The organism is Streptomyces sp. NPDC058576, assembly GCF_042718715.1.
In the GTDB taxonomy this organism is placed as follows: Bacteria; Actinomycetota; Actinomycetes; order Streptomycetales; family Streptomycetaceae; genus Streptomyces.
Genome location: NZ_JBHXPF010000031.1, coordinates 1 through 57,671, shown reverse-complemented (window position 1 = coordinate 57,671; position 57,671 = coordinate 1). Strand labels below are relative to the sequence as shown.

Genomic DNA, 57,671 nt, shown 5'->3' with positions numbered 1-57,671 from the left:
CCGTAACGTGACACTGATGAATGTGACAATGTCCAGCGGCTGCGTCAAGGGGGCTGCACGGCCTGTGGACAACCCGCGCGCCGAACTGTGGAAAACGGTGGTCCCGACCGCGGGCGCCCGCCCGCGACGCCGCGGCCCGCGCCGCTGTCGGCGCCGCCCGTCCCGGGGTTTCGGCCTCGTCCTTCGCGGGGTCCCCCTACGGGCGCGTACGCCTGGAGTCTGACCCTGATCCAGCCGTCAGGGCTGACGACCGCTGTGTTCCGCGCCACTAACGTCATTTCCGTGACAGCCGTAATCGCTACCGAAGCCCTGAGCATGCGGTTCCCCCGGGTGACCGCGCTTGACCGGCTCACGTTGGACATCGGACCGGGTGTGACCGGTCTGGTGGGTTCCAACGGAGCCGGCAAGTCCACACTGATCAAGATCCTGCTGGGTCTCTCCCCCGCCACCGAAGGCCGGGCCGCAGTGCTCGGGCTCGACGTCGCGACCAGCGGCGCCGCCATCCGGGAACGGGTGGGGTACATGCCCGAGCACGACTGCCTGCCGCCCGACGTCTCGGCGACCGAGTTCGTCGTGCACATGGCTCGTATGTCGGGGCTGCCGCCCACGGCGGCCCGCGAGCGCACGGCCGACACCCTGCGTCACGTCGGCCTCTACGAAGAGCGCTACCGCCCCATCGGCGGCTACTCGACCGGCATGAAGCAGCGGGTCAAGCTGGCGCAGGCCCTCGTCCACGACCCCCAGCTGGTCCTGCTCGACGAGCCGACCAACGGCCTCGACCCGGTCGGCCGGGACGAGATGCTCGGCCTGATCCGCCGCATCCACACCGACTTCGGCATCTCCGTGCTGGTGACCTCGCACCTCCTGGGCGAGCTGGAGCGCACCTGCGACCACGTCGTCGTCATCGACGGCGGAACCCTCCTGCGCTCCAGCTCCACCAGCGACTTCACCCAGACCACCGCGACCCTCGCGGTCGAGGTGACCGACAGCGACACCCACCCCGACGGTACCGGCGCGCTGCGCAAGGTCCTCACCGACGCGGGGGTCACGCTCATCGGCCACGACGGGATCGACACGGAGGGGCTGCCGGGCGCGGGCCACATCCTGCTGATCGAGGCGGCGGGCGAGGAGACGTACGACCTGGTCCGCGACAGTGTCGCCGGACTCGGGCTCGGCCTGGTCCGCATGGAACAGCGCCGCCACCAGATCGCCGAGGTCTTCCGTACCGAACAGGGCGGGGCGCACCACACCGCCGTCCCGGCCGTCGCCACCGCCGGAATCGTCCAGCAGAAGGGAAGCGGTCGCGATGAGCACTGAGACCGGCACCGCGACCGGGCGTGACGCCTCCCGGATCCACAACATCGGCTACCGCTCCTACGACGGACCGCGGCTCGGCCGGGCCTACGCCCGCCGCTCGCTGTTCTCGCAGACCCTGCGGGGCTCCTTCGGACTGGGCCGTTCCGCCAAGTCCAAGGTGCTGCCCATGCTGCTGTTCGGCGTGATGGCGCTCGTCGCGGCGATCCTGGTGGCGGTCTCCATGGCCGCACCGGACGCCAGCAAGCTGGTGGTCGAGTACACCTCGTACGCGATCTACCTCCAGGCCGTGATCGGCCTGTTCATCGCTGCCCAGGCACCGCAGGCGGTATCCAGGGATCTCCGTTTCAAGAGCGTCCCCCTGTACTTCTCGCGGCCGATCGAACGCGCCGACTACGTGGCCGCGAAGTTCGCCGCCACCGCCTCCGCGCTCTTCATCCTCACCGGTGCGCCGCTGCTCGTCCTCTATGTGGGCTCTCTGCTCGCGAAGTTCGACTTCGCCGATCAGACCAAGTGGTTCGGCCAGGGACTGGTGTCGGTGGCGCTGCTGTCCGTGCTGTTCGCCGGGCTCGGCCTCGTGATGGCCGCCCTGACACCGCGGCGGGGCTTCGGCGTGGCCGCGGTGATCGCCCTCCTGACCATCACCTACGGCGCCGTCTCCACGATCCAGGCCATCGCCTGGGAGACCGGCTCGGAAGGGGCCGTGCAGTGGCTCGGCCTCTTCTCGCCGATCACCCTGATCGACGGCGTCCAGACCGCGTTCCTCGGCGCGTCCTCCGCCTTCCCCGGAGGGGAAGGCCCGGGCGCCGGCGCCGGCGTGGTCTACCTGATCGTTGTTCTCGCGCTCGTCGCCGGCTCGTACGCCGTCCTGATGCGCCGCTACCGGAGGGTCGGGCTGTGACCACCATCGAGATCGACCACACCTCGCGCTGGTTCGGCAACGTGGTCGCCGTCAACGACGTCTCCATGACCGTGGGGCCCGGCGTCACCGGACTCCTCGGCCCGAACGGCGCCGGAAAGTCCACCCTCATCAACATGATGGGCGGATTCCTCGCCCCTTCGACGGGGAAGGTCACGCTCGACGGCCGGCCGATCTGGCGCAACGAGGCCGTCTACAAGGAGATCGGCATCGTCCCGGAGCGGGAAGGGATGTACGACTTCCTCACCGGCAAGGAGTTCGTCGTCGCCAACGCCGAACTCCATGGTCTGGGCGGGGCCGAGGCGCAGAGGGCGCTCGCCACGGTCCAGATGGAGTACGCGCAGGACCGCAAGATCGCCACGTACAGCAAGGGCATGCGCCAGCGCGTGAAGATGGCGTCCGCGCTCGTGCACGAGCCCTCGGTGCTGCTCCTGGACGAACCGTTCAACGGGATGGACCCGCGCCAGCGGATGCAGCTGATGGAACTGCTGCGGCGCATGGGGGCCGAGGGGCGCACGGTCCTGTTCTCCTCCCACATCCTCGAAGAGGTCGAGCAGCTGGCCTCGCACATCGAGGTGATCGTGGCGGGCCGGCATGCCGCGTCCGGCGACTTCCGGAAGATCCGCCGGCTGATGAAGGACCGGCCGCACCGCTATCTGGTGCGCTCCAGCGACGACCGGGCGCTGGCGGCCGCGCTCATCGCCGACCCGTCCACGGCCGGCATCGAGGTCGACCTGACCGAGAAGGCGCTGCGCATCCAGGCCGTCGACTTCGGGCGGTTCACCGAACTGCTGCCGAGGGTCGCCCGTGAACAGGGCATCCGACTGCTCACCGTCTCGCCGTCCGACGAGTCCCTCGAATCGGTCTTTTCCTACCTCGTAGCGGCCTGAGTAGTGGCCTGAAAGGAGCTGTGCACCGTCATGTACGACCCCACAGTCGCCCGGCTCACCTACCGGGCCCTGCTCGGCCGGCGCCGGGCCGCCATCCTGTTCGTCCTGCCCGCACTGCTGCTGGTCATCGCCGCGGCCGTGCGCATGTTCGCCGGAGCCGATGACCAGATCGCCTCGGACGTCCTCGGCGGCTTCGCCATCGCCACGATGGTGCCGCTGATCGGCGTGATCGCGGGCACCGGGGCGATCGGCCCCGAGATCGACGACGGCTCGATCGTCTACCTGCTCGCCAAGCCCGTGAAGCGGCCCACGATCATCTTCACCAAGCTGATCGTGGCCATCGCCGTGACCATGGTGTTCTCCGCCCTGCCGACGCTGCTCGCGGGCCTGATCCTCAACGGCAACGGCCAGCAGATCGCCGTCGCCTACACGATCGCGGCGCTGGTCGCCTCGATCGCGTACAGCGCCCTGTTCCTGCTGCTCGGCACGGTCAGCCGGCACGCGGTGGTCCTGGGCCTGGTGTACGCGCTGGTCTGGGAGGCCCTCTTCGGCAGCCTGGTGGCCGGTGCGCGCACGCTCAGCGTCCAGCAGTGGTCCCTGGCGGTCGCCCAGAAGGTCTCGGGCGACGGCGTGGTGACCTCGGAAGTCGGCCTGCCGCTCGCCACGGTCCTGCTGGTCGCGGTCACGGCCGCGGCCACCTGGTACGCGGGCCAGAAGCTGCGCACGCTGAAGCTGGCGGGCGAGGAGTGAGGCCTGCGGCCTGAGCCCCGTGCGCCTCGACGACCCCCGCCCTTGTTCTGGCAAGGGCGGGGGTCGTCGTATGAGCGGACAGGTGTGCGCGTAACCGTACGTTTATCGGGTCGTTGGGCAGGACGCGTGGAGGCAACTGGAATCCGTGGCGTCGTAGCGATCGGGAAATCGGGGAATGCCGGCACCGGGTGAGGCTCAGCCCACCGGACCGGTCATCGAGTGAGTGGCAACCGTGAGCGTCCTCCACCCCTGAAGCCCGGGGTGTGGGCCGTCCTCGTCATTCCCTCGCACGAAAGGCACACCCATGCCCACGGAAGTCGCCCTGCTCGAATCACGCGCGCTGCGCGGGGAGCAGATGGGGCGCGTCGACGTCCTCGACAAGGTGAAGAGCCTGGTCATGCTCCCGGACGGAATTCACGTTCGCACAGATGATGTGGCTCGGTACTTCGAAGTATCCACAAGGGCGGTCAGGAGGCTGGCCGACCGGCATCAGGAGGAGTTCACCGAGAACGGCATGCGCGTGCTGCGCGGCGCTGACCTGCGATCCTTCCAAAGCGACATGGTGTCGCTATGGGGTCGTGACGGAGTGGAAAGTTATCCACAGGCGGCCACGCAACTGCGGCTCTACACCCGCCGAACCGTCCTCAACATCGCCCTGCTTCTTCGCGACAGCGACATCGCCCGCTGCGTGCGTACGTACCTCCTCGACGCCGAGGAGGCGCTGCGCACGCATTACGCCTCCCTCGACCAGCGCGTCACGCGCATCGAGAGCTGCCTCACCGGCGTCGGCAGCGCGCTCCAGGAGCTCGGTCCGGTGCTGGTGCGGATGTCGGAGCGGCTCGACAGCCTCGACCGCAAGGTCGAGGTGACGCACCAGGTGATCGGGGCGATGAGTCTGCGGCTGACGGACGTGCAGCAGGACGTCGTGCGGCTGGACGGGCGGCTGGACTGCTTCGCCCGGCAGCTGAAGGATCTGCGCCGCCGCAGCGGGCAGCGCGGGCAGCGCTGACGCCGGCGGCCCGGCACCGTGGGAAACGGTGCCGGGCCGCTGTCACGCTGACCGGGGTGCGGGAGGGGCGTCCTACCGCGCGGGCTGCGCGGGCGCCGAGCGGAGCAGCTCCTCCAGGACCACCGCGATGCCGTCGTCCTCGTTGGACGCGGTGATCTCGTGGGCGACGGCCTTCAGGTCGTCGTGGGCGTTGGCCATGGCCACGCCGTGGTGGGCCCAGCCGAACATCGGGATGTCGTTCGGCATGTCGCCGAAAGCGATCGTGTCGGCCGCCTTCACGCCGAGCCGGCGGGCGGCCAGTGAGAGGCCGGTCGCCTTGCTCAGACCCAGGGGCAGGATCTCGACCACTCCGGCTCCGGCCATGACCACGTCGACCAGGCTGCCGACGGTCGCCCGTGCGGCGGCGGCCAGCGCGTCGTCGTCCAGCTCCGGGTGCTGTATGTAGACCTTGTTGAGCGGGGCGGTCCACATCTCGGTGGCGTCGTCCACGAAGAGGTACGGGAGCGGCCCCTCCTGCACCCGGTAGCCGGGACCGACCAGAACTTCGCCTTCCAGGCCGTCGCGGCTGGCCGCCAGGTGCAGCGGGCCGACCTCCGCTTCGATCTTGGACAGCGCGAGACCGGCGAGCTGCCGGTCCAGGGTCAACGAGGTCAGCAGCTTGTGCTCGCCCGCGTGGTAGACCTGCGCACCCTGGCCGCAGACCGCGAGCCCCTCGTAACCGAGGTCGTCCAGGATGTGCCGGGTCCAGGGGACCGCGCGTCCGGTGACGATGATGTGCGCGGCACCGGCCGCCGTGACGGCGGCCAGGGCCTCGCGGGTGCGCTCGGAGACCGTGTCGTCCCCGCGCAGCAGCGTGCCGTCGAGGTCGGTCGCGACGAGCTTGTAGGGGAAGGTCACTTGGCGACCGGTTCCAGGACCTCGCGCCCGCCCAGGTACGGACGGAGCACCTCGGGCACCCGGACCGAACCGTCGGGGAGCTGGTGGTTCTCCAGGATCGCCACGATGGTGCGCGGTACGGCGCAGAGCGTGCCGTTCAGCGTGGCCAGCGGCTGGACCTTCTTGCCCTCGCGCATCCGGACGGACAGGCGGCGGGCCTGGAAGCCGTCGCAGTTCGACGCGGAGGTCAGCTCGCGGTACTTGCCCTGGGTCGGGATCCACGCCTCGCAGTCGAACTTCCGCGAGGCCGATGCGCCGAGGTCGCCGGTGGCGACGTCGATCACCTGGAAGGGCAGTTCGAGGCCGGTGAGCCACTGCTTCTCCCACTCCAGGAGCCTGCGGTGCTCGGCCTCGGCGTCCGCCGGGTCGACGTACGAGAACATCTCGACCTTGTCGAACTGGTGGACGCGGAAGATGCCGCGGGTGTCCTTGCCGTACGTGCCGGCCTCACGGCGGAAGCACGGGGAGAACCCGGCGTACCGCAGGGGCAGCTTGTCGGCCTCGATGATCTCGTCCATGTGGTACGCGGCGAGGGGGACCTCGGAGGTGCCGACCAGGTAGTAGTCGTCCTTCTCCAGGTGGTACACGTTCTCCGAGGCCTGGCCGAGGAAGCCGGTGCCCTCCATGGCGCGGGGGCGGACCAGCGCCGGAGTGAGCATCGGGATGAAGCCGGCCTCGGTGGCCTGCGCGATCGCCGCGTTGACGAGGGCGAGCTCCAGGAGCGCGCCGACGCCCGTGAGGTAGTAGAACCGCGAGCCGGAGACCTTCGCCCCGCGCTCCATGTCGATGGCGCCGAGCGCCTCGCCGAGCTCCAGGTGGTCCTTCGGCTCGAAGCCCTCGGCGCCGAAGTCGCGGATGGTGCCGTGCGTCTCCAGGACGACGAAGTCCTCCTCACCGCCGACCGGCACGTCCTCGTGGACGATGTTGCCGAGCTGGAGCAGCAGCCGCTTGGCGTCCGCGTCGGCCTCGTCCTGGGCGGCGTCGGCCGCCTTGACGTCGGACTTGAGCTGTTCGGCCTTCTTGAGGAGCTCGGTGCGCTCCTCGGGGGTGGCCTTGGGAATCAGCTTGCCGAGCGACTTCTGTTCGGCGCGGAGTTCGTCGAAGCGGACGCCGGACGACCTGCGCAGCTCGTCGGCGGAGAGCAGGGCGTCGACGAGGGCGACGTCCTCTCCACGGGCGCGCTGGGAGGCGCGAACACGGTCGGGGTCCTCACGGAGCAGGCGAAGGTCAATCACCCCTCCAGGCTACCGGTGCGTGGTTCTCGCACTCGAACCGATATTGCCGAGCGTGTCACTATGACCGAATTGCCGGAATTGATATTTCTGGGGGGAATCGCGGACGGCGGCGGTGCCGGGGCGGGGGAGGGTCGTCAATAACGGTGGTTAACTCCCCTGAACAGGGCAGAAGGTGCGGTCCGCCTTGACGCACCTGCCTTGAGCGGGAGGGGAGTTGGGGGTGTGTCAGCCGCTGTTGTCCACAGGAATCGCGATGCCGGAATAGTTATCCACAGGCTGTGTGGAAGTTCTGTGGATGCCGGAGGGCATTGTTCCGGAACTCGGACGAAGTGCCGCGGAGTCCCCGCCAAACCCCTTCCGCGTGCTCGTTCGGGTGGGAATTCATCGCTCCATAGAGTCGATCAAGGGAATTCGGGTGACACGGGAGACTCGTGCCGCCTCGTGCCGCATCGAGTCCCTGTGGACGGCTTCAGGTCGGCTGGGTTGATTTGTCGATGATGTCGCATGAGGGTGTCGACTTGTCCCCAGGTCGAGAGCCCTCCCTGTGGATAACTCTCCGGAGTGCGTGACTATCCGTAGATCGCACTGCTGCGGAGCGCGCAACAAGGACACACCCCGGACCCGGAGGCAGGTGCTCCGCGGGGGCCTCGTCTGCCCTGCTGCCGTCAGATCCGGCCGTCCTGGCTGCGCGCAAGCCAGTCGGAGGCTTCCGTGAACGCGGCGTCCGACGTGCCCGCCCGCAGCGGCCGCACCTCGTCCGGCGAGACACCCGCCCGCGGGTACGAGCCGAGGAACCGTACCTTCGGGCTGATCCGCTTCAGCCCCATCAGGGCCTCCCCGACCCGCCGGTCCGCGATGTGCCCCTCCGCGTCCACGGCGAAGCAGTAGTTGCCGATCCCCTCGCCGGTCGGGCGGGACTGGATCAGCATCAGGTTGACGCCGCGCACCGCGAACTCCTGGAGCAGCTCCAGCAGGGCGCCGGGATGGTCGTCGCCCAGCCAGATCACCACGGAGGTCTTGTCCGCGCCGGTCGGTGCGGAGGGCCGGGCCGGGCGGCCCACCAGGACGAAGCGGGTCTGGGCGTTCTCCGCGTCGTGGATCTCCGTCACCAGTGGCTCCAGGCCGTAGGTGGCGGCGGCGAACTCACCGGCGAACGCGGCGTCGTACCGGCCCTCCTGGACCAGCCGGGCCCCGTCCGCGTTGGACGCCGCCGACTCCCACAGGGCCCCCGGGAGATGGACCGCCATCCAGTTGCGCACCTGCGGCTGGGCGGCCGGGTGCGCGGTGACCGTCTTGATGTCCGACAGCTTGGTCCCGGGCCGTACCAGCAGCGCGAAGGTGATGGAGAGCAGCACCTCGCGGTAGATCATCAGCGGTTCCCCGCCGGCCAGCTCGTCGAGCGTCGCGGTGATGCCGCCCTCGACGGAGTTCTCGATCGGCACGAGCGCTGCCGCCGCCTCCCCGTTGCGTACGGCGTCCAGGGCGGCCGGCACGGACAGCATCGGGACGAGCTCACGGGTGGCGGCTTCCGGGAGCGTACGGAGGGCGACCTCGGTGAAGGTGCCCTCGGGGCCGAGATAGGCGTAGCGCGTGGCTGACATACGGTCACCCTAGTGCGCCCCGCGAGGCCCGCCGCGCTGTCTCAGAATGCGGTCGCGAGCCTGTGTGCCCGGCCCCCGAGCGGCCCTGACGCCTCCGGAAGCCGCTGGCCCCGTGTGCGTCCACGCGTCCGGAAGCCACTGCCCTCGTCGCGCCCTACGACTCCAGGAGCCGCTGTCCCACGTACTCGCCCTCCGCCGCCCCGCCCGGCACCGCGAAGACACCACTTGCCTCGTGCCGGAGGAACGGCGACAGCGCGTCGCCCCGGTCGAGCTTGCGCTGCACCGGCACGAAGCCCCGGAACGGGTCCGCCTGCCAGCAGACGAAGAGGAGCCCGGCGTCCGGAGTGCCGTCCTCCGCGATGCCGTCGTGGTACGAGAACGGGCGGCGCAGCATGGCGGCCCCGCCGTTCTTCTCGGGCGAGGAGATCCGGGCGTGGGCGTTGTCGGGGATCACGAGCCTGCCGTCCGGGCCCGCCTTGTCGAGGTCCATCTCGGTGGTCTCGGTCCCCCCGCTCAGCGGCGCCCCGTCCGCCTTGCGCCGCCCGATGACCCGCTCCTGGCGCTCCACCGGAAGCTTCTCCCAGTCGTCCAGGAGCATCCTGATCCGGCGGACGACGGCGTACGAACCGCCCTCCATCCACTCCTGCGGCTTCCCGGGCGACGCGGGGACGAAGACGCGCTCGTCGAAGTCCTCGTCGGCCGGTTTCGGATTGCCGGTCCCGTCGATCTGGCCCATCAGATTGCGGGCGGTCATCGGCCGGGCGGTCGCGCCGGGCGTGCGGTTGAAGCCGTTCATCTGCCACCGCACCCGTGCCGTGCCCGCGGCCTCCTTCTGGAGGGCCCGCAGCGCGTGGAAGGCGACCAGCGCGTCGTCCGCGCCGATCTGCACCCACAGGTCACCGTTCGAGCGCCGGTCGTCGAGGGCGTCGGCGGAGAACGCGGGCAGCGGGTCGAGCGCGGCGGGCAGACGGGCGGTCAGACCCGTGCGCGCGAAGAACGTACGCCCGAAGCCGAACGTGACGGTCAGGGACGACGGGCCCGCGTCCAGGGCGATCCCGGTGTCGTGCCCGGGGCCGTCCGGCCCGCCCGCCGCAGGGCGGCCACCCATCAGCTCCCGCGCCACCGCGGACCAGCGCCGCAGCAGCGCCGCCGCCTCCTTGCGCCCGGCGCCCGCCGCCAGGTCGAAGGCGACGAGATGACCCCGGGCCTGAAGCGGAGTGGTGATCCCCGGTTGATGTTTCCCGTGAAACATCGCCTCGGTCGCCCCGACGGTCGTCAGCGCGGCCGGCTCCTCCGGGCGGGTGGCGGCATAACCCGCGGCCCCGCCCCCGGCGCCCAGCACCAGCCCCGTGGCGCTCGCAGCGCCCGCGGTGCCCAGCAGTCGCCGCCGCGATACGCCGGTGGTGCCACTGCCGTCGCTGCCCGGAGCGCCGGTCGTGGCGGTCCCGTCCGGGGCCTGCTTCGTGGTCTTGCTCACCGTGCTCAGCCGATCTTCGCGTTCTTGTCGATGGTGACCTGGTCGATGTCGGAGGTCCGTACCGTCACATCGATCTTCCAGTCCCCGGCCATCGGGATCTGTACACCGCTCGCCGACCAGTGCCCCTCGGCCAGCCGGTCCGGGACGACCGGCAGCGGGCCGATGTCCTTCGACTCCAGGGTGAGGGCCAGCTTCAGCTCGGGGACGTCCATCGGCTCGCCGTCGCTGCCGTCGATCCACACATGCAGGTCATTGGAGCCGGTGCGGCCGGGTTCGATGTCGATGCGGACGGTGCCCTTGCCGTTCTGGCCGCCGGTGTCGAACGGCATGCTCAGGTTGACCGGGCCGCCGGCTGCGGGAGCGCTCGCCGAGGTGGATCCGCCGGCCGCCTCCTCTTCCGTACGGCCCGGTTCGGTGGACGTCAGCATGGTGGTGACGGCCAGCAGGACGACGGCGACGGCGGCCTCGGCCAGGACCGAGCGGCGCAGCCCGGAGCGCTCCGGGTCGGCGTCCCGTATCCGCTTCTTCTTCGTCGCGGTCAGGACGGCCCGCTGACGGGCCAGTTGCGCGGCCCGCTCGGGGTCGACGTCGGCCGGAGAGCCCGCTGCCTCCTCCGGCTCGGTCGCGGCCCCGTTCTCTTCGGCGTCCTTCTCCTCGGAAGCGACCGCCGTGTCCGTCAGCCGTCCGGTCCAGCGCCGGGAGAACCAGGCGACCGCGAGCAGGACGGCGATCAGCGCCACCTTGAGGATCAGCAGTTGCCCGTAACGCGTCCCGGTCAGCGCCGACCAGGAGCCGACCTGCCGCCAGGACTGGTAGATCCCGGTCGCCGCCAGGACCACGACACTGCCGAACGCGACCGCGGAGAAGCGCCGGACCGCGGCGCTCCCGATGTCCGGCGTCCGGTACAGGGCCACGAGGAGCGAGGCGAGTCCGCCGAGCCAGGCGGCGACGGCCAGCAGATGCAGTACGTCGACCGGCATGGCGACGCCCGCCTGGATGCCGGTCGAGGCGTGCTCGGACATCGCCCAGGTGGCGGCGATGCCCGCGGCGACCACCCCGCCCCCGACGGCGAGGCCGAAGGTGAGGTCCTTCTTCTCGCGCTCGTCCTCGCGCCGCGCGTACGTGCCGAACAGCACGGCGATGAACAGGGCGGCGGCCCCGAGCAGCAGCAGCCGGGAGACGAGCGCGGCGCCGGGCTTGGTGTCCAGGACCGACTGGAGCCCGGCGAGGTCGAAGGCGTCGGCGAACTTCCCGCTGCCGGTGTACGGATTGCGCAGCAGCAGCATGACCAGGGTCGCCGCGGTCAGGGTGAGCCAGCCGCGGACCACGAGCCGCTGCATCGGCAGGGCGGTCGCGCCGCGCCGCCAGCAGACCAGGACGAACGCGCTGCCGCCGACGAGCAGGACGAATCCGCCGTACGCCGCGTAGCGCGCGATGTCGTAGACGACGCCGACGGGGCCGCCGCCGGCCTCCTGGGAGGGCAGGGCGACGGTGGTGTCGGAGGGGGCGCCGATGGAGAACGTGAACGCGCCGGAGATCGGGTGGCTGTCGGCGGAGATCGCCTGCCAGGCCACCGTGTAGGTGCCGTCCGGCAGCCCGGTGTGGAGCGCGACGCCGTAGCGGACGGTGGAGCCCTCGGACAGGTCCTTCGGCTCGGCCCCGGTGTCGGCGCGCTTGCCGCTGGGGTCGAGGACCCGGATGGAGTCGTCGCCCACGGCGATGGCCTCGGAGAAGCTGAGGGTGACCTCCTTGGGCGCGGTGTCCACCACCGCCCCGTCCCGCGGGTCGCTCCCGGTGAGGGCGGCGTGCGCGGACGCCGGGCCCGCGCCGGCCAGCAGCAGCCCGAACACCAGGCTGACGAGGGCGGCGAGGAGCGCGGCGGCGGCGAGCGGCCGGCGTATCGGGGACGGCCCGGCGTACGGGGCGGTGGCAGACATCTGGATTCAGTCCCTCACTGCTTCTTCGGGTTGTGGGTGGTTTCCTTCACCGGCAGGTCGACCTTGATCGGGTCGGCCTTCTCGAAGTGCAGCTCGACGGAGACCTTCTCGCCCTGCTTGGGCTGCTGCTTGAGCTTCATGAACATGATGTGGTTGCCACCGCGTTCGAGATCGAGCTCGCCGTTCGCGGGCACCTCGAACGAGGAGACCTCGCGCATCTTCTGGTTCTTCGTCTCGTGGATGGTGACGTCGTCGGAGAGCGGGCTGGTCACCGAGGTGAGCCGGTCCCCGGCGCCGCCGTTGTTCTGGACGACGAGGAATCCGGCGGCCATGTCGCTGACGGGCTGCGGCATGAACGCCCCCACCACCTTCAGTTCCGGCTCGCTGCCGGACCCGCTGTCCGACGAGCACCCGGCCAGCGTCAGCGCGGTCGTGAGGGCGATGCCGCCCGCGAGAGCCGTGCGGCGGTTCACGGAGCCTCCCCCTTGATCAGCTTGGGGAGGTCCTTCGTGTACTCCTCGGCGCTGGTGTCCTCGCCGTAGAGCACGTACCCCTCGTCCGTCTTCGGGGAGAAGGCGATGACCTGGGCGCCGTGCATCGAGACGACGGTCCCGTCCTTCTCCTTCTTCGGCGCGTCGATGCCGATGCCGATCTGCCGGGCCCCGGCCTGGATGGTCGGGAAGTCGCCGGTGAGACCGGTGAAGGTGGGGTCCTGGGCCTTGAGCCACGTGCCGAGCGAGGCGGGCGTGTCGCGCTCGGGGTCGGTGGTGACGAAGACGACCTGGAGCTTGTCCTGGTCGGCCTTGGGCAGCTCCCGCTTGGCGAGCGAGATGTTGCTCATGGTCAGCGGGCAGACGTCGGGGCAGTTGGTGTAGCCGAAGTAGATGAGCGTCGGCTTGCCCTTGGTCGCCTCGCGCAGGTCGTACTTCTTGCCCTGCGTATCGGTGAGGACGAGGTTCGGCTTGGTGAACGGCTGGTCGAGGACGGTCGCGGCCTTGTCCTTCGGCGCGGCGCTGACGTCGGCGACGGACGAGGAGCCCGCCTTGTCGTCACCGGTGCCGCAGGCGGAGAGGGCCAGTGCGGCCGCGGCGGCGAACGCCACGGCCGTCACTGCTTTTCTGTTGCGCATGAAAGGGGTGTCCTGAACGTGGTGCGGGTGAGGGAACCGGCCGGTCAGGCCGAGCGGCGGCGTCCGGCGAGCACGCCGAACGCGACACCGGCGACACCGATGACGATGCCGATGATGCCCAGGGTGCGGGCGGTGGTGTCGCTGGAGGAGGAGGACGCGGCGGTGCCGGTCTTCTCGGTCGACGCGGCGGTGTCGGCGGCCTTGTGGTCGTCGGCCTCCTTGGCGTCGTCGGCCGCGCCGCCGTGGTGGTCCTCGGCGGCGGCGGCCAGCTTCAGGACCGGGGCGGGGCTGTCGGGCTCCTCGCCGCCCGCCGTGGGCTCCTCGATCCAGCGGACGACTTCCTTGTTGTCGTACGTCTGGATCGCCTTGAAGACGAGCTGGTCGGCGTCCTCGGGGAGCGCGCCGACGGAGACCGGGAACTGCTGGAAGTAGCCGGGGGCGATCTCGCTGTCGTCCGCGGTCCAGGTCACCTTGGAGACGGCCTCGGTGATCTTCTTGCCGTGCACCTCGAGAGGCTTGTCGAGCTTGCTCTTGTCGATCTTGATGTCCCAGCCCGGGACGGCCTGCGGGGTGACGGAGGAGAGCGGGTGGTCGGCCGGGAAGTTGACTTCGAGCTTCACCGTCGAGGCCTGGTCGCGCTCGTTGGGGACCTTGAAGTTGAGCGTGGCATATCCGCCCTTGGCGGCCTCGCCCACCGGCTGGACGCTGACGTGGGCGGCGGCCGGGCCGGCGATCAGCAGAACGGTGGACGCGGCGACGCCGCCGGCGAGGGCGATACGGGAAAGCTTCATGGCAGGAATCTCCACAGGGAAACGGAACACGGTGGTCCGGCGCGCGGATGCGCGACGGCGTCACGACACCTCGCGGTGCGGTTCCGTGCGGACCGTCGCGTGCACGGGAGATGTGCACGAACGGCCCGCGGGGCCCGGTGGAGGCGTCGCGTCAGGCTGCGAGGGCGTACGGGGCCGGAGGCCCGCGCCTGATCACCAGGTGCTGCAGAGGATCCCTGTCGACCGGCACGGGGACGTCGTCACCGTGGCGCGGAGCGCGCGGTCCGGCCACGAGCTGCTCACGGGCCCCGGCCCGCAGCGCGCGGACGAGGGCGAGCGCGGCCCGCAGGGAACGGAGCCGGGCCCCGGCCGCCAGCGCCTGGGCGCTGTGGGCGGAGAGCCGGGCCACCGCGAAGAGGGCGATCTCGCCGCGCCGCAGCAGCCAGCCGGTGGCGAGCGCGACGAGGACGTGGGCCAGGAACATCGGCAGGCTCGGCAGCATCGCGGAGACCGCGGCGCAGACCTGCGCGATGCCGGAGGCCCCGTCCCCGGCCGCCGACGCGGCGGCCTGGGCCGCTCCGGAACCGCCCCCCGCCGCGAGATGCCCGTGGGCACCCGGGAGTGTCGAGGGGTCGATGCCCGCGGAGGAGACGATGCGGTGGGCTTCGGCCGCGTTCAGCCCCGCCGACGCTTCGCCGCACACGAGTCCGGAGGCGAACCGGATGAGCGGGTTGTCGCCGCCGGTGGACGCGGCGGCCGGGGCGCTGCCGTGGCTGCCGTACGCGAAGAGAACATGCAGGAGGATCTGCCCGCCGGCCAGCGCGCCCACGATGCCCGGAAGGGAACGTTCCCGTCCGGCGAGGAGGGTGGCGACGGCGAGAACACCGAGGAATCCGGCGAGCAGTGTCCACGCGGGAACGGCCGTTCCGGCGGCGAGCGCGTGTCCGGCCGCGGACAGCACGACGCAGACCGCGGTGAACACCGCGGCCCTCATGAGCCGCAGACCGGCTCCGGCGCGTGCGAGAGGCGTGGACATGGCCGGGACATCATCGCACTGCGCCACCGTGCGCCGTACGGCAGGTCCGGAAGATCAGCCTCCGTCCCCAACCGTGCTTGTTGCGCCTGTTCGCGGGGGATGTACGGACCGCGGGCGCGCCCGTCAGGTCGCCGGGCCGGACCCCGGTGACCTGCGGCCGGGCCGGTCCATACACCGGGCGGCCGAATATCCACATCCGCCGAATGAGGGCTCTCCCGCCCGATCCGTGCTTACGAAGTGCCGAGGGCGGCAATACGTATCGATACGTCGAGCCGCAGCCAGGAGGCTGGAAGATGAGCATCTGGTGGTCACTCCATTTGCGGCGCGAAGCTGCGAGCGTTCCGCTCGCCCGTCGTTTTCTGCTCGGCACCATGGAAACCGCAGGGGTGGATCCGGACATCTCCTTCGACCTGTCGGTCGCGCTCAGCGAGGCCTGTGCGAACGCCGTCGAGCACGGCGGCGATCGGACGGCTCTCGGGGAGCCGGGGGATTCCGGTTACGTACGCCCTTCCGCGGACTCCGGGCAGTACCGGGTCACGGCCTATCTGGACGGCGAGAAATGCCGTATCGAGGTCAGCGACTCGGGGCCGGGCTTTCCCGCCCGGCGCGCGCTTCGCCCAGCCGCGCATTCCTCACCATCCGAAGCCGAGAGCGGACGGGGTCTCGACCTCATCCAGCAGCTCTCCGACCACGTCCAGTTCGGCAACCGGCCGGGCCGTGGCGCGGTGGTGAGCTTCGACAAGATCCTGAAATGGCGCGAGGGCGCGCTGCTCACGGTGTAGTGAACGGCGCGCCCCCGGCGTAGGCGTAGGGGATCAGCCCTTCAGCCGGGCCATCCAGGCCTCGACCTCGTCCGCCTGGCGGGGCAGCGTGTCGGAGAGGTTCCGGTTGCCGTCCTCGGTGACCAGGATGTCGTCCTCGATCCGGACGCCGATGCCCCGGTACTCCTCGGGCACGGTCAGGTCGTCGGCCTGGAAGTACAGACCGGGCTCGACCGTCAGGCAGACGCCCGGCTCCAGCGTGCCGTTGACGTACGTCTCGGTGCGCGCGGCGGCGCAGTCGTGGACGTCCATGCCGAGCATGTGGCCCGTGCCGTGCAGGGTCCAGCGGCGCTGGAGGCCCAGCTCCAGGACCTTGTCCACGGACAGGTCGCCGAGCAGACCCCACTCGACGAGCTTCTCGGTGAGCACGCGCTGCGCGGCGTCGTGGAAGTCGCGGTAGTCGGCGCCGGGCTTCACGGCGGCGATGCCCGCCTCCTGGGCCTCGTACACCGCGTCGTAGATCTTGCGCTGGAGCGGCGAGAACGTGCCGTTGATCGGCAGGGTGCGCGTCACGTCGGCGGTGTAGAGGTCGTTGGTCTCGACCCCGGCGTCCAGGAGCAGCAGCTCGCCGGACCGGACGGCGCCGTCGTTGCGGACCCAGTGCAGGGTGGTCGCGTGCGGCCCTGCGGCGCAGATCGAGCCGTAGCCGATGTCGTTGCCCTCGATGCGGGCGCGGAGGAAGAACGTGCCCTCGATGAAGCGCTCGCTGGTCGCCTCGGCCTTGTCCAGGCTCTTCACGACGTCCTCGAAGCCGCGCGCGGTGGCGTCGCACGCCTTCTGCAGCTCGGCGATCTCGAAGGCGTCCTTCACCAGACGGGCCTCGGAGAGGTGGACGCGCAGCTCCTCGTCGCGCTCCGCGGTGACCTTGTCGGTGAGGGCGGCCTCGATGGACGCGTCGTGCCCGCGGACGCCCCGGACCGGGCCGGTGGCCTCGGTCAGCGCGGCGGGCAGCTCGCGTACGTCCTTCGCGGGAACGCCCAGCAGCTGCTCGGCCTCGGTGAGGGAGTTGCGGCGGCCGACCCACAGCTCGCCCTGGCCGTCGAGCCAGAACTCGCCGTTCTCCCGGTTGGAGCGCGGCAGCAGGTAGATCGTGGCCTCGTGGCCGCGCTCGCCCGTCGGCTCCAGGACGAGCACGCCGTCCTGGGTCTGGTCACCGGTGAGGTACGCGTACTCGGTGGAGGCGCGGAAGGCGTACTCGGTGTCGTTGGAGCGGGTCTTCAGGTTGCCCGCGGGGATGACCAGGCGCTCGCCGGGGAAGCGGGCGGAGAGCGCGGCGCGCCGGGCGGCGGTGTGCTCGGCCTGGGGGATCGGCTGGAGGTCGTGCAGCTCGGTGTCGGCCCAGCCCGACTTCATGTTCTCGGCGAGCTCGTCGGAGACGCCCGGGTACAGGCCGTTCTTCCGCTGCTTGACCTTTTCCGCTTCGTTCTCTTCGGTCTCCTGCTCCGGGTTCTCCGGGATGAGCTCCTCAGACACGATTTGTCTCTCCTTGATACGACACTGGACCATCACCCATCGTACGGGCGTGCGGAAGGGGGCCCAGGGCCGAAGGGCCTGTTACCGGAGAGAGCGTCGCAGAGGCGGCCCGGGGGCGGCCGAGGGGTCAGTCGAAGTGGGCGGCGAGGATCACGACATCCTCGGTGGAGTCGCTCCGGTCGAGGCCGTCGGGGAGCATCGTGCGCAGGACGTGGTCGGCCACGGCCGCCGGATCGTGCCGCCCCGACTTCGGCACGGAGGCGGCGGCGGAGTGCAGCCGGGCGAAGGCGCGGTCCATCGCGTCCCCGGTGCGGCGCAGCAGCCCGTCCGTGTAGAGCAGCACCGTCTCACCGGGCGCGGGGCTGAACTCCACGCTCGGCGCCTCCCAGCAGGCGAGCATCCCCAGCGGGGCGGAGAGCGTGGTCTCGACGAACTCGCAGCGCCGCTCGCCGAGTACCAGCGGCGGGGTGTGCCCGGCCCCGGCCAGCACGACCTTGCGGGCGGCGGGCTCGCAGTAGGCGAAGAGGGCGGTCGCGGTCCGCGCGGGCTCGGTGAGCCGCAGCAGCAGTTCCAGGTCGGAGAGGACGGCGACGGGGTCCTCTCCCTCCATCACGGCGTACGCCCGCAGACTGGCGCGCAGCCGGCCCATGGCGGCCATGGCGCTCGGCCCGGACCCGCCCACGGAGCCGACGGCGAGGCCGAGCGTGCGGTCGGGCAGCGGCAGCGCGTCGTACCAGTCGCCGCCTCCCCGGGGGCCGGTGCGGTGCCGGGCGGCGAGCTGGACGCCGGGGATCCGCGGCAGCCGGCTGGGCAGCAGTTCCTCGGCGACGGCGGCGACGTCCGCCCGGGCGCGCTCCAGCTCGATCAGACGGGCCAGGTGCTCGGTGGCGTAGCGCGCGTAGAGGCCGGCCAGGTGGCGCTGCTTCTGCGCGGGCTCGGCGGGTTCGTCGTAGAGCCAGAGCGCCGCGCCGAGCCGGCCGGCCGCCTCGGAGGAGAGCGGGAGGGCGTAGCTCGCGGCGTAGCCGAGCCGGGTGGCGACCTCGCGGTGCCGGGGGTCCAGGTTCTGCTCGCCGAGCAGGTCGGGGCTGGCGACCCCGTCCGCGGTGTCCGGCAGCCCGTCGAGAACGCGGCCGAGGGCGGTGGCCGCGCGCGGCACGGTCTCGATGTGCCCGAGCTCGGCGTGGGTGAGCCCGAGGCCGAGGGTGGCGGAGGGGCCTTCGCCGTTCGCCGGTTCCAGAACGAGAAGTCCGCGGCGGGCTCCGACGAGGGCGGCTCCGGCGTGCAGCAGCTCGTTCAGGGCGGTGTCGAGGGTGCTCGTCCCGGCCAGCCGCTCGGTGAGTTCGTGCAGGGTGGTGAGGTCCGAGACCCAGCCCGCCAGGCGGTCCTGGATGAAGGCTCCGGGCGGTGCCGGGACCTCCGTCAGGGGCGCGGAAGTCTGCGTTGAAACCGGAACCTCTGGATCGATTCCAGCCACTTTCGGCAGGTGTGGGGCGCTCATGGCAGCCAGCTTTCCGACCGGTGTGATTCGTCGAATAGCATCGCAAACCCCCATGTGATTCTGCGCCACTATCAATGCATCCACATGTACACGCACAAGTAACCCGATGTCCAGCATTGTCCCTTCGGGGTCCGGGCGATTCGTGCTCTCCCAGTGTCGGTTAACTTGGCCAAAAAATGCACCCTATGGACGCTATTTGCGATCGACTGGGGCTGCTCGACAGGGGCACCTCCGGGGTCAAGTCGCCGGAGGAGCGTCATCCCGGGCATGCTGGGTACGTAAACGGTGATGCGCGGGTGTAGTTGTGATCGCCCAGGAACCCGGCAGCGGGTTCGGGCGTCCTAACCCGTGACGACGACGCCCCGGCCCCGGACGGCGGGGTTCGCACCAGGGACGGCAGGCGAGGCGCAGGCCACCCTCGCCCGGCGACCGCCGACCCGGCTCGACCCGCACGACTCTGCCAGAGCAGCACGACTCCGCTCGGTTCAGTTCGGCTCCGTTCGGTCAGTTAGGCCCCGTTCGGTTCGACTCCGCTCGACTCTGCTCGGTTCGGCTCTCAGCTCCACCCAGATCGGTTCTATTCGGATCGATTCCACTCGGCTCGGCTCGGCTCACGCTCGGTATCGACGGCACGCACGTCCCTGTACCGCAGAAGTGATGGGCACGTACGCACAGCGAAGAGATACGCACGTGGTGTCACGCACGCGTGCTGTCATGTGGATTCGGCGTTCAACGGAAAGGAACGAGCGCTCATGCGCGAGATCCTCGGAAGGCGACGCAGGCTCCGGCTCCGGCGCAAGGAGGGGACCGCCCGGCTCGACGCGGCCCTGACCTGCGCCACCGTATGGCAATGGCCCGTGCTCCCCGGAGTGGGGACGGCGCAGGCCGCCCCGCACGGCCAGAGCGCCGGCCCCGGCTGCGCCTGCCCCGAACCCGACTGCGCCGTACCGGGCGCACACCCCTTCGACCCCGGCCTGCTGGCGGCCACCACGGACGAGCGCATGGTGCGCTGGTGGTGGGCCAACCGCCCCACCGCCCCCGTGATGCTGGCGACCGGAGGCCGCGCGCCCTGCGCGGTGAGCCTGCCCGCCGTGGCCGGCGCCAGAGCGCTGAGCGCCCTCGACGCCCTCGGCGTGCGGCTCGGCCCGGTCGTGGCGACACCCACCCGGTGGTCGCTGCTGGTGGCCCCGTACACCCTGGAACGGCTCGGCGAGCTGCTGTACGCGAAGGACTGGGTGCCCAGCTCGCTCCGGTTCCACGGCGAGGGCGGCTACCTCGTCCTGCCGCCGTCCCGGACCGGCACGGGCCAGGTCCGCTGGGAACGGTCCCCCGCACCGCTCGGGGCCTCCTCCTCCGCCTCCTCCGCCCCGGTGTCCCGCGGGCGGGCGAAGGGCGGGGCTCCGGTGGCCGTGGCGCCCTGGCTCCCGGATGTCGAAGCGGTCCTGGACGCCTTGGTCGAGGCGAGCACCGGCGCGCCGGGGGGCGGTAGCCGGCTCGCCTACTGACGTCCCGGGCGAGGACGCCGGGCGGCCTCGGAAGGGGCCGCCCGGCGTCCTACGGGGGGAAGCCGGGCGGCCTTGGGAAAGGGGCGGACGCGGAAAGGGAAGCCCGGCGTCCGGCTCACTCGAACGGGTGTGAGCCGGACGGGATCCGCGGTATTCGCGTGCCGGGCGAACCGCCGGCGCGCATGACGCCGATATCGTCGCTCCGCCGTCAGGAATTCCGCGCAGTCGCCAGGTGGGGCCACCATGAATCTCCGCATGATCGGTCTCACGGCTGCCGTCGTGTTCGCGTGTCTGGTTCCGCTGGTCGCCATCGCGGATCCTGCCGTTGCTCCGGATGCCGTATCCGGCGATGCGGCCGACGCCAAATCTTCTGGCGGGTCACCAGAAAGCCTACGGTCAAAGGATTCTGACGCTCATTCTGGAGATGGCCCAGACATTCATTCTTCGGCGTTGCCGAAATCGCCATCGAGAATGAGCGCAGAAGCCGGATCACTGCCCGAGTCTGATCGTTCGTCCTCTTCTGGCGGCGGCAGTCGGGGTACGGACGTGGCGGCCCGGTGCGGACCCGAGCTGGTCGCACCGGAAGGCGTCGAGGCGCAGACCTGCGTCATGACCCAGGACGGCGAGAGCTGGGCGCGCGTCTACTACCGGAACGCGACCGGCGAGGAACTCCGTTCCGCACTCACGCTGATGGGGCCGGGCGGGCGGACCGTGGAACTGCACTGCGCGCCGATCGCCCACGACGAGCCGGGCACCTGCGAGACACCGCGCGTCCCCTCCGAGGGCGCGCCCCGGTCCGCCACGGCGGTGGCGGAGTTCATGGGCACCGGGCCGGTGCACGAGGCGCCGCTGCTGCTCCGCACCGGATCCGAACGCGCGCCGGGCGCCACGGGCTGACCGCGGCGGCATGAAGGGTAAGGAGGCGAGGGCCGTACGGGCTCCGCGCCCGGGGTGTCACAGGGGCGGGCCGCAGCCGGAAACGAAGACGCCCGGTCGCTGGCGACGGGGGATGCACCAGCGACCGGGCTTCTAGAACCGTAACAAGAGATCTGCCGTTCGCAAATTCGATCTCGCCTGTAGGGACGCCGATTTACTTACGAGTACGGCGAGTTGTGATGCGGGTCACCGTCTGCGGCGCCCCGTCGTCACGGTCAGCTGAGGGTCACCTGGCGGTTGGTGAGACCGCCCCGGGCCCGGCGTTCCTCGGCGGTGAGCGGGGCGTCGGACGCGAGCGCCGTCGCCAGTCGCTCGGCGAACTCGACGGCGGGCTTCTCGCACGCCTCGGCGCCCATCGAGGTCGGCAGGTCCCAGACGGGGACCACGAGACCGTGCGCCCGGAACGACCCGACCAGCCGGGTGTCGTCGCCGAGCGAGGAGGTGCCCGCGGCGTGCAGCCGGGCGAGCGCGTCGAGGAGCTGCTCCTCGGGGTGCGGCATGACCCAGCGCAGGTGGTTCTTCTCCGGGGTCTCGCACCAGTAGGCGGCGTCCACGCCGGACAGCAGTGTCGTCGGGATCGCGGCGGCGTTCGCGCGCTCCAGCGATGCGGACACCTCGGGGGTGGCGTTCTCCGCGTCCGGCACCCAGAACTCGAACCCGGAGTGCACGTCCGGCGCGAAAGCGGCGTCCGGGGCGAGGAGGTCCTGGAGACGCGGGCCGTCGGCCGGCACGCGGCGGGCGGTGACCGGGGAGCCGGGCTCGGCTTCCAGAGCGCGCTGGAGGGTGTCCGCCAGGTCGCGGCTGAGGTCGCCGGAGGAGGTGTCGTTCTGCAGGGCGAGCAGGACGGAACCGTCGTCGCGGCGCAGCGCCGGCCAGGCCATCGGCAGGACCGTCGCGAGCGTCACCGACGGAACTCCATCGGGCAGCCCGTCCTTGAGGGTCAGTTCGACCGTGGCGGCGGGCACCAGCTCGCGCAGCGCGACCCAGTCGCACTCGCCCGCGAGTCCCTCGAAGGGGCGGTGCACGAGCTCGGTCACGGCCTGGGCGGCGGCGCGTCCGTGACACGCCTTGTAACGGCGGCCCGATCCGCACGGGCAGGGCTCACGGGCCCCGACGACCGGGATCTCACCGTCCTTGAGCTGCTGCTTCCCGGCCTTGGACTGAGGGCGCTTCTTGGCCATGGTGGGCATTCTCCCGATTGCGACAGTGCGGACTCGGCGCGAGCCTAGCCGCCCGGGGAGCCCTGCCCCGCCCACGTACGCCCTCGGTCCTATGCCGCCCGTGCGCCCGGCCGTGCCGTCCGTGGGCTCCGGCCGGGCGGTCGGTGCGCTCGGGGCTGTGCCGTCCGTGCGCTCGGCGCGTACCGTCCGTGCGCCCGGGCCCTGCCTTCCGTGCGCCCGGGCCCTGCCTTCCGTGCGTGCTCAGCCGACGTCGTCGAAGGCCTCGGAGAAGTCCAGACCCTCGAACCCGGTGAGTCCGCCGACGCCGCTCGCACCCGAACCGCTCGTCCCGGGGCCGCTCGTATCGGAGCCGTTCGCTGCGGAGCCGTTGCCGCCGATGCCGGGCGGCTTCTTCGAGGAGACCAGCGCCCAGACGGTGACCTCGCCGGACGAGTCGTCCCGTACGCCCCACTCCTGGGCCAGGGCGCTGATGATGTTGAGGCCCCGGCCGCCGCGTGCCGTCACCGAAGGGGTGGCCGGAACCGGGCGGGTCGGGCCGCCGCCGTCCGTGACCTCCACGGTGAGCCCGCCGCCGGTGTCCACGCGCCAGGCGGCGCGGATGTCCCCGTCGCCGACGTCGGTGTGCCGCCCGAGCGGCCTGCCGTGCCGGCAGGCGTTGCTGAGAAGTTCGGAAAGGATCAGAACAGCGTCGTCGACGACCGCGTCCGACACCCCGTTGCCGCGCAACTGCTCACGCATCCGGTGTCGTGCCTGCCCCACGCCGGCAGGGCCATGAGGAATGGCCATGCTCGACGACGCGGGCACCTCTTGTGCCACCACCAACGCCACCCCCGAGACCTCCTTTGCCCCACGCCACGGGTTGGATGCCCCACTGAGCTGGACCGGAAACCGGCCAATGCGCTGCCGGTGACGCACTCGTAACGATCGAACGCGCAGCGAATGCGCCGGTGCACACCCCGTAACGGCCGAGGTCGGGGACCTCGCGCGTCCCCATCCGTACTAAATGCGCCCCAGTTGGGACAGAACCTGCTTCGGGCGGTTGGTGATGATCGCCTCGACGCCGAGTTCGGCGCACAGGTCGACGTCGGCCGGTTCGTTCACGGTCCACACGTGGACCCGGTGCCCCGCGCGGTGCAGCCGCTCGATGTACCCGGGGTGGCTGCGCACGATCCGCATGCCGGGACCGGCGATCCGGGACCCGGCGGGCAGTCGCCCGTCCCGCATCCGGGGCGAGACGAACTGCATCAGGTAGACCGTGGGCAGCGTGGGCGCGGCCGCCTGGACGCGGTGGAGGGAGCGGGCGGAGAAGCTCATGACGCGGATGGGCGAGGGCCCGTCCGCGGGCGGACCGGCCAGTCCGAAGCGCTTCAGCAGCTCCAGGAGCCGTTCCTCGACCTGCCCGGCCCAGCGGGTGGGGTGCTTCGTCTCGATGGCCAACTGCAGGTCCCGCCCGGTGGCGCGCACCTCGGTGAAGAGCTCCAGGAGCCTTTCCAGGGTGAGTACGGAGGTGAGCTCGCCCGGCACCGGATCCCAGTCGGGCGACTCCTCGTGGTCCTTCCAGGAGCCGAAGTCGAGGGCGGCGAGGTCGGCGAGTTCCAGGGCGGACACGGCGCCGCGCCCGTTGGACGTACGGTTCACCCGCCGGTCGTGCACGCAGACGAGATGGCCGTCGGCGGTGAGCCGGACATCGCACTCCAGGGCGTCGGCACCGTCCTCGATCGCCTTGCGGTAGGCGGCCAGGGTGTGCTCGGGGGCGTCGTCGGAGGCCCCGCGGTGGGCGATGACCTGGATGGAGGTGTGCGCGCTGCGCTGCCGTGCGTGGGTCACCCGGGCCATGGTGTCACCGCCGCGGGGATGGCTGAGCACATGTCACCCTGGAGGTCTGTTTTGTCGGATGTAAAGATTGGTGTGCGGATGCACAGGTCCTGCTTACAGTGGCCCGACGTGTTGTGGGAAAAGCTGACCGCAGACACGTGCACAGCGGATTTCTTGCCGAATGCCGACTGGATGCCGAGTGGAACCGAGGAGTAAAGAGCTGTGAGCACCGAGAACGAGGGCAACGAGGACCGCGCGGTACCGGCCGTGCCGTCCGTTCCGTCCGCACCTCCCGTGCCGGCCGACACTCCTGAACCGGCCACCGACGGAGTCACGCCTCCGTCGTCGGCGGCTCCGGCCCAGGATGCGCCCGCGCCCGGCACGGCGCACGACTCCGCACAGGACACCGCGCGCCTTCCCGTGCATGACACCGGCGCGCCCGAGGGCACCCCGCACGCCCCCGGCGCGCAGCCCCCGGCACCGGCGCACGCCGAAGCACCGCGCCACGACCCCACACACCAGGGCGCTCCGGCGCCCCAGGGCTCTTCGGCCACGCCCGGGTACGCCCAGGGCGCCGCCCACCCGACCTCGAACCAGCCGCCTCAGCAGCCGCCGCAGCCTCCGCAGCACTCCCCGTACGGAACGGCCGGCGGATACGGAGCGGAGCCCGGGCTCCCCGCGGGGGCCGCGTCCTGGCCGCCGCCCCCGCCCGCCGTCCCGTCGTACGCCGGCGGGGACGCCGGTCACGCGTCCGGCGGTATCGGCGACGGCAGCGGCCACGGCCCGGTCTGGGGTGCTCCGGTCCCGCCCGGCTCGGGTCCTGCGGGCGGCAGGAACGGCAAGGGCAGGGCAGGCGGCCTGGTGGCGGCCGTGGCCGTGGCGGCGCTCGTCGCGGGCGGCATCGGCGGCGCCCTCGGATTCTGGGCGGCCGACCGCAACGACAACGGCTCCTCCGGCAGCTCGACCACGGTCTCGGCGTCGGACACCCCGAAGGACCTGAAGCGCCCGGCGGGCACGGTGGCCGGGGTCGCGGCGAAGGCGCTCCCCAGCGTCGTCACCATCGACGCACAGGGCGGCGAGGGCGAGGGTGGCACCGGCACCGGCTTCGTGTACGACAAGGAAGGCCACATCCTCACCAACAACCACGTGGTGGCCTCCGCCGCGGAGTCCGGCGAACTGTCGGCGACCTTCTCCGACGGCAAGAAGTACGCCGCCGAGGTGGTCGGCCGGGCGCAGGGCTACGACGTGGCCGTGCTGAAGCTGAAGAACCCGCCGCAGGGCTTGGCGCCCCTCTCCCTCGGCAACTCGGAGGGCGTCGCGGTGGGCGACTCGACGATCGCGATCGGCGCGCCCTTCGGCCTCTCGAACACGGTCACCACGGGCATCATCAGCGCCAAGAACCGCCCGGTGGCCTCCGGGGACGGCCAGAGCAACAAGAACTCCTACATGAGCGCGCTGCAGACCGACGCCTCGATCAACCCGGGCAACTCCGGCGGCCCGCTGCTGGACGCGACGGGCGCGGTCATCGGCATCAACTCGGCGATCCAGTCGACCGGCGGCGGCCTCGGCCAGTCCCAGGCCGGCTCCATCGGCCTCGGCTTCGCGATCCCTATCAACCAGGCCAAGAACGTCGCCGAGCAGCTGATCAAGACCGGTAAGCCGGTCTACCCGGTGATCGGCGCGACGGTGACGATGGAGGAGAAGACGGGCGGCGCGGCGATCTCCTCCGAGGGCGCGGGCGGCACCCCCGCCGTCACCCCGGACGGCCCGGCGGCCAAGGCGGGCCTCAAGGCGGGCGACGTGATCACGAAGTTCAACGACACCGTGATCGACAGCGGCCCGTCCCTGATCGGCGAGATCTGGACCCGCAAACCCGGCGAGAAGGTGACCCTGACGTACGAGCGCGACGGCAAGGAGGCCACCGCCGAAGTCACCCTGGGCCAGCGCGAGGGCGACAGCTGACCGGCTAGGCTGTCCCACGCGTCGAACCGGCCCCACACGGGCCTGACGGCCCATCGGCTTGCACAGCGACGGGACCGCCGACGCGGGGTGGGTTGCCCGAGCGGCCTAAGGGAACGGTCTTGAAAACCGTCGTGGCAGCGATGTCACCGTGGGTTCAAATCCCACACCCACCGCAGGTGTACGGCCCCCGACCAGGAGTTTCGGTCGGGGGCCGTACTCGTGCGTGCTGTCCGTCGGCGTCCGTGGTCGCGTCGTGCGCTGTCCGACCGACTCGTGCGTCCCCTTTGCGGTGGGCCGGGTGCGCTTGGCGGGCACGTACCGGGGCATCAGCCGGGTGAAGCGATCGGCAAGGCGTCCGGCTTTCGCAGCCGGGCGGGAGTGAGGAGACGTGCCAGTGGGCGATGTGTGGGGGTTCGGGCAGGACAGTGGCTACGTCCCGGGGCAGGCGTTGGTGGGATTCAGTGTGGAGGCCGCCGACGGGGTCATCGGGCATGTGGAACGCCAGGAGGATGAGCCGGGCAGGCAGCACCTCGTGGTCGATACCGGGGTGTGGAAGTTCGGCAGGAGCGTGCTGATCCCGGCCGGTGCGGTGATCGCCGTCGACTCCGGGGCGCAGACGGTGAAGGTCGGGGCTTCCCGGGACGAGATCAAATCGGCCCCTCGGTTCGCCACCGACAGCGAGACGACCGACCACGACTACCTGGCCGAGGTCGGGGCGCACTACGTCTCCCTGCGTGCCTGAGTTCTGGGCCGGCAGGACCCGGGCTCGCAGGACCCCGGCCGGCAGGACCCGGGCCCGCAGGGCCTGAGCCTGCGCGGGTGGGTCGGTGGTGGGCGGTGAAGAACAGGAAGCGGTGTTGCCCCCTCCGGACGGAGGGGGCAACACCGCTTCGTCGTGCGGTCGGGCCGCGTATCAGAGCCGTTCGATCCAGATGTTGCGGAACCTCGGGTTCTCACCGGGGTCCCCGTGGTCCTGCAGCTTGATGTGGCCCGGTGCCGGGCCCTCCGGGCGGCCCGCGCCGGTGGGGCCGGCGATGGCGACGTTCTTGTGCACCAGCTTCCCGTTCCACCGGAGGGTCACCCGCGCGTCCTCCACCTTCTTGCCGTCGCTGCCGAAGCGAGCCGCCCGGAACTCGATGTCGTAGCTCTGCCACGTGCCGGGCGGGGTCGCCGCGTTGGCGTCCGGGGCCTTGCGCAGATAGATCGAACCGGCGTCGTTGTTGGCGGGCACGTCGACCCCGAAGGACTCCAGCACCTGGAGTTCGTAACGCTCCTGGATATAGACCCCGCTGTTGCCCCGGGCCTGTCCGGTGACGTCCGGCGGATAGTCCGGCTGGTACCACTCGGCGTGCATCCGGAAGTCGCCGTACTTCTCCTTCGTCCGGATGTCCCCGCCCAGGGACTCCATGAAGCCGTCCGCCACCGGCCACTTCGCCGGACTGCCGTCACCCGACTCCCAGGCGTCGAGGTTCGAGCCGTCGAAGAGGGTGGTGCGCTGCGTCGGGGTGACGGTGAGGTTGTCGAGGTTCACATGGCCGTCGTCCTCGGCCTCGTAGGCGTACGTGATCGTGTTCGCGCCCTTGCGCAGGGGCACCGACTCGGTGTGGGTCGCCCACCTGTTCCAGGCGACGGTGGAGTTCAGCCAGATCTGTTTGTGGCGCTCGCCGTTGACGTACAGGGTCATCGAGCGGGGAGTGGGTTGCGGGTCGGCGTTCTGGCCGTTCGCGTAGCGCAGGGCGAGGTCGTGCTTCCCCTTCTTGTCGGCGCGTACGGCGAACGTGGTGCGGGAGCCCGGCTCCCAGTTGTTGTCGATGAAGCCCGCGCCGGAGTAGCCGGAGTGGTTGTCGTTGAACTTGGTGCCGCCGGCCGGCGAGGCGGACTCCGCCTCGTACACCGGCGGCGGCTTCGAGCCGTCGGGCAGCGTGTTCAGGCTGTACCACGCCTCGGTGCTCCACAGCTCCGCGCCGTTCTCCGCGGCGAAGGGGCGGGGGGACTGCACGTGCACCACCCTGCCGGGGCGCAGGCCCTCCATCGCGAGTGTCACGGTCCTGCGGTCCTCGGAGAGCGTCGCGGAGGTGACGTCGAGGGTCTCCTCGTCGACCTTCGGGCCGCCGTATCGCGGGGTCGCCACATAACGCCACTGCTGGGCTTCGTACTTCGCCGCCAAGTCCTCGGCGGTCTCGTCCGAGAGCGGCTGGGTGTACTCGATCTCGAAGCCTCCGTCGATCGCCCGCATGGCGCGCATGTCGAAGGCCTCGTCGCCGGTGAGCGCGAGCTTCTGGAGGCCGAACTTGAGCTTGCCCTCCTGGCCCCAGTTCCCCGCGTCGCCGATGCCGCCGGCGTAGATCGCCCCGTCCGGGCCGAGGCTGATCCGGTTGACCCCGGCCTCCAGGCCCTGCGTCATCCGGAACACCGCGCCCTGGTACTCGCCGCCGACCTTCTCCAGGAAGGCCCGCTGGAGGCCGCCGTAGGTCACGTCGCCGAAGACCATCTGTCCGGCGAAGGGCCCTTCGGGCAGGAGGAGGGGGTTGCTCGGCGAGTTGGAGATCTCACCGTGCGGCAGCCAGAGGACGGGCTCGGTCACCGGCTGGTCGTCGTAGACGCCGTCCGGGTTCGTGTGGTGGTTGTAGAAGGCGCCCTGCTTGATCCGCACCAGCTTCGACGTCGGCACGTACGCGCCCTGGTTGTCGGTGGCGAAGATGTCGCCCCCCGGGCCCCGGCCGAGGCCGTTCGGCGTGCGCAGCCCCCCGGCCACGTACGACACCTTGCCGGTCTTCTTGTTGATCTTGAGGGTGGATCCCCGGTTGGGCACGTTCTGCGGGTCCTGGGTCGCGCCCCCGGGGACCATGGCGATGCCCGTGCTGACGTAGAAGTGCCCCTTCTCGTACAGCAGCCCGAACGCGAACTCGTGGTAGTTCCCGCCGAACGGCCAGGTCGCGATCTTGCGGTACTCGTCGGTGACCTCGTCGCCGTTCTTGTCGACCAGCGCGGTCAGACCGTCCTTCTCGGACACGTAGAGGGTGCCGTCGACGTACGCGAGGCCCATCGGCTCCAGCAGGTTCTCGGCGACCAGCTTCTTGGTCACCTTCGACGGGTCGGTGGCGCCGGTGACGTTGTCGAGCAGATACACCTGCCCGAGCTCGCTCTCCCTGCTGCCGCCCCAGGTGCTGACGGCCAGCCGGCCGTCCGGCAGCCAGGCCATGCCGGTGACCTGCGGTTCGAAACCGTCGGGGCGCAGATCGGTCAGCGTGTAGTCGGGATGGACGCCGCCCAGCGGCAGACCGTCGCCCGGTGAATCGTCGACGCCCTCGCACAGCTTGCGGCCCGGGGAGGTGACCCGGGTGACGTCGGCGTCGGTGCTCAGTACCGAGGTGGGGACGACGGTGTACGCGTCCGACCCGGGCGGCCGCCACTCCAGCAGGAGGCGCTGGTCGTACTCGCCGTCCCAGTGGTCGATGCGCAGGGCGTGCGCGCCCGCGGTCAGCTCGGCCGAGCCGTCCTTGGGCTGGGCGCCGTGCTTGCCTCCGTTGTCGATGACCTCGGTGCCGTCGATGATCAGCCGGGAGCCGTCGTCGCTGGTGATGCGGAAGTCGTACGTTCCGGCCGACTCGATGTTCAGGTACGCGGTGACCTCGGTGACGAACTTCCCGCTCAGCCCGAAGTCCTCGGCGGTGGTCCAGTCGATCGTCGGCTTCAGCTCGTCGACGTTGGGCGTCTGCCCGGGCTTCAGCTCGCAGAAGTCGTCCAGCGGCATCTGTACGTCGAAGACCCGCATCGTCACGCCCGGTTCCTGGGGCGGTATGTCGGGGGGCTGGGCGGCGGCCTGGCCCTGGGCGAGGGACACGAGGAACAGGGCTGAGACGAGTACGGTCAAACGCCGCATGGGCCTTCCTCCTTGAGGGCCGAGGCAGCCGGCGGTCCAGTGGCTGACGGGCTGCCGCACAACAGTGAAGGGCAGCCCCCGCGCGAAAGGCAACAGGTCGGTAAGCGCTTTCTATTTTATCGTTGCAAAGCCGGGGTGCGGTTGATCGCCCCGAGTCGCGCTTCGGGCTTTAGGTCCAGTGCCAAAACCGCCGATGGGTGGGTAGGAAGCGCTGTCATTCCTGGCCTCCTCGGCTGACCTCCGTCCTTCCCGGTGACGGTTGTCGCCGGAACGGGCCCTGGGAGGCTGAGGGTTACGGGGATGCGCTTCCCCGGCCCGACGTCAGCCGCGCCGCCGAGGCGATCGCCGCGCGGGCCTCGTGCTCCGGCAGGCCGGTGCGGACGGCGGCGGCGGTGAGCGCGTCGGCCAGGGCGTCGCCGAAGCCGTGTTCGTAGGCGCGGCAGGCCGCCCAGAACAGGCGGGTGTTGCGCTGGCCCTCGTGGGCGGCCAGCACGAACTGGATCAGGCCCTCGCCCCGCCGGTCCGGGGTGCGGGTGGTGCTCGCGCCGCCGGCGGTCGCGGCCGCACGGCGGGGCTGGGTGAGGAGGCGGAGCAGGGCGCGGGGGCACGGGGCCGGGTTGAGGTGGGCGGTGCCGGGGGCCAGGCGGTAGCGGCCGTGGGCGGTGACCGAGCCGGGGCCGACCAGGTAGCCGCCGCTGCCGCGGATGTCGATGCCCGGGGCGAGGCGGCCGGCGGAGTTGGGGACCGTCGCGCCGGCGGGTCCGGTCAGCCAGAGGTGGCGGCCGCCGCTCGGGGTGAGCACCGTGACCGTCGCCGGAATGGTGAACAGGTGCTGGAGCGCCAGCTGCCGGAGCGCGCCCGCCGCGTCGCTGCCGTACGCGGGGTCCACGTCCAGGTCGATGCCGATGAGGCGGTGCGGGGCGCGGCCGCAGGCGATGCCGTAGCCGGTGGCCCGGGGTGCGGCGGCGAAGAGGGCGCGGACGGCCGCTGGGTCGGTGGTGGCGTCGTGCACCCCGTGTCCCGGCAGTCCGCACTCTCCCCGGCAGTGCCTCGGGGGCTGCTCGCCGTGGTGCGGGGAGCGCAGTGCGGGGAGCTTCGCGGCGGAGAGAGGGAAGACGGGGAGCCCGCGCCCGGCCGCGGCGAGGGCGTGGGCGAGGGCCAGGGTGGGGGTCTGTCGGTCGATGGTGGCCATGGAATCATTTTCGTACAAGCGTTCGAAGAAAGGAAGAGGGGGAGGTGGCGGGTGGGTGTGGACCGCCTGGGGGCCGCCCGGGGTGACCGGGTGGCGGAACGCTTCTTCCCGGGCGCGCCAACGGGTCCGTCGCGATCGCCTCGCCGATCTGGACGTTCCCGCGGCTTATGAGGTTTATCCGCTCTTCGTCATACGTGAGAGGGAATCGGGAGGGGATGAGGGGTTCGCCGGGGATGTGCTGGGCAACTCTGGTCTCGCGACGTTGTGAACAGCACCGGGGTGGTCGGCCAACTCCCCCGGAACCAGCCGAATTTGAAGCCGCAATTCCGCTTTCTGGAGGAAATGACATGGCAAGTATCCGTACCGCTCGCGCCCTCGTCGCTGTCGCTGCTCTGCCCCTGACCGTCGCGCTCTGCGGCGGGGTCGCCCTGGCGGACAACGGGTCCTTCGCGAACGACGGATCGAACGCGGCTGTGGCGACGGTCGGCGGCAGCGGTGTCGGCGGCAACAACTCCGGCAACTCGTCCACGACCCAGCAGCAGGCCGTCGGCGCCGGAGCGTCGAACCAGAACACGTCCGCCCAGGTGAGTGGCTCGGCGTTTGTGCCGATCGACCAGTCGGACAACAGTGTCGCGGTGAACTTCACGCCCTTCTTCTGGTGATCCTCCTCAGGTGAAACGGTCGTCGGGACCTCCCGGGGGGTGGGTCCCGGCGGACTGAACGGCAGCCCGCGCGCAGGCACTTCGGTGTCCGCGTGCGGGCTGCCGCCGTCTTGACAGGGGTCAGGATCTGACGGACAGTCAGAAACCGGAGCGTGGGGCGTTGGCCACCGGCCACCGGCCCCCGGTCACCCGGTCACCCGGTCCCTGGCCACCGGCCACTGGCCACTGATCACCGGGCCGCTGGCCATCGGGCCACCGGTGGCCGGGGGCCTGTCGGCAGCGCTCCGGCGTGTGACGAGTCCGCAGCCCTGGAGGCCCCTCCGTGCATCTCGCCCCGACGGAACGCCAGCAACGGATCCGCGAAGAACTCCGTTCGTATTTCCGTACGTTGGTGCCTGACGTGACCGCGAGTCCGAGCGAACAGCGGCGGCTGCTCCGCCGGATCGGCGCGGACGGTCTGCTCGGGCTCGGCTGGCCCGAGGAGTACGGCGGCCGGGGCCGGGGCCCCGACGAGCAGTTCGTCTTCTTCGACGAGGCGTACCGGGCCGGCGCCCCGGTCTCCATGGTCACGCTCAACACCGTCGGCCCGACCCTGATGGCGTACGGGACCGAGGAGCAGAAGGCGTACTTCCTGCCCCGCATCCTCGGCGGCGACCTCGTCTTCGCGATCGGCTACAGCGAACCCGAGGCCGGCACGGACCTGGCGGCGCTGCGGACCCGGGCCGTGCGGGACGGCGATACCTGGGTCATCGACGGCCAGAAGATCTTCACCAGCAACGCCCAGCAGGCGGACTGGATCTGGCTCGCGTGCCGCACGGACCCCGAGGCCCCCAAGCACCTCGGCATCTCGATCATCCTGGTGCCCACCGACGCCCCCGGCTTCTCCTGGACGCCGATCCGGACCGTGGGCGGGGTCACCACCACCGCCACCTACTACGACGGCGTACGCGTCCCGGTCACGCATCTCGTGGGCGAGGAGAACGGCGGCTGGAAGCTCATCACCAGCCAGCTCAACCACGAGCGCGTCGCCCTGGCCGCGATCGGCATGCAGGCCGAGGACTTCTACGAGGATGCCCTCACCCACGCCCGTACCCCCGACCCCACCACCGGGCGCCGCCGGATCGACGAGCCGTGGGTGCGCGCCCGGCTCGCGGAGGCGTACGCCCGGCTTGCGGCGACACGGCTGCTGAACTGGCGGCTGGTCGACGCCGTCGGCGGGGGCGCACCCGCTCCCGGAGAGGCCAGCGGGGTGAAGTTCGCGGGCACCGAGAGCGCGGTGGAGGTCTACCGGATGTGCCAGGAGGCCGTCGGCGACACCGCCCTGCTCCGGGGCGGTTCTCCCGGCTGCTTCGGGCCGGGCGGCGAGCTGGAGCGCATGAACCGCGCGGCGCAGATCAACACCTTCGGGGGCGGTGTCGGCGAGGTGCAGCGCGAGATCGTCGCGACGGCCCGGCTCGGGATGACCCGGAGCAAGCGATGAGCGGGCGGGAGCCCGAAGGCCCCGGGCCGGAGTCGGGGCCGGGGGGCGAAGGGGCGCCGGGCGACGAGCTGTACGCGGTGCTCTCCGGGTTCGCGGGCCGTGCCGCCGCCACCGCCGGGCGCGGCAAGGACCCGGTCAACGAGCCGATGATCCGGCACTGGTGCGAGGCGATGGGCGACACCTCGCCCGCCTACCGGGGCCCGGACGCCGTCGCCCCGCCGACGATGCTCCAGGCGTGGACGATGGGCGGGCTGACCGGCCATACCGACCACCGCTCCGCCGCGTACGACGCGATGTTCGCGCTGCTCGACGGCGCCGGTTACACCTCCGTCGTCGCGACCGACTGCGAGCAGGAGTACCTGCGCCCGCTGCGTCCCGGTGACCGGATCACCTTCGACACGGTCATCGAGTCCGTCTCCCCGCGCAAGACGACCAAGCTCGGCACCGGCTACTTCGTCACCACCCGCACCGACGTCCGCGCCGACGGCGAACCCGCCGGAACGCACCGCTTCCGCATCCTCAAGTACCGGCCCGCGCGCAGGGGGCAGGCCGAGGAGCGGCCCCTGCGGCCCCGCCCCGTGATCAATCGCGACAACGCCGGGTTCTGGGCGGGGGTCGCCGAGCACCGGCTCCTGATCCAGCGCTGCACGGACTGCGCGACCCTGCGCCTCCCCTGGCTGCCCGGCTGCAACGCCTGCGGCGGCGCGCAGTGGGACACGGTCGAGGCGGGCGGGGAGGGCACGGTCTTCAGCCATGTCGTCATGCATCACCCGTCGTTCCCCGCCTTCGCCCCGGACGGCGAGGGCGGACCGTATGCCGTCGCCCTGGTCGAGCTGGCCGAGGGTGTCCGCATCGTCAGCAACGTGATCGGTGTGCCGTACGACAAGGTCCGCGTCGGCATGCCCGTGCATCTGGAGTTCCTCACCACGGACCCCGACCTGGAACTGCCGGTCTTCCGCGCGAGCGAAGGTGGTTGAGATGGACTTCACCCCGAGCGAGGAGCAGTCCGCCGCGCAGGGGCTGGCCGCGCGGATCTTCGGCGACCTCTCCACGCACGAACGGCTGGCGGCGGCCGGTACGGGCACGGACGCGGAGCTGTGGAAGGAGCTGTGCGCGGCGGGACTGCCCGGTGCGGTCGAGGACGTCGGGCTGCTCGGCCTGGTACTCCTCCTGGAGGAACAGGGCCGGACCACCGCGCAGGTCCCGTTCGCGGCCACCTGTGTGTACGGGCTGCTCGCGGTCGCCGAGCACGGCACGGCGGAGCAGCGCGAGCGCCTGCTGCCGGGGCTGCGCGACGGTACGGCGGTGGCGACGGGCGCCTTCCCGGCGCGGGGTGGCGTACACATCTCGGACGGTGCGCTGTCCGGGGCCGTGCCCTGGGTGCCCTGGCTGCGCGACGCCACCCAGGTGCTGGTGGCGGACGCCGAGCGGGTCCTGTGGATCGTGGAGGCGGCCGCGTCGGGCGTCACCGTCGAACCGGTGGAGACGACCGCGCCCTGGGCGGCGGGCCGGCTCGTTCTCGACGGCGTACGCGGGGAGCGCCTGGGGAACGGGCCGGGGGCGTACGCGGCCGTCCTCGCCAGCGCCCGTACCGCCTTCGCCGGGCTCCAGGCCGGGGTGTGCGCAGGCTCGCTCGCGCGGGCCGTCCACCACACCGTCACCCGAGAGCAGTTCGGGCGTCCGCTCTCCACCAACCAGGGCGTCCTGCTCCGCGCCGCCGACGCCCACATGGACACCGAGGCGATCCGGGTCACCGCGTACGAGGCGGCCTGGCGCCACGACGAACACAGGGATGACGCAGCACAGGCCTTGACCGCCGCCTGGTGGGCCTCGGAGGCGGGCAAGCGGGTCGTCCACGCGGGCCAGCATCTGCACGGCGGCGCCGGGGCCGACCTCGACCACCCGGTCCACCGGCACTTCCTCTGGGGCCGCCAGCTCGACGCGTACCTCGGCTGCGGCAGCGAACTCCTGGAGGAGCTCGGCCTGTTGCTTGCGGCAGACGGTCAGGAGGAAGGGGCGTTACGCATGCCTCCGGCCGATCGTCAGGAGGAAGGGTCGTTGCGCATGCCTCCGGCCGATCGTCAGGAGGAAGGGGCGTTACGCATGCCTCCGGCCGATCGTCAGGAGGAAGCGTCGTGACGCAGGCCCACCGTGTCGGCGACGAGCTGCCGCCCCTGGAGATCCCCGTGACCCGGACCCTCATCGTCGCCGGGGCCATCGCCTCGCGCGACTACCAGGACGTGCACCACGACGCGGACCTGGCCCGGGAGAAGGGATCCCCCGACATCTTCATGAACATCCTCACCACCAACGGGCTCGTCGGCCGCTACATCACCGACCACTTCGGCCCCACCGCCGTCCTCCGCAAGGTCGCGATCCGGCTCGGCGCCCCCAACTATCCGGGTGATGTCATGCGGTTGACCGGACGCGTCACGGACGTGAGAGCCGGAGAACCCGCCGAAGCGACCGTCCTGGTCACCGGCGACAACGGCATCGGCCGCCACGTCACCGGCACGGTCACCGTGGCCCTCCCGCAGATCACCGTGGGCCTCCCGCAGAAGGGTGGAAGGGGAGCATGAGCATCCGCAGGGCCGACTCGCTCGGCGGGCAGGCGGCGATCGTCGGCATCGGGGCCACCGAGTTCTCCAAGGAATCCGGCCGCAGCGAACTGAAGCTGGCCGTCGAGGCCGTCCGCGCCGCCCTCGACGACGCCGGCCTCACCCCCGCCGACGTGGACGGGCTCGTCACCTTCACCATGGACACCAGCCCCGAGATCAGCGTCGCCCAGGCGGCCGGGATCGGCGAGCTGTCGTTCTTCTCCCGGATCCACTACGGCGGCGGCGCGGCCTGCGCCACCGTGCAGCAGGCCGCCCTCGCGGTGGCGAGCGGCATCGCGGACGTCGTCGTCTGCTACCGGGCCTTCAACGAACGCTCCGGCCGCCGCTTCGGCTCCGGCGTCCAGCGGCGCGAGCCGACGGCCGAGGGCGCGGCGCTCGGCTGGAACCTGCCGTACGGGCTGCTCACCCCCGCCTCCTGGGTGGCGATGGCGGCCCAGCGCTACCTGCACACGTACGGCCTCGGCCCGGAGGTCTTCGGGCACGTGGCGGTCCTCGACCGGCGGCACGCGGCGCGGAACCCGGCGGCGTACTTCCACGGGAAGCCGATCACGCTCGCCGACCATGCCGCCTCCCGCTGGATCGTGGAGCCGCTGCGGCTGCTGGACTGCTGCCAGGAGACGGACGGCGGCCAGGCCCTCGTCGTCACCAGCGTGGAACGGGCCCGCGACCTGCCCCGGCCGCCCGCCGTCGTCGTCGCGGCGGCGCAGGGGGCGGGCCGGTCGCAGGAGCAGATGACGAGCTTCTACCGGGACGGGCTGACCGGCCTGCCGGAGACCGCCGTGGTCGCCCGGCAGCTCTGGCGCAGCTCCGGACTGACCCCGGCCGACATCGATGTGGGCATCCTCTACGACCATTTCACCCCGTTCGTCCTGATGCAGCTGGAGGAGTTCGGTTTCTGCGGGCCGGGGGAGGCGGGCGACTTCGTCGCGGCGGACGTCCTTCCCCTGAACACCCATGGGGGTCAGCTGGGGGAGGCGTACCTCCATGGGATGAACGGCATCGCGGAGGCCGTCCGGCAGATCCGGGGCACCTCGGTGAACCAGGTGGCGGGGGCGGCGAGATCGCTGGTCACGGCCGGTACGGGCGTTCCGACGTCGGGCCTGGTGCTGGGCGCGGACGGCTGAGCGGCACCGCCCGGGCCCGGGAGACGCCCGGCGGCTCTCGGGGGTGGACCCCGACGGTCGCGCACAGGCCCCTCCCCCTTCAGGAGGTGCAGGGTGGACGCCCCCTACAACCTGAGGCGGACAGTGCTTCGGGACCTGGGGCCGATCCCCTCGGCGGCGCCCGCTCCTAGCGTTGGGTACATGACCACGCCAGTCTGCACGGGCGCCTCCAGGGCGGCCTCTGCCACCACCGCCGGCCACCCCCACGCGCCCTACGCGTCGTTCTCCTCGTACGTACGGGCCCGGGGGCCGGTCCTGCTGCGTACCGCGCGCTCGCTCACCGCGAACCCGTGCGACGCGGAGGACCTGCTGCAGACCGCGCTCACCAAGACGTACGTCGCGTGGGAGCGGATCGAGGACCACCGGGCGCTGGACGGCTACGTCCGCCGGGCCCTGCTGAACACCCGCACCTCGCAGTGGCGCAAGCGCAAGGTCGACGAGTTCGCCTGCGAGGAACTCCCCGAGCGGGAGACCCTTCCGGCCCCGGACCCGGCCGAGCAGCAGTCGCTGCACGACGCGATGTGGCGCGCGGTGCTCAAGCTCCCGGACCGCCAGCGCGCGATGGTCGTCCTGCGCTATTACGAGGACCTGAGCGAGGCGCAGACGGCGGAGGTCCTCGGCGTGTCGATCGGTACGGTCAAGAGCGCCGTCTCCCGCGCTCTCGGCAAGCTCCGCGAGGACCCGGAGCTGACGCCGGTCCGCTGACCGGAACGAGCGTCGGGGCCACGGCCGGGGGCGCCGTCGGGACCACCGCAGGGGATGCCGCCCGCATGGCTCCGGCAGGAGACGCCATATGGCCCCGGGTCAGGATTTTTCTCCCGCGAGTAGTGACATACCGCGTGGTATGTGCGCAGAATCAGCGGAACCTTACTGCCGCGTAGCGCCCACCGGGAGGACGCCGTGCTGAGCACCATGCAGGACGTACCGCTGACTGTCACCCGCATCCTGCACCACGGGATGACGATCCATGGGAAGTCGCAGGTCACGACCTGGACCGGCGAACCCGAGCCGCACCGCATCACCTTCGCCGAGATCGGGGCACGCGCGACCCGGCTGGCCAACGCGCTGCGCGACGAGCTGGGCGTCGACGGCGACCAGAGGGTCGCGACGCTCATGTGGAACAACTCCGCCCATGTCGAGGCCTACCTCGCCATCCCCTCCATGGGCGCCGTCCTCCACACCCTCAACCTCCGGCTGCCGCCCGAACAGCTCGCCTGGATCGTCAACCACGCGGACGACAAGGTGGTGATCGTCAACGGCTCGCTGCTGCCGCTCCTCGTGCCGCTGCTGCCCCACCTGCCGAGCATCGAGCACGTGGTCGTCTCCGGTCCCGGGGACCGTTCCGCCCTCGCCGGCGTCGCACCGCGCGTGCACGAGTACGAGGAGCTGATCGCGGGCCGCCCCACCACGTACGACTGGCCCGAGCTCGACGAACGCCAGGCCGCGGCCATGTGCTACACCTCCGGCACCACGGGCGACCCCAAGGGCGTCGTCTACTCGCACCGCTCGATCTACCTGCACTCGATGCAGGTCAACATGACCGAGTCGATGGGGCTGACCGACAAGGACACCACCCTCGTCGTCGTGCCCCAGTTCCATGTGAACGCGTGGGGCCTGCCGCACGCCACGTTCATGAGCGGCGTCAACATGCTCATGCCGGACCGCTTCCTCCAGCCCGCCCCGCTGGCCGAGATGATCGAGCGCGAGCGCCCCACGCACGCGGCCGCGGTCCCCACCATCTGGCAGGGCCTGCTCGCCGAGGTCACCGCCAACCCGCGCGATCTCACCTCCATGGCGAGCGTGACCATCGGCGGCGCGGCCTGTCCGCCCTCGCTGATGGAGGCGTACGACAAGCTCGGCGTCCGGCTCTGCCAGGCCTGGGGCATGACGGAGACCTCGCCGCTGGGCACCATGGCCCACCCGCCCGCCGGGCTGAGCGACGAGGAGCAGTGGCCGTACCGGGTCACCCAGGGCCGCTTCCCCGCCGGAGTCGAGGCGCGGCTGGTCGGTCCGGGCGGGGAACACCTCCCGTGGGACGGCGAGTCGGCCGGCGAGCTGGAGGTCCGGGGCCCGTGGATCGCCTCCGCCTACTACGGCGGGGCCGACGGCGAGCACCTGCGCCCCGAGGACAAGTTCAGCGAGGACGGCTGGCTGAAGACCGGCGACGTCGGCGTGATCAGCATCGACGGCTTCCTGACTCTCACCGACCGGGCCAAGGACGTCATCAAGTCGGGCGGCGAGTGGATCTCCAGCGTAGAGCTGGAGAACGCGCTGATGGCTCACCCGGACGTCGCGGAGGCGGCCGTCGTCGCCGTGCCGGACGAGAAGTGGGGTGAGCGGCCGCTCGCGACCGTCGTGCTCAAGGAGGGCGCCGCCGACGTCGACTACGAGGCGCTGAAGGCGTTCCTCGCCGAGTCGGGCATCGCCAAGTGGCAGCTGCCGGAGCGCTGGTCGGTGATCCCCGCCGTGCCGAAGACGAGCGTCGGCAAGTTCGACAAGAAGGTGATCCGCAAGCAGTACGCGCAGGGCGAGCTGGACGTCACCCAGCTCTGACTTCCCGCTCTCTGACTCCCAGCTCTCTGGTCCTCAGCGCTGACTCCCAGCTCTCTGGTTCCCCAGCGCTGACTCCCAGCTCTCTGGTCCTCAGCTCTGGCCCTCAGCTCTGATCCTTCGAGCCGCACGTTTCACGTGAAACAACAGGGCGGGGCGGTACGGAAACTCCGTACCGCCCCGCCCTCTTCTGCCTTCTGCCGCGCCTAGTTGGTGCCGATCTTCGCCAGCAGGTCGACGATCCGCGACTGGACCTCTTCGCTGGTCGACCGTTCCGCCAGGAAGAGAACGGTTTCGCCCGATCCGAGCCGCGGCAGCTCCGCACGGTCCATCCCGGCCGAGGTGTAGACGACCAGCGGGGTGCGGTTCAGCTGGCCGTTGGCCCGCAGCCAGTCGATGATCCCGGCGCGCCGGCGGCGTACCTGCATCAGGTCCATCACCACGAGGTTCGGCCGCATCCGGCCCGCCAGGTCGACGGCCTCGCTGTCTGTCGCGGCGCGCGCCACCTGCATCCCGCGCCGCTCCAGTGTCTGCGTCAGCGCCACCGCGATCTCCTCGTGCTCCTCGATCAGGAGCACCCGCGAGGGATGCTGTTCGCTGTCGCGCGGGGCGAGCGCCTTGAGCAGGACGGCCGGGTCGGCTCCGTACGCCGCTTCCCGGGTCGCCTGCCCCAGACCTGCCGTGACCAGCACCGGGACCTCGGCCGCCACGGCCGCCTGGCGCAGCGACTGCAACGCGGTCCTGGTGATGGGACCGGTCAGCGGGTCGACGAAGAGCGCGGCGGGGAACGCGGCGATCTGGGCGTCGACCTCCTCGCGGGAGTTCACGATCACCGGCCGGTAGCCCCGGTCGCTGAGCGCCTGCTGCGTCGGTACGTCGGGGGCGGGCCAGACCAGCAGCCGGCGCGGGTTGTCCAGCGGCTCGGGCGGCAGCTCGTCGTCGACCGGGTGCGGGTGCGGCCGGTTGGCGACCTCGACCGCGCCCCCGGGCCCGTCCAGCGGCTCGGGACCCTCGGCGCCCTCGTCGGGCGCCCCTATGGCGTACGCGCGCCCTTCCGCGACGGGCGGCGCGAGCAACTGCCCCTCGCCGTAGGCGGTGCCGGGACCGCCGCCGACCTGAGCCGACGGGCCCGGCTGACCCGGCTGACCTTGCGGTCCGGGCTCCTGCGCCGGTTCCTGGGGCCGCGACGGCGGCTGGGACGGGGAGGAGGACTGGGGCTGACTCTGCCCCGCTCCGGGTGCGGAAGCGGTCCCGTGCGCGGGGGTGCCCGGCCGGTCCTGGGGCTGCGCCTGCTGGCCGACGCCCGTCCGGGACGGGGCGCGGTCGCCCTCCGGCGGTGCGGCGAGCTTGCGACGCCGGCCGGCCCCGCCGAGACTCTGGTGCGGCTGGTTCTGCTGATGCGCGAGGTGCTGGGCGAACGGCACGCCCTGGCCCAGCGTGCGCACGCTGAAGGCCCGGCCCTGCGTCGAGTCGGGGTTGCTGCCGTCCGGCATCGGCTCCTCGGCGGGCAGCGGCTGCCGCCGCGTGTCCGTGGCGCCCGCGTCCCCGTCGGCCGGGTGAGCCCCGGGACCGATGACGGCTGCGACGCCGGTGGTGTGGGCGGTCTGCCCGGTGTCGCCCCAGGCTCCGCTCTCCGACGCCGGGTTCGGAGCCTGCGGGAGGCCGCCGTCGTGCGGACCGGGCAGGTGCTGCGCGTCGGGCCCGTGCTGTGCGTCGGCTGCGAGCGGGAGGCCCTGCCCCGAGGATTCCTGCCTGGAGGTTCCGTCCGCCTGTGGCCCGTTGTGCGCCGGGGCGACGGGGTGCGCCTGGGGAGGCGTGTGGCCGGCCTCCGGTGCGGTACGCGTGTGATGGGCGCTCGCGTCGTCGCCGCGGCCGGCCGGGGCGTCGGGGGCGAGCCGCGCCCGGTCCGCGTCGGCCGGCGGCAGGGCGAAGGCGGTACGCGGACCGGCGTCGGCTGCGGTGCGCTCCTGGGCCGCGGCCAGCGCACGCCGGGCCCGCCGGCCTCCGGGCTGCTGGGACTGCTCGGGGCCGGGGTGACCGTTGCTGTTTCCGCCGTTTCCGCCGCTTCCGGACGTGAGGGCGGGAAGGGCCGGAACATCGGATCCGCCCTCCCGGCGGGCCCGCCGTCCGGTGGGCGGAACGGGCTGGTGCGGGTCGACCGGGACGCCCTGGGGCGGCACGGTCTGCCCGAGCTGCGGACGACCGCCACCCTGGGCGTTCTCGGCCGCGGTGACGACGGACCCTTCCGAGGGCGTGGACGGGGCCGAGGTCAGGGCCAGCGCCCCCCGCTGCGGCGGCCGGGGCTGCTCCTGGGCCGTGGCCCCGGCGTCTCCCGGAATCGTGCCCGGGGCCGCCTCGGCCGGGCTGGGCCGGCCGCGCCGCCGCCCGGAGCCCTCTCCCTGCTGGGCCGGGATCAGCTCGGGGGCCTGCTGCTCCTCGGCCGCTGCCGGTCCACGGCGCGCCCGCCGCCGCCCGGTCGGCTCGGCCACCGGACGGTCGTCGGGAACGGAAGCGGGAGCGGCCGCCCCGGCCATGCTGTCGCCGCCGCCCTCCGGCGTACCGCCGGGGCTGTCCAGGAACGCGTCGGTGGAGGACCTGCGCGCCCGCCGCCGACCGCCGCTGGTCACGCCCGGCGCGCCGAGGCCCTCGGGTGACGAGGAGGTCGGGGCGGCGGGCTCCGGCGGCAGACCGCCGCCGCCCGCCTCCGGGGGCGCGATCGTGCCGGACGCGGCGCCGATGGGCACGTCGAGCACGTATGCGCTGCCGCTCATCCCCGGCATCTCGTGCGTCTGCAGGACCCCGCCGTGCGCCCGGACGATGCCGCGCACGATCGGTTCGTGCACGGGGTCGCCCCCGGCGAACGGCCCGCGCACCTCGATCCGCACGACGTCACCGCGCTGGGCGGCGGCCACGACGACGGTGGAGTCGACGTAGCCGCCCCCGGGCACAGCCCGGGTCTTGCCGGTCGAGTCGACACCGCAGACGTCCGCGACGAGATGGGCGATGGCGGTCGCGAGCCGGGGCGCGTCGACCTCGGCCTCGATCGGCGGGGCGTGCACGGCGAACTGGGCGCGCCCGGGCCCGATCAGCTCGACCGCCCCGTCGATTCCGCCCTTCACGATCCCCTCGACCAGCGCGGGGGCCTTCCGCAGCCCCTCCACCCCCGCGTCGAGGCGCTGGTACCCGAGGACGTTGTCGACGAGGGTCGTCATCCGGGCGTACCCGGCGGCGAGATGGTGCAGGATCTGGTTGGCCTCGGGCCACAGCTGACCGGCCGGGTCGGAGGCGAGCGTGGACAGCTCGCCGCGCAGCTCCTCCAGGGGCCCGCGCAGCGAACCGCCGAGGACGGCGGTGAGCTGGGAGTGCTGGGCGCCCAGGGTGGCGAGCAGCTCGGCCTGGCCCTCGATCTCGGCGGCGTACCGCTCGCTGCGGTCGGCGAGCTCGGCGGCGTGCGCCTCCTTCAGCGCCTCCAGCTCCGCGGCGTGCGCCTCCTTGAGCGCGGTGACCTCGGCGGAGTGGCTCGTGGTCAGCTCGGCGACGACGTTCTTGTGCTGGGCGGACAGCTCCTCGTGCGGCCGGCGGTCGGTGAACGTCATCACCGCGCCGACGAGCTGGTCCCCGTCCCGTACCGGCGCGGTCGTCAGATCCACCGGCACCTGGGCGCCGCTCTTGGACCACAGCACCTGCCCGCGCACCCGGTGCTTGCGCCCGGACTTGAGGGTGTCGGCGAGCGGGGAGTCCTCGTACGGGAACGGCTCGCCCTCCGCCCGCGAGTGCAGGATCAGCGGGTGCAGCTCCTGGCCGCCGAGGTCGCTGGCCCGGAAGCCGAGGATCTGCGCGGCGGCGGGGTTGACGAGAACGACCCGCCCGTCGGTGTCCGTGCCGACGACCCCCTCGGAGGCGGCCCGCAGGATCATCTCGGTCTGCCGCTGCGAACGGGCCAGCTCGGCCTCGGTGTCGACGGTGCCGGAGAGATCCCGCACGACGATCATGAGGAGCTCGTCGCCCGTGTAGCTGGAGTGGATGTCGTTGTACGCGGCCTGCCCGCTTTCGAGGCTCGCGCTGGTGACCTCGACCGGATACTCGTGGCCGTCGGTGCGCCGCGCGGTCATCCGCGTGGGCTTGGTCCTGCCCTGTTCGTCCGCAGCCTCGGGCCGCCGCATCGAACCCGGGATCAGCTTGGAGTCGAACTCCGGCAGCAGATCGAGCAGTCCGCGACCGACGAGCGCGGTGCCCGGGGTCTCGAACATTTCGAGGGCGATGGCGTTGGCGTTGACGACCGTGCCGTTGCAATTGACGAGCAGAAGCCCGTCAGGAAGGGCATCGAGTATGGCTGCGAGGCGAGCAGTGCCTCGGGATGGCCTGCTGCTCACGACGACGCTTCCTCCCTGATTACCGCACCTTGCCGACAGCGGGCCCCATCTTGCCCCTCGGGCCGCAGACTGTCACTGGAGGAGTCTAAGGGCAGGGGAGGCCCCGGGGGCGGTGGATGAGGGGGAGCTCTCACCAAGGTTCTGTGCGCGCGGTGTATGCCGAGGGACCATGACGTGAGCGTCCGCACACCCTGTGACGTGCGCGGACGCACGGCGCGCCCCTGCGTCCCGGGGCCTGCGAGACCCCGGAGACGCCTTCGGTACGTACGGCACGGCGAACGCTTTTACGCCGCCGTCGAACGACTATCGAACATCCGGGAGCACCGGCACGAGGCTGTTCCAGCGCGCGATCTCGCATCCGTCAAGGCGGCTCGCGGTGGTGTCCACGGCCCGGCCCTCCCAGGTCCCCACGATGCGCGCGGTCGCGTCGCCGCCGTGGATCATCGTGCACATCGTGCCCTCGGGGGTCGGCTGGAACAGCTCCTGCCGCCCGGCCCGGGTGGCGCCGGCCTCCGCCAGCCGGTCACAGGCGGCCTGCCCCTGCGGGTGGCTGCCCCCGGTGGGCCCGCACTCCAGCTCGAACGTGCCGTCCGCCCCGGGGACCCCGGTGTTCTCCACGCTCACGGTGAGCCGGGTCAGCACCTCCTCGGCCTCACCCGCACCCGCTCCGCCGTCGTCCAGGAATCCGGGCAGCGGGACGGGCATGGGCAGCGGACCGAGGGCGGGCCGGGCGTCGGCGAACGGCCCGGAGGTGGGCACGGCGGAGGGCGCCGGACCGGAGGCGGTGGCGGTGGCCGTGGCGGTGGACGCCGGCACGGCGGTGGCGAGGGCGGCGAGCGAGACGGCGGCGATGAGGGCGAGACGACGCAGCATGCGGAAGCTCCAGGATCTCTGCAGCACGGTCGGCCACGGGCGCGGTCACGGACGATCGCGGACCCGCCCCGGCGCCACGGCTGACGGACGACTGACGGGCGACGACGACTGACGGAGACCGGGGCCCCCACCCCTCTCTAACGCGCACCTGGCCCGGACGTTGCGCCACCACGCCGAACTGCTTTGCCCTGGCCCCCGGAGGCCTAGTAACGTTGGCGGCGATTGGTGACACGACGTTCGACTGTGTCATCATCTGCACGCACCACTCGCGTCCGCGCGAGGAGTGTGGAGGAGGCGTCGCCTAGTCCGGTCTATGGCGCCGCACTGCTAATGCGGTTTGGGTCTTAAAGCCCATCGAGGGTTCAAATCCCTCCGCCTCCGCTCCATCCCGAAGCCCCGTGCCCCTGGCACGGGGCTTCGGTCGTTCCGGGACGCGGGGGCGCGTCACGGCCGGAACGGGAGGGCGCGGGACGGGTCCAGGGCAGAGCCTCGGAAGGCTGTTTCCGCAGCTCAGCAGCGGTGCGGCTAATGGATTTCGCGTCACGGCGCAGGTCATGTAATGTTGTTCTCGCAACGCCGACCGGGAAGAAAAAGCCCGGAACGCCAAGCACTCGTAGCTTAACGGATAGAGCATCTGACTACGGATCAGAAGGTTGCAGGTTCGAATCCTGCCGAGTGCACAGCAGGCCAGAGGCCCCCGGAGATCATCCGGGGGCCTCTGGCGTTCTCCGTTCGGCATGGCCGAGGACAACCGCCTCAAAGGATCGCTCCGGGCCGATCAGACGTCTGCTCAGCCGTCGATCTAGCCCTGAATCGGCAGGTCCGGATGTGTGAACACAAAGATCATGTAAGCCACCGCAGCTACTGCCCCTACGGTCGAGAGCGCCAGTCCCATCCGAGGCTGAGCATGGCTGGTGCCTTGACGTGAGGCAGTGCGGTATTCGATGACACCCCGGACGATGCCTGTCAGCCCCAGCGGCAAGGCCAGTAGCCAGACAAGCATCCAAAAGGGACAGCAGAACCAGAGGGCAACGGAGGCTCCGCCGAAGGCGACGGCGAGACTCGTCCGCCTCGGTCTGTCGCCCGTCGAGTCATCGGCAGAGATCATGCGCTGATCAAAGCAGCATCAGAACGGGCGCTGGATACCGCCCCTGGGCAAGTCCACCCCCCCACGTGACCGATCCGAGCTGGAAACCGAGTGAACACCGCAGAAACGTGGTGCAAGGGCATGAACGCTCGCCCCCGTAGCGAGATCGCATCTGGTGGAGGTCATACGGGTCTGCCAGGATCAAGCTGTGAACCAGCCTTCGATACCCGACAGACTGAGCAGGGCCCTCGACTGGGCAGGGCTGCCCCTGTCCGTTCTCCTTCTCGCCATAGGCATCAGGGACTATCGCGATGGTGCCTCCGTGGGCTGGCCCATCGGTGGAGCGGTGCTTGTTCTGGTCAGCCTCTGGGTGATCTATCGCGGGATGCGTCAGCGGAGTGGCAGGACCACCAAGTCGGCGTAGGGGTACAGCCGCGCGGTACCGCAACCACAGCAACCGCCCCTGCTCGCTACCGTCTCTTCGGGACCCGGTAGCGGCCGGTACGGCCGTAGTTGACCGATCCGGTCAGAGCCACGGATCAGAGGGTTGCAGGTTCGAATCCTGCCGAGTGCACAGCAGGCCAGAGGCCCCCAGGAGAAATCCCGGGGGCTTCTCGCGTTGCCCGGGGAGCAGTCGTCAGGCCGTCTCGGTCGCCACGCCCGCCCGCGCCCGCTCCGCCGTCACCCGGCGGCGGCGGGTCGGCATGCCCAGGGTGGGGTTCGCGACGCCCCAGGCCGCGCCCTTGCAGACCAGTTCCTTGTAGAGGGCGGCCAGGCGGCCGGTCAGGGCAGCGCCTACGGATCGGTCGTCCGCGGTGACGTACTGGATCAGGCCCTCCCTGCGGCCCAGGGAGACGCACTGGTTGTAGTAGCGGAGCGAGGTGGTCGGGAGCTTTCCGTCGGTCAGGCGGGCGGCGATGGCGTCGGCGGCCTGCCAGGCGGTGGGGACGCCCGAGGCGCACGACATGCGCAGCGGTTTGCCGCCGGGGCCTGCCACCAGGGCCGCGTCGCCGATGGCGTACACGTCCGGGTGCGAGGTCGAGCGCATGGTGGCGTCGACGATGATCTGGCCGTTGTCGGAGGTCTCCAGGGTGGTGGCGCGGGCGATGGGGTGAGCCGCGAAGCCCGTCGTCCAGATCGTGACCGCGGCCGGGATGTCGCCCTCGGCGGTCGTGACGCGGTCGGCGTGCACGGCGGTGACGGCCGTGTGTTCGTGGGCGGTGATCCGCAGGTTGGTGAAGACCTTCCGCAGGTGCTGCGCGCCCTTGGGGGAGAGCCAGTCGCCCAAGGCGCCGCGGGCCACCAGGGACACGTCGAGGTCCGGGCGGGTCTCGGCCAGCTCCGTCGCGGCCTCCAGGCCGGTGAGGCCGCCGCCGACGACCGTAACGGGGCTGCCGGGGGCGAGGGCGGCCAGCCGGTCGCGCAGGCGCAGGGCTCCGGGGCGGCCGGCGATGTCGTGGGCGTGCTCGGCCGCACCGGGGACCGCGTGGGTGTTCCAGGCGCTGCCGAGGGCGTAGACCAGGGTGTCGTACGGCAGGGTCTCCGGCTCCCCGGCTCCGTTCGGGGCCGTGACGGACACCGTCCCGCGGTCGACGTCGACGCCCGTGACCTTCCCGAGACGCAGCCGGACGCCCGTGCCGGCGAACATCTCGTCGAAGGGGCGGGGGCGGAGGGTCTGGCCCATCGCCAGCTGGTGCATCCGGACGCGCTCGACGAAGTCCGGCTCGGCGTTGACGAGGGTGATGGAGACGTCCTCGCCGCGCACCCGCCTGGCGAGGCGCCCCGCGGCAATGGCACCGGTGTATCCGGCTCCGACGACGATGACGCGATGCTGCTGCGTGTTCTGCTGCATGTCCTGCACTCCTGTCTTGCGCGGATTCCTCCCTTGAACCGGGCAGCCCGCCGTTTCCTGACAGGTGAAGGGTGTGATGCACGTCACATTGTGATCAGAAGGCGTGGAACAGGGGTTCTCCGTGGTCGGTGGCCGCCCAGTGTCGGTTCGCGCGTTCGAGCTTGTCGGGGTTGACCTGGCTGTAGAACGCGGCGATGCCGTCGGTCGAGACCTCCATGCACATCACGCCGATGACACGGTCCTCGACGACCACCACGACGGCGGGGCCGCCGTTCGCCGTCGTGACGTGGATCGCGGGGGAGCCGCCGGCGAGAGCCCGCTTGGCCTTGCTGGGAGTGAACAGACCCCGTATGAACCTCGCGACGGCGATGGCGCCCTCGAACGCCTTGGCGCGGGCCGGCACCTTTCCGCCGCCGTCGCCGATCGCGACGGCGTCTGCGGTGAGCAGTTGGACGAGCGGTTCGGTCCGGCCGTTGGTGGCGGCGGTCAGGAACTCCTCGACGATCCGCCGGGCGGCGGCCTCGTCGATCTCGGTACGGGTCCGGCCCGCGGCGATGTGCCCCTTGGCGCGGTGGAACAGCTGCTGGCTCGCGGACTCGGTGGTGTCGAGGATCTCGGCGATCCTGCCGTGCGGGTACGCGAAGGCCTCCCGCAGCACGTACACCACCCGCTCGTTGGGGGACAGCCGCTCCATGAGGGCGAGGACCGCGAACGAGACCGACTCGCGCTGCTCGACGGTGTCGGCGGGGCCGAGCATGGAGTCCCCGGCGAGCAGTGGCTCGGGCAGCCACTGGCCCACGTAGGTCTCGCGCCGGGCGCGCGCCGAGGTGAGCTCGTTGAGGCAGAGGTTGGTGAGGACCTTCGTCAGCCAGGCCTCGGGGATTTCGATGCGGTCGATGTCGGCTGCCTGCCAGCGCAGGAACGTGTCCTGCACGGCGTCCTCGGCATCGCTCGCGGAGCCGAGGAGACGGTAGGCGATGGCCTTCAGACGGGGCATGGAAGCTTCGAACAGGTCCATCTGATTCCCGGTCAGCGCCATGCTCCGGATCCTAGCGGGAAGGCGCGGCGGTCGTTCGCCGGGCCGGGGACGGGGTAGCCGGGTAAGTACGGGGCGTGATGGGCGCGCCCCCGGGCTCGGAGGTCGCGATGGGGGCGAAGAGGCAGGGTGGGAAAGGGCGTTGGCAGGATCAGTGGTGGTCCGTCGGGCTGCTGGTGCTGGTTGTCTGGGTCGCCGTCCGGCTGGCTTTCCACGGCTGGTCGGCGTGGCCGGGGATGCTGGTCGGCGGGGTCTTCTACGCCGGTTTCCTGACGTGGTTCCTGATGCGACGCAGGCGGCGGGACGCGAAGGCCGTAGGTACCGAGCCCGAGCGGGTGCCGGAGCTGGAGCGTCGCATCGCGAAGAACGGTGAGCTGCCCGACGACCCCGCCGAGCAGGCGGCCATGATCCGGCTGATCCGGCGGCGGGAGGAGAAGCTGCGGCACAACCAGAGGTGGGCCTTCCCGATGCTCGGGCTGATGTTCCTCGGGATGCCGTTCCTGTGGTTCGCCGCCGGGAACGTGCCGGCCGGGCTGTGGGCGCTCGGCTTCGGGGTGGCGTTCATGGGGTGGATGATCTGGTTCAACCGGCGCTTCGTGCGGCGCATGGCCGCGATGCGTCGGCGGATCGAGGGTGTCGGAGGGTACGCGTAGCATCGCCGGAGCCGGCGGCGGGACAGGTCCGACCGGCGGTCTGGTGCCGAGGTGAGCGAGGGGTCCCGGGTGGCCGGTGGGTGGTGGTGTGCCGGGGTGCGGTGGCCCGGGCAGACGCCTGAGCTGGGGTGGAGCAGGGGCGGCGACCGGCGGGTGAGCGTGCTCGCGTACGGGGCCGGCCTCGGGTTCCGGGCCCTCGGCGAGCGGCACTGCGTGGGGGCCCGGGGGAACGTGTGCCCGCTGGGGGCCGTGGTGCCGGGGCGCAGCACCGGCGGGCGGTGCGCCGAGTGCGCGCGGCTGGACCGGGCCCACTCGGTGGCCGCCGACACGCTGGCGGACGACCCCCGGACGTACCGCGTGTACCTCGCGTGGTTCGGGCCCGGCATGGTCAAGGTCGGGATCACCGGGGAGGAGCGCGGGTCCGCCCGGCTGCGGGAGCAGGGGGCGGTGGGCTTCAGCTGGTTGGGGCGCGGGCCCCTGATGGCGGCCCGGCGGACCGAGGAGGTGCTGCGGGCGGCCCTCGGGGTGCCCGACCGGATCCCGTACGCCAGGAAACGGGCCGTGCGGGGGCAGTTGCCGGGGCCGGAGGAGCGGGCCGGGGCGGTGGCCGAGCTGTACGGGCGGGCGGCCGCACTCGAAGGGCGCGGCTGGCCCGAGTCGTTGGAGCGGTTGCCCCTCGAAGTCGTCGATCAGGTGGGGATCTTCGGTCTCGACCGCGCGCCCGCGCCCGTCCGGTCGGTGCGGGAGCTGGTCGACGGGGGTGTCGTCGCCGGGCGGCTCGTCGCGGCGGCCGGGCCCGATCTGCATCTCGCGGTGGACGGCGTGGGTGTGGTCGTGCTGGACACCCGGCTGATCACCGGGTGGGATCTCGCGGCCGTACCCCTGTCCGCGACTGAACCCGCACGTACATCCGCACCCGGGCCCGCACGGATTCCCGAGGCGGTGCCGAGCGATGTACGTGTCCCCCTCATCGACATCGGCGGCGGCGGTGTGCAGGGTGGGTTGTTCTGAACGACCTGCGAAAGGGCCTGCGCATGGAAACCGGAAGCGATGACGTGGTGCGGTTCTGGGAGCGGCTAGGGCTGCCCGGGATCATCGATGTGCACACCCACTTCATGCCCGAGCAGGTTCTGCGCAAGGTGTGGGCCTACTTCGACGCCGCCGGGCCGCTGACGGGACTGGAGTGGCCGATCACCTACCGGTACGAGGAGGAGCGGCGGCTTGAGCTGCTGCGGTCGTTCGGGGTGCTCCGCTTCACGTCCATGCTCTACCCGCACAAGCCCGGGATGGCGCGTTGGCTGAACGGCTGGGCCGCCGACTTCGCCGCCCGGACCCCCGACTGCCTGCACACGGCGACCCTCTTCCCGGAGGAGGGCGTGGAGGTGTACGTGAAGGAGGCCGTCGAGGCCGGGGCCCGGGTGTTCAAGTCGCACCTCCAGGTGGGGGCGTACGACGCCAACGACCCGTTGCTGGATCCGGTGTGGGGGATGCTCGCGGAGGCCGGGATTCCGGTGGTGATGCACTGCGGATCGGGGCCCGCGCCGGGTGCGTACACCGGGCCCGAGCCGATCGGGCGGCTGCTGGCGCGTCATCCCCGGCTGCGGCTGATCGTCGCGCACATGGGGATGCCGGAGTACGCGGAGTTCCTGGCGCTGGCCGAGGCGTATCCGGAGGTCCGGCTCGACACGACGATGGCGTTCACCGACTTCAGTGAGCGCTTCAGCCCCTTCCCGGCGGCGGAGCGGGGGCGGCTGGCCGACCTCGGGGACCGGATCCTGCTGGGGACCGACTTCCCGAACATCCCGTACCCGTACGTCCATCAGCTGCGGGCCCTGGAGCGGCTGGAGTTGGGGGACGCGTGGTTGCGGGGGGTCTGTCATGGGAACGCCGCCGCGTTGTTCCCCACCCGTGCCTGACGAAGCCTGACGGTCGCTTTCTCAGGGAATTCACAGGAACGGGTCAGGCTGCTCTCACGGGTGCCTCACAGAGTGGGTTCCATGACGACGACGACCTCGCCCCAGGGGCGTACCGAACTGCTCAGGCCGGACCGCACCCCCGTACGGGTCCTGGTCGTGGACGACGAGGCTCCGCTCACCGAGCTGCTCTCGATGGCCCTGCGGTACGAGGGGTGGGAGGTGCGCAGCGCCGGGGACGGGGCCGGGGCGGTCCGGACGGCGCGCGACTTCCGCCCGGACGCGGTCGTCCTGGACGTGATGCTCCCGGACATGGACGGGCTGTCCGTGCTGGGCCGGCTGCGCCGTGAGTACGCCGATGTGCCGGTCCTCTTCCTGACCGCCCGGGACGCCGTCGAGGACCGGATCGCCGGGCTCACGGCGGGCGGCGACGACTACGTGACCAAGCCGTTCAGCCTGGAGGAGGTCGTGGCCCGGCTGCGCGGGCTCATCCGCCGCTCGGGCTCGGCCGTCGCCGCCGGGCGCGGCGAGTCCACGCTCACCGTCGGGGACCTGGTGCTCGACGAGGACAGCCACGAGGTGAGCCGGGGCGGGGACGCGATCCACGTCACGGCCACCGAGTTCGAGCTGCTGCGCTTCCTGATGCGCAATCCGCGCCGGGTGCTCAGCAAGGCGCAGATCCTCGACCGGGTCTGGAACTACGACTTCGGCGGTCAGGCCAACGTCGTCGAGCTCTACATCTCCTACCTCCGCAAGAAGATCGACGCCGGACGGACACCGATGATCCACACCAGGCGTGGGGCGGGGTATCTGATCAAGCCCGGTGAGTAGGCGCCCGGGTGGCCGCGGTGTGCTCCGGCTCCCCTGGACCCTGCGGACCCGGCTCGTCGTCTCCGCCGTCTCCCTCATCGCCGTCGTCGCGGCCGCCATCTGCTCGGTCACCGCCATCGCCTTCCACAGCTACATGTACGACAAGCTCGACGACCAGCTGCAGGCCATCGCCGTACGCGCGGAGCGGCCACCGGGTCCCGAACCGCTGCCCGACGCCCTGCGCGACGCCGGCCCGCTCGGCTTCGTCGGCGGGGGCGGGCAGCCGCTCGGCACGTTCGGGGCCCTCGTCGGGGCCGACGGGGGCGTCACCGCGTCGAAGGTCGTCGAGGACAGCGGGCTGCGCTCCCAGGAGAGCGCGAAGCCGCTGACGGGGGCGCAGCGACACGCACTGGAGGCCGAAGCCCCGGAGACCGGCGAGGGAACCCGGAGCGTCGAGCTGCCCGGGCTCGGCGGCTACCGCGTGGAGGCCGCCACCACCGCCGAGGGCCGGACCGTCCTCGTTGGGATTCCCACCGCCGAGGTGAGCGGTGCGCTGACCACTCTGATCGTCGTCGAGGTCTGCGTCACCGCCGCCGGGCTCCTCGCCGCCTCGATCGCGGGCACCGTTCTCGTCGGGGTCGCCCTGCGTCCGTTGCGCCGGGTCGCGGCCACGGCCACCCGCGTCTCCGAACTCCCCCTGCACAGCGGGGAGGTGGCCCTCCTCGAACGCGTCCCGGAGGCCGAGGCCGATCCCCGTACCGAGGTCGGACAGGTGGGCGCGGCTCTCAACCGGATGCTCGGGCACGTCGGTTCGGCCCTCGTGGCCCGCCAGGAGAGCGAGACCCGGGTGCGGCAGTTCGTCGCGGACGCCAGCCATGAGCTGCGCACCCCGCTGGCCTCGATCCGGGGCTACGCCGAGCTGACCCGCCGCGCCACCGGGGCAGCGGCGGCCCCGGAGCCCGACCCGGTCACCCGGCACGCGCTGGGGCGGATCGAGTCGGAGGCGTACCGGATGACGGGCCTGGTGGAGGATCTGCTGCTGCTGGCCCGGCTGGACGCCGGACGTCCGCTGTCGTACGGGAGCACCGACCTGCTTCCGCTGGTCGTGGCCGCGGTGAGCGACGCCCGGGCGGCGGACCGGCCGGGCGACGGCTCGGGCGCCCTGCACCTGTGGCGGCTGGAGCTGCCCGGGGCCGCCGAGCCCGTGACCGTACGCGCCGATCCCGACCGGCTCCAGCAGGTGCTGGTCAACCTGCTGGCCAACGCCCGCACCCACACCCCGCCGGGGACCACCGTCACGGTCTCCGTGCGGCCGCCCGTAAGGGGTGGGGGGCCGGTCACGCTGGAGGTGCGGGACGACGGGCCCGGCATCCCGGCGGAGCTGCTGCCGCACGTCTTCGAACGGTTCGCGCGCGGCGACGCCTCGCGGGCGCGGGGCGCCGGTGGCGGCGGAGCGACCGGTTCCACCGGGCTCGGCCTCGCCATCGTGCAGGCCGTCGTCTCCGCGCACGACGGGCGGGTGCGGGTGGAGTCCCGGCCGGGCCGCACGGTGTTCGCGGTCGAGCTGCCCGCGATGGATGCGCCGGGCGTCGGCTCACAGGCCGGGGACAGGCTCACCACACCGGTGTGACAGCGGAGTTGGCGAATGTCGGAGCATGACCACCGACAGCCTCCGGAGCGGCCCCGGCGCGACCGGCCGCAGCAGCAGAGACGGCAGGGAAGGCGGAGACGGCAGGGACGGCGGAGACGGCAGGGAAGGCAGAGGCGGCAGGGAAGGCGGAGACGGCAGGGAAGGCAGAGACGGCAGGGAAGGCGGAGACGGCGGGGAAGGCAGAGACGGCAGGGACGGCGGGCGGCTGCCGGGGCGGGAGCACCTTCCGGCGCGCCGGCCGGTCGCCACGGCCTCCTCCGCCCCCGTGCTCGACGTCGTCGTCCCCGTGTACAACGAGGAGAAGGACCTCCACCCGTGCGTCCTGCGCCTCCACGGCCATCTCGCGCGGACCTTCCCGTACCCCTTCCGCATCACCGTCGCCGACAACGCCAGCACCGACTCCACCCCCGCCGTGGCCGCCGCTCTCGCCGCGGAGCTGCCCGGGGTGCGGTCCGTACGGCTGGAGGAGAAGGGGCGCGGGCGTGCGCTCCGCACGGTCTGGTCGGAGTCCGACGCGCCCGTCCTCGCCTATATGGACGTCGATCTCTCCACCGACCTCAACGCCCTCCTCCCGCTCGTCGCCCCGCTGATCTCCGGCCACTCCGATCTGGCCATCGGCTCGCGGCTCACCCGGAGTTCGCGGGTCGTGCGGGGAACGAAGCGGGAGTTCATCTCGCGCGCCTACAACCTGATCCTGCGCTCGTCGCTGGCCGCCGGGTTCAGCGACGCCCAGTGCGGGTTCAAGGCGATCCGGCGGGAGGTCGCCGAGCGGCTGCTGCCGATGGTGGAGGACAGCGGCTGGTTCTTCGACACCGAGCTGCTGGTCCTCGCCGAGCGGGCCGGGCTGCGCATCCACGAGGTGCCCGTGGACTGGATCGACGACCCCGACTCGACCGTCCACATCGTGCGGACGGCCACCGAGGACCTGAAAGGCGTGTGGCGGGTGGGGCGGGCGCTGGCCGTCGGCGCGCTGCCGCTGGACCGGCTGGCCCGGCCCTTCGGTGACGACCCGCGCGACCGGGCGCTGACCGGGGTGGAGCGCGGGCTGGCCCGCCAGCTCATCGGATTCTGCGCCGTGGGGGTCCTGTCCACCCTCCTCCACCTCGCGCTCTACTCCCTCTTCCGGCTCGGCGTCGGCCCGCAGGTCGCCAACGGCGGCGCCCTGCTCCTCTCCGCCGTCGCCAACACCGCCGCCAACCGGAGGCTCACCTTCGGTGTACGCGGCCGGGGCGGAGCCGTCCGCCACCAGGCCCAGGGCCTGGTCGTCCTCGCCATCGGCCTGGCGCTCACCAGCGGCTCGCTCACGGCGCTGGGGGCGGCCTCCGGATCGCCCTCGCACGGCACCGAGCTCGCCGTCCTGATCACCGCCAACCTCGCGGCCACCGTGCTGCGCTTCCTGCTCCTGCGCGCGTGGGTCTTCCCGACCGGCGCCCACCGTGCCCCTTACTCCGAGGACCTCCGATGACCACGTTCCCCGCCCCCGCGCCCCCGGCCCCCACGCCGCCCGCGCCGGACAGCGGCCCCCGCTGGGCGCGCCCCGCGCTGTTCGGGCTGTTGCTGGCCGTCGGCCTCGCGTACTTCTACAACCTCAGCGCCTCCGGGTACGCCAACTCCTTCTACTCGGCCGCCGTCCAGGCGGGCAGCCAGAGCTGGAAGGCCCTCTTCTTCGGCTCGCTGGACTCCGGAGGCGCCATCACCGTCGACAAGCCGCCCGCCGCGCTCTGGCCGATGGCCCTGTCGGTGCGGCTGTTCGGGCTCAACTCCTGGGCGATCCTGGCCCCTCAGGTCCTGATGGCGCTCGCCACGGCGGCCGTGCTGAACGCGGCCGTACGCCGTCGCTTCGGGCCGGTCGCCGGGCTGATCGCGGTGGGCGTGTTCGCGCTGACGCCGGTCGCCGCGCTGATGTTCCGCTTCAACAACCCGGACGCGCTGCTCGCCCTGCTGATGACCGTCACCGTGTGGTGCGTGCTGCGGGCCCTGGAGCGGGGGCGGACGACGTGGCTGCTGTGGGCGGGGGCGGCGGTCGGGTTCGCGTTCCTGACGAAGACCCTCCAGGCGTTCCTGATCCTGCCGCCGCTGGCCGTGCTGTACGCGGTGTGCGCACCCGTTCCCGTACGCAGGCGGATCGGCCAACTCGCCCTGTCCGCACTGACGATGGTCGTCGCCGGTGGCTGGTGGGTCGCCATCGTGGAGCTGATGCCGGCTTCCTCGCGGCCGTACGTCGGGGGCTCGCAGAACAACTCGTTCCTGGAGCTGACCTTCGGCTACAACGGGCTCGGCCGGATCAACGGCGAGGAGACCGGCAGCGTCGGCGGCGGTGGCCGTGGGGGCGGAGGCGGCGGGGGCTGGGGCGAGACCGGCATCGGGCGGATGTTCGGCTCCGAGGTCGGCGGCCAGGTCGCCTGGCTGCTGCCCGCCGCGCTGATCCTGCTGGCAGCCGGGCTCTGGCTGACCCGGAAGGCGGCGCGCGCCGACTCCGCGCGGGCCGCGTTCGTCGCCTGGGGCGGGGCGCTGCTCATGACCACGGCCGTGTTCAGCTTCATGGCGGGGATCTTCCACCAGTACTACACGGTGGCTCTCGCCCCCTACGTCGCGGCGCTCGTCGCCATGGGCGTCACGGTGCTCTGGGAGGAGCGGGGCGCGTGGTGGCCGCGTGCGGTGCTCGCGGGCACGGTCGCCGCGACGGCGCTCTGGGCGTACGTCCTGCTGGGCCGCACTCCGGAGTACCTGCCGTGGCTGCGGTGGGCGGTGCTCGCGGGCGGGCTCGTCGGCGCGCTCGGGCTGCTGGTCGTGGGGCGGTTCGGCGGGCGGCGCCCGGCCTTCGCCGTGGTGGCGCTGAGCTGCGCAGCGTCGCTGGCGGGGCCGGCCGCGTACACCGTCAGCACCCTGAACAGCGGCCACCAGGGGTCGATCGTGACCGCCGGTCCTGCGGCGGGTGGGTTCGGCATGGGCGGACCCGGCGGCGGACGCGGCGGTGACGGCGGGCAGCGCGGCGGCATGCAGCAGCCGCCCGGGCAGACCCAGGGACAGGCCCCGGGCCCGGGCCAGGGGAATCAGCGGGGCAACGCGCCGGGCGGCATGCCCACCATGCCCGGCGGTACGGGTGCGGGGACGGGGCCAGGCACCGGTACGGCCTTCGGCGAGGGCACGAGGGGTGGTGGCGGAGGCGGCGGCATGGGCGGGCTGCTGAACGGCGCGTCCGTCGACGCCGAGGCCGAGGCGCTCCTCACGAAGGGCGCGGACGACTACAGCTGGGTCGCCGCGGCCGTCGGCGCGCAGAACGCGGCCAGCTACCAACTCGCGACCGGGGAACCGGTGATGGCGATCGGCGGCTTCAACGGGAGCGACCCGTCGCCGACGCTCGCCCAGTTCAAGAAGTACGTGGAGAAAGGCAAGATCCACTACTTCGTCTCGGGCGGCGGCCTGGGAGGAGGAATGGGCGGGGGCCCCGGGGGGTCCGCCGGCACCTCCTCCCGGATCTCCTCGTGGGTGACGGAGAACTTCACCGAGGTCACCGTCGGCAGCGCCACGTTCTACGACCTTACGCAGCCTGCGAGTTGATGCCCGGGAGGCCGGGGGACGTCGGCGGCCGGGGGCGGGGGGAGGGCCAGGGCCCCGCCGCCGACGGCCAGAAGGACCCCCACACCACCGGCGCGGGCGGGCCCGGCCACAACCACAGGG

At 71.8% G+C, this 57,671-nt stretch carries 45 protein-coding genes and 3 tRNA genes; 28 read left to right on the top strand and 20 right to left on the bottom strand.

The annotated features are described in order from the left end of the window. Nucleotides 1–315 precede the first annotated feature (315 nt). The 5 genes from ACFWRV_RS21835 (at nucleotide 316) to ACFWRV_RS21815 (ending at nucleotide 4,882) form a co-directional block, all read left to right on the top strand. The gene (locus tag ACFWRV_RS21835; protein ID WP_384337037.1) at nucleotides 316–1,317 is read left to right on the top strand and encodes an ABC transporter ATP-binding protein; all 1,002 of its coding nucleotides are present in this window, start codon (nucleotides 316–318) and stop codon (nucleotides 1,315–1,317) included. Continuing rightward, nucleotides 1,307–2,215, top strand: coding sequence for an ABC transporter permease (locus ACFWRV_RS21830; protein WP_384336984.1), 909 nt, complete (start codon nucleotides 1,307–1,309; stop codon nucleotides 2,213–2,215). The genes ACFWRV_RS21835 and ACFWRV_RS21830 overlap by 11 nt, the downstream gene beginning before the upstream one ends. Then, a complete protein-coding gene (locus ACFWRV_RS21825; RefSeq protein WP_205080912.1) occupies nucleotides 2,212–3,123 on the top strand; it encodes an ABC transporter ATP-binding protein in 912 nt (303 codons plus the stop codon). The genes ACFWRV_RS21830 and ACFWRV_RS21825 overlap by 4 nt, the downstream gene beginning before the upstream one ends. Before the next feature lie 30 nt (nucleotides 3,124–3,153). Then, on the top strand, nucleotides 3,154–3,873 hold the full coding sequence (locus tag ACFWRV_RS21820; protein ID WP_384336982.1) for an ABC transporter permease: 720 nt from the start codon (nucleotides 3,154–3,156) through the stop codon (nucleotides 3,871–3,873). Between the two features lie 304 nt (nucleotides 3,874–4,177). Continuing rightward, nucleotides 4,178–4,882 (top strand): hypothetical protein, encoded by a 705-nt coding sequence (locus ACFWRV_RS21815; protein ID WP_384336980.1) that lies wholly within the window; start codon nucleotides 4,178–4,180, stop codon nucleotides 4,880–4,882. A 72-nt stretch (nucleotides 4,883–4,954) separates the two neighbouring features. Here the strand turns inward: ACFWRV_RS21815 and ACFWRV_RS21810 are convergent, their stop codons facing one another. From ACFWRV_RS21810 to ACFWRV_RS21770, 9 genes are all read right to left on the bottom strand, one after another. After that, nucleotides 4,955–5,779, bottom strand: coding sequence for an HAD family hydrolase (locus ACFWRV_RS21810; protein ID WP_384336978.1), 825 nt, complete (start codon nucleotides 5,777–5,779; stop codon nucleotides 4,955–4,957). After that, nucleotides 5,776–7,053: a serine--tRNA ligase gene (gene serS / locus ACFWRV_RS21805; RefSeq protein ID WP_384336976.1), complete on the bottom strand. Its 1,278-nt coding sequence runs from the start codon at nucleotides 7,051–7,053 to the stop codon at nucleotides 5,776–5,778. The genes ACFWRV_RS21810 and serS overlap by 4 nt, the downstream gene beginning before the upstream one ends. A 665-nt stretch (nucleotides 7,054–7,718) precedes the next feature. Next, entirely contained in the window at nucleotides 7,719–8,654 is a 936-nt protein-coding gene (pheA, locus tag ACFWRV_RS21800; protein WP_384336974.1) for a prephenate dehydratase, read from the bottom strand. Between the two features lie 154 nt (nucleotides 8,655–8,808). Then, nucleotides 8,809–10,131 carry an iron uptake transporter deferrochelatase/peroxidase subunit gene (gene efeB, locus ACFWRV_RS21795; protein WP_384336972.1) on the bottom strand — a complete coding sequence of 441 codons (1,323 nt, stop codon included), beginning with the start codon at nucleotides 10,129–10,131 and terminating at the stop codon, nucleotides 8,809–8,811. Nucleotides 10,132–10,136: 5 nt separating this feature from the next. Continuing rightward, nucleotides 10,137–12,068 (bottom strand): copper resistance CopC/CopD family protein, encoded by a 1,932-nt coding sequence (locus ACFWRV_RS21790; protein WP_384336970.1) that lies wholly within the window; start codon nucleotides 12,066–12,068, stop codon nucleotides 10,137–10,139. 14 nt (nucleotides 12,069–12,082) lie between these two features. After that, entirely contained in the window at nucleotides 12,083–12,541 is a 459-nt protein-coding gene (locus tag ACFWRV_RS21785; protein ID WP_384336968.1) for a copper chaperone PCu(A)C, read from the bottom strand. Next, entirely contained in the window at nucleotides 12,538–13,197 is a 660-nt protein-coding gene (locus ACFWRV_RS21780) for an SCO family protein (protein WP_384336966.1), read from the bottom strand. Before ACFWRV_RS21780 ends, ACFWRV_RS21785 begins: the two co-directional genes overlap by 4 nt. Before the next feature lie 44 nt (nucleotides 13,198–13,241). Then, a complete protein-coding gene (locus ACFWRV_RS21775) occupies nucleotides 13,242–13,988 on the bottom strand; it encodes a YcnI family protein (protein WP_384336964.1) in 747 nt (248 codons plus the stop codon). 151 nt (nucleotides 13,989–14,139) lie between these two features. After that, complete coding sequence (locus ACFWRV_RS21770) at nucleotides 14,140–15,003, bottom strand: hypothetical protein (protein ID WP_384336962.1); 864 nt, start codon at nucleotides 15,001–15,003, stop codon at nucleotides 14,140–14,142. Between the two features lie 293 nt (nucleotides 15,004–15,296). Between ACFWRV_RS21770 and ACFWRV_RS21765 the strand changes: the two genes are divergently transcribed. Beyond that, nucleotides 15,297–15,785, top strand: coding sequence for an ATP-binding protein (locus tag ACFWRV_RS21765; RefSeq protein ID WP_384336960.1), 489 nt, complete (start codon nucleotides 15,297–15,299; stop codon nucleotides 15,783–15,785). A gap of 33 nt (nucleotides 15,786–15,818) precedes the next feature. Here ACFWRV_RS21765 and ACFWRV_RS21760 read toward each other — a convergent pair whose 3' ends face one another. Next, nucleotides 15,819–17,297 (bottom strand): aminopeptidase P family protein, encoded by a 1,479-nt coding sequence (locus tag ACFWRV_RS21760; RefSeq protein WP_384336958.1) that lies wholly within the window; start codon nucleotides 17,295–17,297, stop codon nucleotides 15,819–15,821. A 127-nt stretch (nucleotides 17,298–17,424) separates the two neighbouring features. Beyond that, the gene (locus tag ACFWRV_RS21755) at nucleotides 17,425–18,912 is read right to left on the bottom strand and encodes a PP2C family protein-serine/threonine phosphatase (protein WP_384336956.1); all 1,488 of its coding nucleotides are present in this window, start codon (nucleotides 18,910–18,912) and stop codon (nucleotides 17,425–17,427) included. Between the two features lie 635 nt (nucleotides 18,913–19,547). Between ACFWRV_RS21755 and ACFWRV_RS21750 the strand changes: the two genes are divergently transcribed. Together ACFWRV_RS21750 and ACFWRV_RS21745 are read left to right on the top strand one after the other, a co-directional pair. After that, complete coding sequence (locus ACFWRV_RS21750) at nucleotides 19,548–20,300, top strand: bifunctional DNA primase/polymerase (protein ID WP_384336954.1); 753 nt, start codon at nucleotides 19,548–19,550, stop codon at nucleotides 20,298–20,300. Nucleotides 20,301–20,846: 546 nt separating this feature from the next. After that, on the top strand, nucleotides 20,847–21,197 hold the full coding sequence (locus tag ACFWRV_RS21745) for a hypothetical protein (protein WP_384336952.1): 351 nt from the start codon (nucleotides 20,847–20,849) through the stop codon (nucleotides 21,195–21,197). Between the two features lie 254 nt (nucleotides 21,198–21,451). On the opposite strand, the gene ACFWRV_RS21740 is transcribed toward ACFWRV_RS21745, so the two are convergent. The 3 genes from ACFWRV_RS21740 to ACFWRV_RS21730 form a co-directional block, all read right to left on the bottom strand. Continuing rightward, nucleotides 21,452–22,417 carry a DUF5926 family protein gene (locus tag ACFWRV_RS21740; protein ID WP_384336950.1) on the bottom strand — a complete coding sequence of 322 codons (966 nt, stop codon included), beginning with the start codon at nucleotides 22,415–22,417 and terminating at the stop codon, nucleotides 21,452–21,454. A gap of 240 nt (nucleotides 22,418–22,657) precedes the next feature. Further along, nucleotides 22,658–23,332 carry an ATP-binding protein gene (locus ACFWRV_RS21735; protein ID WP_384336948.1) on the bottom strand — a complete coding sequence of 225 codons (675 nt, stop codon included), beginning with the start codon at nucleotides 23,330–23,332 and terminating at the stop codon, nucleotides 22,658–22,660. An 84-nt stretch (nucleotides 23,333–23,416) separates the two neighbouring features. Continuing rightward, nucleotides 23,417–24,253, bottom strand: coding sequence for a glycerophosphodiester phosphodiesterase (locus ACFWRV_RS21730; RefSeq protein ID WP_384337035.1), 837 nt, complete (start codon nucleotides 24,251–24,253; stop codon nucleotides 23,417–23,419). Between the two features lie 201 nt (nucleotides 24,254–24,454). On the opposite strand from ACFWRV_RS21730, the gene ACFWRV_RS21725 reads away from it, so the two are divergent. The 3 genes from ACFWRV_RS21725 to ACFWRV_RS21715 all read left to right on the top strand — a co-directional run bounded on the left by ACFWRV_RS21725 (nucleotide 24,455) and on the right by ACFWRV_RS21715 (nucleotide 26,936). Further along, the gene (locus ACFWRV_RS21725; protein ID WP_384336946.1) at nucleotides 24,455–26,194 is read left to right on the top strand and encodes a S1C family serine protease; all 1,740 of its coding nucleotides are present in this window, start codon (nucleotides 24,455–24,457) and stop codon (nucleotides 26,192–26,194) included. A gap of 86 nt (nucleotides 26,195–26,280) precedes the next feature. Next, nucleotides 26,281–26,367, top strand: a tRNA-Ser gene (locus ACFWRV_RS21720). A 221-nt stretch (nucleotides 26,368–26,588) separates the two neighbouring features. Beyond that, nucleotides 26,589–26,936, top strand: coding sequence for a PRC-barrel domain containing protein (locus tag ACFWRV_RS21715; RefSeq protein ID WP_384336944.1), 348 nt, complete (start codon nucleotides 26,589–26,591; stop codon nucleotides 26,934–26,936). Between the two features lie 171 nt (nucleotides 26,937–27,107). On the opposite strand, the gene ACFWRV_RS21710 is transcribed toward ACFWRV_RS21715, so the two are convergent. Together ACFWRV_RS21710 and ACFWRV_RS21705 are read right to left on the bottom strand one after the other, a co-directional pair. After that, entirely contained in the window at nucleotides 27,108–30,077 is a 2,970-nt protein-coding gene (locus ACFWRV_RS21710; protein WP_384336942.1) for a family 16 glycoside hydrolase, read from the bottom strand. 292 nt (nucleotides 30,078–30,369) lie between these two features. Next, on the bottom strand, nucleotides 30,370–31,269 hold the full coding sequence (locus ACFWRV_RS21705) for a bifunctional DNA primase/polymerase (protein WP_384336940.1): 900 nt from the start codon (nucleotides 31,267–31,269) through the stop codon (nucleotides 30,370–30,372). A gap of 347 nt (nucleotides 31,270–31,616) precedes the next feature. Between ACFWRV_RS21705 and ACFWRV_RS21700 the strand changes: the two genes are divergently transcribed. The 8 genes from ACFWRV_RS21700 (at nucleotide 31,617) to ACFWRV_RS21665 (ending at nucleotide 39,745) form a co-directional block, all read left to right on the top strand. Further along, nucleotides 31,617–31,931: a hypothetical protein gene (locus tag ACFWRV_RS21700; RefSeq protein ID WP_384336938.1), complete on the top strand. Its 315-nt coding sequence runs from the start codon at nucleotides 31,617–31,619 to the stop codon at nucleotides 31,929–31,931. A gap of 322 nt (nucleotides 31,932–32,253) precedes the next feature. After that, nucleotides 32,254–33,411: an acyl-CoA dehydrogenase family protein gene (locus ACFWRV_RS21695; RefSeq protein WP_384336936.1), complete on the top strand. Its 1,158-nt coding sequence runs from the start codon at nucleotides 32,254–32,256 to the stop codon at nucleotides 33,409–33,411. After that, nucleotides 33,408–34,388: a bifunctional MaoC family dehydratase N-terminal/OB-fold nucleic acid binding domain-containing protein gene (locus ACFWRV_RS21690; protein ID WP_384336934.1), complete on the top strand. Its 981-nt coding sequence runs from the start codon at nucleotides 33,408–33,410 to the stop codon at nucleotides 34,386–34,388. The genes ACFWRV_RS21695 and ACFWRV_RS21690 overlap by 4 nt, the downstream gene beginning before the upstream one ends. Before the next feature lies 1 nt (nucleotide 34,389). Next, a complete protein-coding gene (locus ACFWRV_RS21685; protein WP_384336932.1) occupies nucleotides 34,390–35,550 on the top strand; it encodes an acyl-CoA dehydrogenase family protein in 1,161 nt (386 codons plus the stop codon). Continuing rightward, complete coding sequence (locus ACFWRV_RS21680; protein ID WP_384336930.1) at nucleotides 35,547–35,990, top strand: MaoC family dehydratase; 444 nt, start codon at nucleotides 35,547–35,549, stop codon at nucleotides 35,988–35,990. The genes ACFWRV_RS21685 and ACFWRV_RS21680 overlap by 4 nt, the downstream gene beginning before the upstream one ends. Continuing rightward, complete coding sequence (locus ACFWRV_RS21675; protein WP_384336928.1) at nucleotides 35,987–37,153, top strand: lipid-transfer protein; 1,167 nt, start codon at nucleotides 35,987–35,989, stop codon at nucleotides 37,151–37,153. Before ACFWRV_RS21680 ends, ACFWRV_RS21675 begins: the two co-directional genes overlap by 4 nt. A 180-nt stretch (nucleotides 37,154–37,333) precedes the next feature. Further along, entirely contained in the window at nucleotides 37,334–37,897 is a 564-nt protein-coding gene (locus ACFWRV_RS21670) for a SigE family RNA polymerase sigma factor (protein ID WP_384336926.1), read from the top strand. Between the two features lie 195 nt (nucleotides 37,898–38,092). Next, complete coding sequence (locus ACFWRV_RS21665) at nucleotides 38,093–39,745, top strand: long-chain fatty acid--CoA ligase (protein ID WP_384336924.1); 1,653 nt, start codon at nucleotides 38,093–38,095, stop codon at nucleotides 39,743–39,745. A 203-nt stretch (nucleotides 39,746–39,948) separates the two neighbouring features. Here ACFWRV_RS21665 and ACFWRV_RS21660 read toward each other — a convergent pair whose 3' ends face one another. Next, nucleotides 39,949–44,115 (bottom strand): PAS domain-containing protein, encoded by a 4,167-nt coding sequence (locus tag ACFWRV_RS21660; RefSeq protein ID WP_384336922.1) that lies wholly within the window; start codon nucleotides 44,113–44,115, stop codon nucleotides 39,949–39,951. A gap of 303 nt (nucleotides 44,116–44,418) precedes the next feature. Beyond that, entirely contained in the window at nucleotides 44,419–44,988 is a 570-nt protein-coding gene (locus tag ACFWRV_RS21655; protein WP_384336920.1) for an SSI family serine proteinase inhibitor, read from the bottom strand. 290 nt (nucleotides 44,989–45,278) lie between these two features. On the opposite strand from ACFWRV_RS21655, the gene ACFWRV_RS21650 reads away from it, so the two are divergent. Together ACFWRV_RS21650 and ACFWRV_RS21645 are read left to right on the top strand one after the other, a co-directional pair. Further along, nucleotides 45,279–45,369 (top strand) — tRNA-Ser (locus tag ACFWRV_RS21650). 226 nt (nucleotides 45,370–45,595) lie between these two features. Next, nucleotides 45,596–45,668 (top strand) — tRNA-Arg (locus ACFWRV_RS21645). A gap of 1,044 nt (nucleotides 45,669–46,712) precedes the next feature. Here ACFWRV_RS21645 and ACFWRV_RS21640 read toward each other — a convergent pair. Together ACFWRV_RS21640 and sigJ are read right to left on the bottom strand one after the other, a co-directional pair. Continuing rightward, the gene (locus ACFWRV_RS21640; protein WP_384336918.1) at nucleotides 46,713–47,927 is read right to left on the bottom strand and encodes an NAD(P)/FAD-dependent oxidoreductase; all 1,215 of its coding nucleotides are present in this window, start codon (nucleotides 47,925–47,927) and stop codon (nucleotides 46,713–46,715) included. A gap of 94 nt (nucleotides 47,928–48,021) precedes the next feature. Then, a complete protein-coding gene (gene sigJ / locus ACFWRV_RS21635) occupies nucleotides 48,022–48,966 on the bottom strand; it encodes an RNA polymerase sigma factor SigJ (protein ID WP_384336916.1) in 945 nt (314 codons plus the stop codon). 107 nt (nucleotides 48,967–49,073) lie between these two features. On the opposite strand from sigJ, the gene ACFWRV_RS21630 reads away from it, so the two are divergent. From ACFWRV_RS21630 to ACFWRV_RS21600, 7 genes are all read left to right on the top strand, one after another. Beyond that, nucleotides 49,074–49,616, top strand: coding sequence for a hypothetical protein (locus ACFWRV_RS21630; protein ID WP_384336914.1), 543 nt, complete (start codon nucleotides 49,074–49,076; stop codon nucleotides 49,614–49,616). Between the two features lie 69 nt (nucleotides 49,617–49,685). Beyond that, entirely contained in the window at nucleotides 49,686–50,627 is a 942-nt protein-coding gene (locus ACFWRV_RS21625; protein WP_384337033.1) for a DUF2797 domain-containing protein, read from the top strand. 23 nt (nucleotides 50,628–50,650) lie between these two features. Beyond that, complete coding sequence (locus ACFWRV_RS21620; RefSeq protein ID WP_384336912.1) at nucleotides 50,651–51,532, top strand: amidohydrolase family protein; 882 nt, start codon at nucleotides 50,651–50,653, stop codon at nucleotides 51,530–51,532. An 81-nt stretch (nucleotides 51,533–51,613) separates the two neighbouring features. Further along, a complete protein-coding gene (locus ACFWRV_RS21615) occupies nucleotides 51,614–52,360 on the top strand; it encodes a response regulator transcription factor (protein ID WP_384336910.1) in 747 nt (248 codons plus the stop codon). Nucleotides 52,361–52,379: 19 nt separating this feature from the next. After that, nucleotides 52,380–53,969 carry an ATP-binding protein gene (locus tag ACFWRV_RS21610; protein WP_384336908.1) on the top strand — a complete coding sequence of 530 codons (1,590 nt, stop codon included), beginning with the start codon at nucleotides 52,380–52,382 and terminating at the stop codon, nucleotides 53,967–53,969. A gap of 226 nt (nucleotides 53,970–54,195) precedes the next feature. Then, nucleotides 54,196–55,455, top strand: coding sequence for a glycosyltransferase (locus ACFWRV_RS21605; RefSeq protein WP_384337031.1), 1,260 nt, complete (start codon nucleotides 54,196–54,198; stop codon nucleotides 55,453–55,455). Beyond that, nucleotides 55,452–57,551 (top strand): ArnT family glycosyltransferase, encoded by a 2,100-nt coding sequence (locus ACFWRV_RS21600; protein WP_384336906.1) that lies wholly within the window; start codon nucleotides 55,452–55,454, stop codon nucleotides 57,549–57,551. The genes ACFWRV_RS21605 and ACFWRV_RS21600 overlap by 4 nt, the downstream gene beginning before the upstream one ends. The last annotated feature ends 120 nt before the right edge of the window (nucleotides 57,552–57,671 follow it).

Coding starts and splice junctions, on each gene's coding strand:
- ACFWRV_RS21670 (WP_384336926.1), top strand. CDS start 37,334: ATGACCACGCCAGTCTGCACGGGCGCCTCCAGGGCGGCCTCTGCCACC.
- ACFWRV_RS21770 (WP_384336962.1), bottom strand. CDS start 15,003: ATGTCCACGCCTCTCGCACGCGCCGGAGCCGGTCTGCGGCTCATGAGG.
- ACFWRV_RS21815 (WP_384336980.1), top strand. CDS start 4,178: ATGCCCACGGAAGTCGCCCTGCTCGAATCACGCGCGCTGCGCGGGGAG.
- ACFWRV_RS21655 (WP_384336920.1), bottom strand. CDS start 44,988: ATGCTGCGTCGTCTCGCCCTCATCGCCGCCGTCTCGCTCGCCGCCCTC.
- ACFWRV_RS21790 (WP_384336970.1), bottom strand. CDS start 12,068: ATGTCTGCCACCGCCCCGTACGCCGGGCCGTCCCCGATACGCCGGCCG.
- ACFWRV_RS21755 (WP_384336956.1), bottom strand. CDS start 18,912: ATGCTGGACATCGGGTTACTTGTGCGTGTACATGTGGATGCATTGATA.
- pheA (WP_384336974.1), bottom strand. CDS start 8,654: ATGTCAGCCACGCGCTACGCCTATCTCGGCCCCGAGGGCACCTTCACC.
- ACFWRV_RS21750 (WP_384336954.1), top strand. CDS start 19,548: ATGCGCGAGATCCTCGGAAGGCGACGCAGGCTCCGGCTCCGGCGCAAG.
- ACFWRV_RS21775 (WP_384336964.1), bottom strand. CDS start 13,988: ATGAAGCTTTCCCGTATCGCCCTCGCCGGCGGCGTCGCCGCGTCCACC.
- ACFWRV_RS21835 (WP_384337037.1), top strand. CDS start 316: ATGCGGTTCCCCCGGGTGACCGCGCTTGACCGGCTCACGTTGGACATC.
- ACFWRV_RS21830 (WP_384336984.1), top strand. CDS start 1,307: ATGAGCACTGAGACCGGCACCGCGACCGGGCGTGACGCCTCCCGGATC.
- ACFWRV_RS21740 (WP_384336950.1), bottom strand. CDS start 22,417: ATGGCCAAGAAGCGCCCTCAGTCCAAGGCCGGGAAGCAGCAGCTCAAG.
- ACFWRV_RS21710 (WP_384336942.1), bottom strand. CDS start 30,077: ATGCGGCGTTTGACCGTACTCGTCTCAGCCCTGTTCCTCGTGTCCCTC.
- ACFWRV_RS21820 (WP_384336982.1), top strand. CDS start 3,154: ATGTACGACCCCACAGTCGCCCGGCTCACCTACCGGGCCCTGCTCGGC.
- ACFWRV_RS21615 (WP_384336910.1), top strand. CDS start 51,614: ATGACGACGACGACCTCGCCCCAGGGGCGTACCGAACTGCTCAGGCCG.
- ACFWRV_RS21765 (WP_384336960.1), top strand. CDS start 15,297: ATGAGCATCTGGTGGTCACTCCATTTGCGGCGCGAAGCTGCGAGCGTT.
- ACFWRV_RS21730 (WP_384337035.1), bottom strand. CDS start 24,253: ATGGCCCGGGTGACCCACGCACGGCAGCGCAGCGCGCACACCTCCATC.
- ACFWRV_RS21685 (WP_384336932.1), top strand. CDS start 34,390: ATGGACTTCACCCCGAGCGAGGAGCAGTCCGCCGCGCAGGGGCTGGCC.
- ACFWRV_RS21780 (WP_384336966.1), bottom strand. CDS start 13,197: ATGCGCAACAGAAAAGCAGTGACGGCCGTGGCGTTCGCCGCCGCGGCC.
- ACFWRV_RS21675 (WP_384336928.1), top strand. CDS start 35,987: ATGAGCATCCGCAGGGCCGACTCGCTCGGCGGGCAGGCGGCGATCGTC.
- ACFWRV_RS21640 (WP_384336918.1), bottom strand. CDS start 47,927: ATGCAGCAGAACACGCAGCAGCATCGCGTCATCGTCGTCGGAGCCGGA.
- ACFWRV_RS21630 (WP_384336914.1), top strand. CDS start 49,074: ATGGGGGCGAAGAGGCAGGGTGGGAAAGGGCGTTGGCAGGATCAGTGG.
- ACFWRV_RS21705 (WP_384336940.1), bottom strand. CDS start 31,269: ATGGCCACCATCGACCGACAGACCCCCACCCTGGCCCTCGCCCACGCC.
- ACFWRV_RS21700 (WP_384336938.1), top strand. CDS start 31,617: ATGGCAAGTATCCGTACCGCTCGCGCCCTCGTCGCTGTCGCTGCTCTG.
- sigJ (WP_384336916.1), bottom strand. CDS start 48,966: ATGGCGCTGACCGGGAATCAGATGGACCTGTTCGAAGCTTCCATGCCC.
- ACFWRV_RS21600 (WP_384336906.1), top strand. CDS start 55,452: ATGACCACGTTCCCCGCCCCCGCGCCCCCGGCCCCCACGCCGCCCGCG.
- ACFWRV_RS21690 (WP_384336934.1), top strand. CDS start 33,408: ATGAGCGGGCGGGAGCCCGAAGGCCCCGGGCCGGAGTCGGGGCCGGGG.
- ACFWRV_RS21620 (WP_384336912.1), top strand. CDS start 50,651: ATGGAAACCGGAAGCGATGACGTGGTGCGGTTCTGGGAGCGGCTAGGG.